We start from the raw sequence: 51,050 nt of genomic DNA, 5'->3' as shown, positions 1-51,050 counted from the left end.
CACGGGCGCGCTCGGCGAATGCCCGGGCGGTGCCGACCGGCATTCGCACCAGCAGCATTTCGGGCTCGTTACCGCCGTCCTCATCACCGGATTCGTCGTTGTCATCAGCATCGACATCGGTGATGGGGTAGGCCTCTATAACGACCTGCGCCGTCGTTGGGTCCCAACCTAAGCTCATGGCGCCGGTCCGAAACTGCTCCTGAACGGCCTCGAGCTGGTCATTGTCGACAAGTTCAATGGGAGTACTGGTGGGAACGCTGAAGGGGTTGCCCTCGACGGTGATGAGCTGGTCGAGAATTTCGTCGATCTTCTCGGCGAGCAGGGCCGACTGCTGCTTCTCCAGGGCAATACTCACGATCTGCGTCCCTGCGCGCACCTGCAGGTAGAACGTGCGCGCCCCCGGAAGGCCAATGGTGCCAACGACGACCCGATCAGGCCAGGCAAACTCGTGAACACGTGTAGGCATGTCAGTATTTTAGGCACATGAGGTTCATGGCGCCTTTTGCCCTGCACCGCCGCCCACCGGCGCATCGCCAGAGTGGATGCTGTTCGACAGCCACGACAGATCCCCCGCGTCGGTGTTGGTCGCATAGACGCTCGGCGGACTAGCGCCGTAGCGCACGATCGATACGGAGGCGGGGCCCACGTTAATGCGCTGGAACAGGTCAAGGTGCATGCCGAGCGCGTCGGCGAGGATTGACTTGATGATGTCACCGTGACTCACCGCCACCCACACGGCCTCTGGCCCGTACTCGGCTTCGAAGGCTGCATCGTGGCGTCGAATCGCTGCCACCGACCGAGCCTGCATCGCGGCCATGGATTCACCGCCGGGAAAGATGACGGCGGACGGTTGCGACTGCACAACCGACCACAAGTCCTCGGTCGCGAGATCACTGAGCGTGCGGCCCTGCCACTGGCCGTAATCGCACTCGGTGAGATCGAGATCGACCGGCGCGTACGGGGTGCCAGCCTGGCGATCAAGGATGAGCTGGGTGGTCTGCTGACAACGCTCAAGAGGGCTCGAGACCACCCCGACTACGGGCACGGCTGCGAGCCGGTCTCCGGAGCCGCCTGGTCGTGCCCGATCTGGTCCAGGCTGACGCCGACGGCCCGACCGGCCAGCAGTCCAGTGGCATTGGCTGTGGTGCGGCCGTGCCGCACGAGAATAACTGTCGCCATCCACCCAGCCTAACCACCGGCCCGATGGCGGTGGTGTGAACCGTACCGGGTTTGATGCCGCGACATACGGACGGCGCCTAGTTGTACTTGGTTAGGTCCTTTCATCCGGGCGGGGATCCGTTAACTTCGCTGGATGCATACCGATGAGATCACCGGAGTCCGCGGTCTGCTGGAGGAGTTCGTGCAAGAGGTGTTCGCGTCGCTGTCCCGGAAGGATCAGCGCGGCAAGGGCGGGCTGTACCTTGCAGGGGCTGATGCTGGACGGCCGGCTGAAGTCGTCGATGCAGCCCATGGGCGAACGGGCTCGGCATCGATTACCAGCAGCTGCAACGGTTCGTTTCCTCCTCGCCGTGGCCGGTCGAGCCGGTCCGGCGGGGTGCTGGTAACCAGGGCCGTGGAGCTGGTCGGTCCACAGGCGTGGGTCATCGACGACACCAGGTTTAGGAAGGATGGCCCTTCCTCGCCCGGATGGCCCGGCAGTATTCGGGGACCCTGGGCAAGTTCCACTCGAAGTCCGGCCCTGGCCGGGTTGTCACCGTCCGGGCCGGGAGTATGGAGCTCGCTCATCGGCATGCCCCGCCCATCCACGACCAGCCCGGTCAGGGCCTGGCAACGCCAGAACCCAGACATAACCGTATGGGCCGATCCGCCGCCGGTGACGGCACGGGTCCGTAGATCGGGGCTCACATATGCGCCGTTATCGCCGTTAGGCAGATACGGCGGAATCGGCGGCACGTAGGCGCAGCTGGCGCGGGCAGCAGCTATACGAGCGCGACCGCGCTCCTACGGTCTGCACAGGAGCGAACCCATAAGCCGATTCCGCCCCTACAGGCGGATCGAAAGTGTCAGGATGGGGTCGAAGAGCCTTACGAGCCTCCGTCAGAGCAGGAAGAAACGAGCCCTATTCTGACGGCTCCGAGCCAATCACCTGACGTCCGGTTGGGTGTGGTTCAACCGGATATGAGGGCCCACCGCACTACGCCTGGTCCCAGTGTTGTGAAGTTTAAGGGTGCCCGCGACTCACTTTGGGTTTGTCGTCAAGGTCCTCAAGCCCAGTGCTGGCGTTGGCCGGACAGAGGATCGCCCTCGACCGGGCCTCGGTCGAGGGCGATCCCCGAAGTGCGGGGTGTTACGTGATCAGCAGAGCAGGAGAAGGATGCCTAGGACCCGGAACCCTTCGCCCGAGTCCCGCCCGGTGCAGTCAGCTGCTCACCCTCCAGTACCTCCGGGTCAGCCTGAGCTACGGTGGCACGCCCGTATTGCCTCGGGCCAGATCCCGGAAGGGAGGTCGCACAGGAAGACTGACCACCCTTGCACTGAAATGCGCGAAGGCCGGCACCCAACAGGGTGCCGGCCTGCACTGCAACCGAGCCTCCCCCCACGATGTGTAGTCTTGGCTGGCAAGAGCCAGCTAGGGTGTCTCGGCGGAATGGGGCGCGGTAGGTCTTGGACCGGGGGACGGTCCCGGAGCCGTTTAGTCCTGGCCGGCGGAGCCGCCCACGGGGTCTCCGTGGGGAGGGGTGGAGTTCTCACCGGAGAAGGCACGCCGGCGACCGCAGCCGTCGCACAGAAGCCTTCACTGGCAAAGACAACGCGTCTGGCCAAGCAGAGCGGCAAAGGCAAGACACTGGAACGCGACGGACTCGCACGCTAAGGTGAACCCCTGCGGCCGCCTCCGCCCGGTAGGAAACTGCTTGGATTAGTTACGCGGTCGGGCCCGGCAGAACGACGAGCCTGTCGGCGACCACCCTTCCGTCATGGATGACGGTGCGGTCGGTGCCGCGGTCCATGACCGTGCTGGTGACGGTTTCGCCGTCAACCAGGACGATGTCGGCCCGATCTCCTGGCCTCAGGCCTGGCCGGTCGTCGGCACTAGCGAGCCGCTGGACGGTGCGGTCCATGATCGAAGCGCCTCCGATGGTGGCGATCGCCGCGCAGTGCTCAATCAGCCGATCCTTGCGCAGCCGGTGGGTGAACGCCAGCTGCCAGGTGCGGTCGAGCATGTCGCAATTGCCGTATGGGCTCCAGTAGTCCCGCTGGCCGTCCTCACCCAAGCCCACCCGGATCCCGGCCCCGGTCATCCGGGCCAGATCGAACTGCGTACCGCAGCTAGCCGGGGCGACGGTTGCCCACGCAACATCGAGCTCCGCCATCTGCTCCACGAGCCGGGCGGTGACGTCGGGATGGACATTGGCCAGATCGTAGGCGTGGGACAGCGAAACGCGTCCCTGCATGCCCAGCGACCGGGTGCGTTCGAAGACAAGTTCCGCGCTGAAGACCCCCAGGTGGCCAGGCTCGTGCAGGTGGATATCGACATCGACCCCGTACTTCTCAGCCAAGCCGAAGACGATGTCCAGGTGGCGGACCGGGTCGCGGTCCAGCTGGCAGGGGTCAATGCCGCCGATGGTCGTCGCCCCCGCACGGAGCGCCTCCTCAAGAAGCGGGACAGTGCCGTCCTCGATCAGAAGGCCCGCCTGGGGGAAAGCCATGACCTGCACGTCGGCGGCGTGGGCGAAGCGCTCCTTCGCAGCCATGACTGCCTCGAAGCGCTCAAGCTTGCAGTCCACATCGATCTGGGCATAAGAACGGACGCGTGTGGTGCCTCGCGCAATCATTCGCTCCAGCGTTCCCGCCACGACGTCTTTGTAGGGGATGGGGGTGTCGCGCCAGTTCTCCCGGTCGTTGCACATCATGTTCCAGACGCCGGGCGAGCCGGTGTGCTCCCGGAAAGGCAGGCCGATTCGGGTGGAATCGAGATGGACGTGAACGTCGGTGAATGCGGGCAGGGCGATCCGGCCCCGTCCGTCGACTGCCCGGTCGTCGACTGCGATGGCGGTCCCCGCCGGGTGAATGGCCGCAATCCGTCCTTCGCGAACCTCGAGGTCCACGGTGTCCCCGCCCCAAGGGCGGACGTTGGTGATGAGCATGGCACTTCCTTTCGGCTGTTCCGTGTTCGGCCGGGGCTGACGGCGGGCAGGCACCGATCTCGTGGGAGCGCCGCCGTCCCACAGCAGCATGTCCTAGAACTGGAAGGCAACTTCGGCGATGACGGCCGCGGCGAGGAAGCTCGCGGTGAACGTTATGAGGGCGACGATGACGATCTTCCAGCTCAGTGAGCGCAGCGCCTTGACGTCGCGGCCCAGCGACATGCCGATCAGGGCGATCATGGGCAAGCCCGCGAAGAGGACGTTGATGTGCTGCGTGGCGGAGGCGATGAAGGGGCCCACGGGCAGGAACGTCGCGGAGGCAAGGGTTGCCAGGGCCAGGACCCAGATGCTGGAAGGGACTACCGGGACGAGCTTCGCGAGCACCAGCGCAATGGCCGTGAGGACCAGGAGGATAAGCACGCCGACGACGTCCAGAGGCTGCAATGAGCCAGTGCCGAGGGCGTTCAGCAGGATGCCTGCCACTCCGGTCGCGGCGAACGCAGTGAGCCACGTCTTGGGTGTCCGGACAACTGTGGGGTCCTCTTGGATTCCGTTGACGTCCACGGTGTCCATGGCCGACGCCTCAGCGGACTCGATTGCTGCCTCGCCCGGGCGCGCGGAGCGCGGGCTGCCCGGCTGGGTCCCAACTGCAGCGCCAATGAGCGCGCCGCGGCGGACACGGCGGCCGAGGTCGTCCCGCCTGAAAATACGGGACCACATCTTGTAGAGCTTCTGGCACATCGGCAGCGCGATAAAGACGCCGGCGTAGAAGCCGACGATGTTGGTGACGAGGTTGGAAAGGGCAGCAAGGGCCATGATTTCCCCTGCCATTTCGGGATACAGGATGGAAAGGGCGCCCACGCCCCCGAGCATCATGGAGGCCGAACCCAGCCCAAGGCCCAATGCGAGTGCCCGGGGATCAAAGAAATCGAGTCCGCCGAGAAGACCGGCCAGGAGGGAGATGAACACGGCGCCAAAGACGCTGCCCAGCACCCAGACGGCGAACACGCCGCGGTACTCCGGGGAGCGGACACCGAAGCGCTGGATCGCGAAGGCAAGGTAGGACTCGCGGTCGATCGACCAGGTGGCACCAATCGCCGTGCGGCCCAGACCGAGCGCAACGGCGACGGGCAGGGCGAGGATGACCGTGCCGACGACGTGGCCGACCTCCTGCAGGAGGATAGCGGGGCCGATGTTTGTGAACTTCGTCAGGGACGGGCCGATTTGGGTGCCGAGGCCTGCCAGGAAGAAAACGATGGACACGTCCATAAGGTGCGTGGACACTGCACGGGCACGCCCTCCGATCGGTTTCCATTTCTGGACTCCAAGGAACCCGCCGATGAGCACGGTCCACAGGATGGGCATCAGGACGATGGCAGCCGGGCCGAGGTGGAACTTATGGGTACCGATCATGATGGCTACCGCACAGACGGCGGTGGAGATCGCGATCATTGCGAGCCACATGGCCGGACGGGCACGGAAAAAACTGGAGGGCGGAGCGTCCACTAGAACGGACGCCGAGCCGCCGGTGGTCTTCGCTTCATTGCGCATGACGCAGGCCTTTCGAGGGGGAGCGGGGAATAGAACTTCGAAGGGGAGCGGGGGAATAGATCAGGGATACCGGCAGGACCCAATCTCACTTTTGGTATACCAAGGGACTGTATACTCGTACCCATTGAGAGGCAAGTCACATTTGTCGCAGTCCGCTAGGGAGGCACGTTGTACAAAAAAATCTCGGCCCGGTACGTTCTGGGCTTCGACGGAACACGGCACACGCTCATCGAGGACGGCGAGGTCGTCTTCGAGGGGGATTCCATCGTCTTCGTGGGGCGCAACTACCAGGGCCCGGTCGATGAGGACCGCGACTATGGCCAGAGCCTGGTGATGCCTGGCCTGATAGACCTCGATGCCCTGGCCGACATCGATCACCTCATCCTGGACTCGTGGCCCTCGCCCGATGTCGCAGCCGGCCACCTGTGGTCGGACGACTACTTCGCCAACCGCCGCCGCGACGTGTTCACGCCATCGGAGCGTGCAACGGTCCGCGAGTTTGCCTTGGCGCAGCTGGCCCTGCACGGCATTACGACCTACATGCCGATCGGCTCCGAGATCCACAGTTCATGGGCTGAAGGACTCGACGAACTCGTGGACGTGGCGGAGATCAGCCGGCGGATCGGGCTACGCGGCTACCTCGGACCGGCCTACCGATCTGGGGTCCATGTCATCACTGCCGCAGGCGACCGCGAGGTCCACTTCGACGAGGACAAGGGGCTGGCTGGCCTGCGTGATGCAGAGCGTTTCATGGACTATGCCGCCGGGCGCACAGACCCGCTAGTCACCGGGGTCTTGCTGCCGTGCCGCATTGAGACGCTGTCCGAAGACCTCATGCGGGAGACGGCGCGTATCGCCAGGGAGCGGGATGCGCTCGTCCGGCTCCACTGCCTCCAGTCCCCGCTCGAGGACGAGTTCCTGCAGCGTTCCGCCGGACGGGGCGTCTTGGAACTGCTTGGATCAACCGGCCTTTTCAGCACCCGCCTCCTGATCCCGCACGGTGTGGTGATCAACGCCAAGGACCCCGCGTCGTCGGCGCCGGGCGGCCCGCTGGACCTGCTGGCGCGGCACGGCGTCAGCATTGTGCATTGCCCTCTGACGTCCTTCCGCTACCAGAAGCAGCTTGTTTCGTTCGACCGTTTCCGCGAGGCAGGCATCAACCTGTGCCTGGGTACTGACTCCTTCCCGCCGGACCTTGTGCGCGGCATGGATCTGGGCATGCACCTGACCCGGATGGCTGAGGGGAGGCCGGACGCCGGTGCCCTGGCCGACTACTTTGACGCCGCCACCCTCGGCGGCGCACGGGCCCTCGGACGCGCCGATCTGGGGAGGCTGAGCCCCGGCATGCAGGCCGACATTACGGTGGTTTCCCTGGGCAGCTTCGGCGACGGTGTCATCGAAGACCCGCTGCGCACGCTCGTGCTGAACGGTACTGCACGCCAGGTGACCGACACGTTTGTGGCAGGACGCCCCGTTGTTGCCGGCGGCGTCCTGCCCGGCATCGATCTCGATGCGCTCCGGGCAGAGGCGCAGCGGCTGTTCGCCAAGATGCGGGCAGCCTACTCCGAACGGGACGCCCAGCTCCGGGAGCCCGACGTGCTGTTCCCGCCCACTTATCCGCGCGCGGATATCGCCGACCCCATTGCTGTTCCATAAAGAATCTTCCCATCCTTAATCTTGGTTTGGTATACCAAGCGAGCTAAAGTGAGAGCACGCACGAGGGATAGCCGCTCCCCGGTTGGGAGCTCATCCGTCCCCGCCCAAACCACGATTTTGACCCTTTTGTCACCGGACCCTCGCTCCTCCGGCAGGGCCCTCCCCATTGGAGAAAACAATGTGCCTGCACGATCACACCCCCGCTGCCCTGCCTCCCGCCGCTCTCCCACGCCGCGGCATCCTGGCCGGGGCGGCCGCGCTGGCTGGAATCTCAGTGGCAAGCCTCGCTGCGCAGCTTGGAAGTGCCCCGGCCGCACGGGCGGAGGACAACACGTCAAGCCCCAGTTACCCGAACCGCCCCGCTTCACCCCCGCCGATGATCATCGAGGGCGGCACCATCGTGGACCCCAAGACGGGGAATGCACTGGAAGACGGGGTGCTGGTGCTGGAAGGAGGCAAGGTAACCGCCGTCGGCAGCCGGGAGGAAACACGGCGGGCAGTGTCCGCGCTTAGCGGGCGGGCACGCACCGTGGATGCCTCCGGGCGCTGGGTCCTTCCGGGCCTCATCGACGTGCACGTCCATGCGAATGCACTTTCCGATGCGCGGGCCATCCTGCAAGGCGGGGCGACCAGCGTCAGGAGCGGCTCGACCAGCTTCTACCAGGACGTCGCCCTCGCCGCCCTGCCGGCCTGGGCCCCCGGCGCTTCGGCCCGGATGAGCCCCGCCGGACTGTTCATTTCACCCGAACTCGGTGACTCGCTTCTCGCGGACCCGGATCTTGCACCGCTCGCGTCCCTGTCCAGGGGAGTCACTGAACCGACGGACCTTGCCTACCTCGCCCGCGTCAACCTGAAACGCGGTGCCCGGGTGATCAAAACCCGCGCCAACCCCCGAGCGGGCCTGGCGGAACAAGACCCCCGCGAACTCGTCTACAACTACGAACAGCTCTCAGCGGTGGTCAAGGCATCAGGCAAAGCAGGCGTGCTGTGCCACGCATACAGCGCAGAGGGAATTGACGGCGCCGTCAGGGCCGGCGTGCGCAGCATCGAGCACGGCGTCTTCGTCAGCGAAGAAACCATCTCACGGATGGCCAGCCGCGGCACTTACTTCACGCCCACAATGGACGCCATCACCAGCATGGCGCGCTCTTCCAACCCCATCCTTGCCGCCCGCGGCACGGAATACACGCCAATCATCAAGGCAGCAGTAAGGGCTGCCCATGAAGCCGGCGTCACCGTAGTCGCAGGGACCGACTCCTTCGGATCCAACGTGACCCCGATAGGCACCGAAGCGCGCCTGCTTGCCGAGGCCGGGCTTTCACCAATGGACGCGCTAAGGGCCGCGACAGTAAACGCCGCCGCGCTGCTCGGCTGGAGTGACAGGGCAGGACGACTGGTGCGAGGTTCCTTTGCAGACGCCGTCATCGTGGACTCTGATCCTTTGAACAGTGCATCCGCCCTGGAGGAAATCAGCGCCGTGGTGGCGCAAGGGGTCCTTGTACGGAACGACCTCTGATGCGTCGTCATGGATAGCGCGACGCTGTCCCCCTTCCCCTCATCTCCCCGTCCGAGCGAAACCTGACTTCCATGCAGAAAGCCTCCCATGACCCTGATTCTTAAGGCCTCCGAGCTCCAGGCCCTGGCCGATATGCCTGGGACCATCGCCGCCGTCGAACGCGTCTTCGCCGGCCTCAGCCAAGGCACCGCCATTCAGCCGGCCCCTGATTCCCTCGTCCTCCCGTCTTCAGACGCAAGGTTCCTGCCCATGGCAGCACTGTCCGGCGACGAGGAGCTGGCATCCGTGAAACTGCTGGCGGACATCCCGGCTAACCGGGAGTCGAGCCTGCCCACGCAACGGTCCACCATCATGCTTGTCTCCCAGCTGACCGGCGAAACCCTGGCCATTTTGGACGGAAAAGTCCCCACCCGGGTCCGCACTGCCGCGGCCAGCGCTGTAGCGACAAAGCTGCTCGCGAGGCCCGGCAGCACCACACTGGGGCTGGTAGGCGCGGGCGCCTTGGCCGTGGCACACGTTGAGGCCATGCTGGCCGTCCTGCCGATCGAGAACGTGGTGGTGTGGTCCCGTTCCGCGGACACCGTCACTGCCTTCTGCGGCGAGATTTCCCATCACGGCCTGAACATCAGTCGGGCGTCCAGCGTCCGGGAAGTCGTGGAGGCCTCCGATGTGCTGTGCACCCTCACACCCGCCGTTGAGCCCCTGGTAGAGGGCGGGTGGTTCAAGCCTGGACTGCACGTGAATGCCGTCGGATCCCGTCCCCGGGCGGATCACCGGGAGATAGATTCGGCGGGTATGGTGCGGGCCAGGGTCTTCGTGGATAGCCTCGCCACGGCCATGGCCAAATCCGGCGGGCTGATCATGCCGGTGGCCGAAGGTCTAATGAGCTTTGAGGACGTGGAAGCCGAGCTTGGCGACGTGGCGGCGCGGACGCGGGCAGGCCGCCTCAGTGACGAGGACGTAACCTTGTTTAACTCGGTGGGTATCGGCCTGCAGGATCTTGCCATCGGCCGGCTCCTGTACGACGCTGCGCTCACGCAGGGGGTAGGCACGCACGTGGCGCTTAATAACTGAGACGCTGGGGAAAGTTGCCCGTCGAGTTACTAACGGAGGTACTAATGACGGTTCAAGCGGTATCTCCCGCGTCCTCGGCTGACACTGCCCGGGCACGGATTCGGGAACTGATCATCTCAGGTGACTTCGCGCCAGGGACCCGGCTCCGGGAACGTGACCTGTCCCAGACGCTCAACGTTTCCCGTGTGCCTGTCCGGGAAGCCCTCCAGCAGCTTGAAGCCGAAGGCTTCATCGACGCTTCCCCCCGGCGTGGCGCCACCGTCAAACAGATCACCCTCCGCGACGTAAACGAACTCTTTGATCTTCGGCTCAGCCTGGAAGTCCTCGCCGCACGCCTCGCTGCCAGGGCCGCGGCAAGAGGTCAGTCCTCGTCCCGTCTGCAGCAAATGATGGATCAGGCAGAAGAAGCAACCCTTCGCCGCGACCATCAACAGATACCGATCAGCAACACGGCCCTGCATGCAGAGATCGTAGCTATGGGCGGTAACTCTCTACTGGAGTACTCAATGAAGCCCCTGCTTGGCAGGATGCAGTGGCTCTTCACCTTGACCGGGCATCGCGACCCGCAGGTTCAGTGTGCCGAGCACCTGAGCCTGTGCAAGGCCATTTATGACGGCAAGGAGGACCTTGCAGCGGCGCTAGCCTTCGCGCACGTGGAGCTCGGACGCGAACCGTCGGTCCAGGGACTGGCCGGGCACTTACCCGAAAGCTGACCATGGAGAAGAGCTGCGCAGGCGTGCCCGCCCGGCAGTTCACGAAAGTCACGGGACTAAACAGGATTTCGCATTGGCCGAGGGTAGGCTTCGCTTGGGGGAGCGCGGCGAAGGATTCCTGCTCAGTGCGCATCCGTGCCGTCCAGGCTTTCCATTCGTCCTTGACCGGGAGTTCGATCTTGGCGAGGTCGCGGATGAACACGTCCGGTTTGGCAACGATCTGGTAGGAGACTGGCCCCTGACCTGCCTCGGAGGGAGGGGTCGATGGTGACGAGGAAGTTTTTCTTGGACCAGTCCTGACGGCACAGGAACCCGTCCGTGATGACGTCACCCGGGATAGTACCGACAAAGATCAGCAGGTCCGTCTGTCCGAGCAGGTCATAAGTGGGACGCGGGCGACCGTAACCGATAGGGCCGACGTAGGACGGGGAACTGAACGGAACGGTCCCCTGCGTCCGCCATTCCGCCGCTGCGGGAATGTGATGCTTTTCCAGCCAGGCGGTGAGCTGGTCGGCCCCCTCCTGCGTCCAGTCATTTCCACCGGTGACGAACAACGGCTTGCGACGGGGCCGGGCCGGCCGTTCATTGCAGAGAACATGGCCTCGGCGACGATCTCGGAGGCACTGTCCGCGTGGTCCAGGACCATGACCCGCTTAGCTCCGGTGTCGAACCAGGCTTTAATGTCGAATTCCTGGAAAGCTTCACGGTCACCGTGCGCGAACGGAATCAGCCCCACGAACAGCACCATCGGAGTCGAATCTTGCACGCCGTGTGCAGTCCGACGTGAGCGTTGGCCGCACCCGGGCCACGGGTAACCATGGCAATGCCAGGCATCTGGTTCATCTTGCCGTCGGCCTCGGCTATGTAGGTGGCCCCACCCTCGCGGCGCCAGACAATGGTCTCGATCGTTGAGTCGTGAAGCCCGTCAAGTACATCCAGGAAGCTCTCGCCGGGGACAACGTGTGCCCGCCTGATGCCATGTGCGACAAGCGAATCAACAATGACGTGTCAGCTGATTTGTGGGTATGCCTGGCTGGCTGGCTCGGACGGTTCCCACTGCCGCGGTCACTTGCTCACCGCCTTGATCGCTAGGACGGCGATTGCCCTCCCTAGGTTGTGTGCTGGGTGGAATGGGGGAACTGGCTTGGCCAATGTTGTCGACTCCATCGTCATGCAGCTGATGCTGCTACTCAATTTCACAAATGAAAAACAATGTCTTCTGCTGGTACCCACAGCTGCACCAGGAAGCGTGGGTACCAGCTCTAGCTGGTACCCACGCTTCTTGGAGGAACACTTCTAGCGAGTGACTCCGTGCATCTCGGAGGTCGGCGGGTAGAAAGGAATCTCCGGCTTTTTCGCACCGATGATTACGCAGATCAGCGCGTCTTCTTCGCTGACAGTGCGAAGGCTTCGCGGCACGCCTGCAGGAACACGAATGAGGTCGCGGTAGCCCAAAACACGGCTGGCCTTCTTGGTGCCGTCCTCGACATCGTGGACGCTGAACTCCACCTGTCCTTCGAGGACGAAGAATACTTCTTCGACGTCAGGGTGAGTGTGCTCAGGTCCTACGCAGCCGGCAGGCAGAACCATGTTGGAGAACGTGAAGTGTTCGGCCTGGAGGATGTTGTTGTCATCCGAGTGGTCCCCGGTGGCTCCGGAGCCGATGTAGCGGACCTGGCCACGCCGGAATTTGTCTCCCATTTTCGTCTGAAACTTCAGAGTGTCGAAGTCAACGACGCGGCTCTCACGGGACGCTATGGACGAATCGATGAGCTCTTCAAGATCTGTTGTTGGTGCACTTACGGTTTCGCTCATTGTTAAACCTCTCGAACTGGGGCGATGTAAACCAAGAAAACGTAGCAAAGCTAAGGAGTAACTCCCTCAACTCTAACTATCTCAACACTAAGGTAGATTCCACTAAGTAACAAGACCTTGAATGGAATCGACCTGAGTTATTGATCGCCGGAAAGCTCAGTGTTAAGATGCACTATCTACATCTAAAGGACAGGGCCATGCCTGACGAAACAACTGAAGCTGACGCTATTGACCTCATTCTGGCGGATTGGCTGCGCGAACGGCCGGATCTGGATGCGAGCTCGATTGGCGTCCTTGGGCGGCTCTTGCGGCTGGCTAATCAGGTCCGCGCTGTCGAAAGTTCCTATTTTGATGAATACGGGCTGACACTTGCGTCCTTCGACGTCCTGGCCAACCTGCGCCGCTCTGGCCCACCACACAGGAAGACTGCCGGGGAACTCGCGACATCCTCCATGCTCACGACCGGTGGTATCACTTTCCGGTTGGACAGGATGGAGGAGCAAAACCTCATCGAGCGAGTCCGGACACGCGAAGACCGACGGGTTGTCTACGCCCAGCTGACCACTCACGGAAAAGCTGTTATCGATGAGGCATTCGGTAAGCATTTAGACAAGCAACGTCAGATGTTGAGCGGTCTGACATCATCGGAGCTGGATCAACTAGCAGCGCTACTCAAGAAGGCAGAGGCATCGGTGGTCGCATCTGATGTCAATGCACTGGAGGCGGCTGGCCAAAACTCCTGAAACTCCTGCGTCTTTTCTCATCGGGGCATAAGTTGTAACAGAGTTTGACCTGCCGGTGCTCCTGGCGCGGTTCTAACCGGGAGGAATCCGCGGATGGCGGGGGAGGCTTAGTGCCCGATGCGACGCCGGGGTCAGCAGTTCAGGGCTGTTGCTGCGCTCATATCAATCCGCCTCGGCCACCGATAATGGATTCCAGGGATCGTAGTACGGCGAACGGTACTACTCCACTCGTCCTCGGATTGTCCTCAGAGGGCTTGTTGCGGATTTCGAACCGGTATTCCCCGATGTTTCCAGAAGCTTCAATGACGTGGCTGGTCAGTTCCGCTGCGGGGTCTGCCCTTACTCTGACCGTCACAGCGTCCCAGTTGTTAACAGCGATAGCAACGGCGGCGCCTGCGTTTAGGGACTTAGGGAACAACAGCGCGGCTTCAGCGGCCGATCCTTCATAAACGTCCAGTGGACCACGAGCATTGCGTATCTCCTCAACCAAAGCCTCGTTCATCCAGGGCTGGATAAGGGAGCCCGGCAACTTCGTCGTCGTAATCGTGACTTTTTCATAGCCTTCCGCACGGGCGCCGGAGGATAAAAGGTCAAGGCCGCCAACTGCGCCGGATGTCAGGAAGAGCCGGCCTGGCCCGGCGGCGTGAAGCTGTTTTGAGAATTCTCTATCTGCCAGGGCGCCAATAGAGGTCACGAGCAGGTCAACACCCGCCCGGAGCACATCCTCAGCATGCTCGACGAGTGCTTCCTGACCTGCACATTCGACCAGTAGGTCGCAGCATTCCAGAGCCTCCGCCAGGTCCAACTGTTTCACCGGAACATTACTGAGCGGGCTCCGGGAGATAATTCCTTCCAGGACAGCCCCTGCGACCCGTCCCGCAGTGATCCCAGCGACGACGGGCACTCCAATGGCGCCGTAACCGATAACTCCGACACGGCGGGTGCGCGCTGACTTCATGATGTCCTTCGAGTCTTGATTAGGTAGTTGGCTCCGCTCGCGCAGGTGGTTTACGAAGCGCAGTGAGGTAAATATTTTCATCACGCTCGAAGGCACTTGTGCTCATTCGAATACCACGCTGAACTACCGGGTGATTTTCACGCGCTACTCAGCGCTTGGGGGGAGGGAAAGTGGTTCCCTCCAAAAGCCGGATTGCTGACAACAATCCGACTTTCGGAGGGTCAGAACGGGGGAGGACGTATCCACCCAGCCCGTGTCACCAGGGCATCTGGCCCTAATCCTGGTGGGCAGCCCCGATAATGCCTTGTGCTTCGATTTCCACCGTCAGCCCATCTTCGACGAGACGGCTAACCTCCACCAGGGTGGAGCACGGAAAGTCGCCCGAGAAGATTTCGGATCTGGCCTTGCCGACCAGCGCTTTATCGGAGATGTCGGTGAGGTAGATGCGCAGTGTGATGATGTCATCGACTGTGCCCCCGCATGCTTCGGTAAGCTCTTTGATCCGTCGGAAGGTCTCTCGCGCCTGACGATACGTATCGCTTCCACCGACAATGCCGCCACTACCGCCGGCATGCATGCCGGACAGGAAAAAGTGCTGCCCCTGCAACCGTGCGTTACTGAACATCTTGTCGCGCGGAGGCTCGGGAACTGTCGCCGCTTTCACCCTGGTCAACGACTTACCCTTTCGTTGGACTCCCGGCGCAGGCGTTCGCGCACTGGCAGGAAGTCATACGTCGGATAGAACTCGGTGGAAAAGACACCCCAGGCCCGCCGTTCCAGCTCGACGTTGACGGTATTCAGCAGACGAGCCGGAAGCTGCAGAGTAACTATTTGGCCGACACCCATGGCGACTACCCAAGAGACGATCTCGCAACCTTCAGGCGGGAAGCCGTTCCACCAGTCCCGTTCATCCAGCCCGGCTTGAATCTGTTCCAGGTGCTGGGACTGATCATGCCGCAGAAAGACTGTCAGCAGCATGGAGTCATCCATTACAGCCCTTCACCTCTGAGGATAGCGGCCTGCTTTTCTGCGTCGGCTTCGTATACGCGCCTGATCCGTGCGACGCCGAGGTCGTGCTGGTAGAGGTGTTCATCTTTGTCAGCGTCGGCGGCGAGCGCTTCGAGCACTTCCCGGTCCTGTTCCAGGACTGCCCAGTGCTTTTCTTCAAGGGTCGTCTTGTACATGAATCGCCAGACGTCGCGCTCCCAGTCGGAGACGGTGCGGGTGCGCCAGTGGAAAATCGCGGAGTTGTTCGCATCAATGGGAGTGGCCATGCCGACGATGCCAAAAGTCCCGCCGGGTCCTGCGGACTCGGCATAGGGGATTTCCAGATCGACGTAGTCCATGGCTTCGCGGCAGTATTCGACCCAGTCGAAGTTCACGCCGCGCTGGTCCGTCTTCTCAAAGAAGAAGCCTCGGTCAGTTTCGCGGATGCGGAAGCGGGCGCTGGTGTCTCCGCCGAACATTGAGTGCGAGTCGCGGTGGAGGAAAGCGCCGTGCATCGGATCCAGGACGTTGTCCATGTAGAAGCGCCAGGGCCCCTTCCATTCGGCGAAGTTCGAGAACCAGGAAACGTCCGGATTGTCCAGGCGGTCCGGCAGCTTGAACTCCGTTACCTCGGAGTCAGCTGTCAGTGGCATGAACGCGAAGATGGTGTCGGCTGCTTCTGCAACTGCCAGCGAGGTGGTAACGGTTCGGCCTTCGAGGGCACATCCGGGCATGCCGGGAACGGAGACTACCGTACCGTTTCCGTTGACCTGTACTCCGTGATATTTGCAGGCAACACGGTCTCCGAGGTGCTGACCGACGGAGAGGGGGGCACTGCGGTGGGGGCAGCGGTCCTCGAGCATGCGAATACGTCCGGTGGCGTCGCGGAACAGCAGCCAGTCCACATCCAGGCGCTTAACCTTGACCATGTCCCCAACGCCGACGAAGCGGGAGGGGTAGATGGGGTACCAGCGGTCCCGCAGCCCCATGGCTGCCAGTTCTTTGGCATTGACTTCGTGGCGGACGCCGACGACGTTTTTTGTCTTGCTCTTCCCGCTGGTCGGACGTGCGGTTTGTGTTGTAGTTGTCATTTCTTATTCTCCCAGTCGTCGCATTTCGGCGCGGAAACGGGCTTCGTCCCACGGGGTGCCATCCGGAGCATTGAGACCAAGGCCGTTCAGACCTGCAACCACCCCTGGCAGATCTTTTGTGCCGCCCGCGAAGACCTCGCTCAGTGCCCCGGCGAGTTTCTTCTCGTAGGGAGTTGCAGGCCTGGTCAAGGCCTGATTCGGTTCTAGGTACTGTTCAGGCATGGAAGTCCTCCTCTGGTTCGGCGAAGGTGTGCAGGCCTTCGGCGATGTTCATGAATGATGTGGCCCACTCGTTGAAAGAGTCAGCCCGTGTTCGGTGTGCGGGGACGGCGGTGTTTTCGATGATGACGAAGACGCCGTTGTCGATTCCTCCGGCGATGCTTTGCGGCTCGGCTATGTCGGTGTCTGCCTGCGGCACGGCGGCGATAACCAGCGATGGTGCCTGAACGAGCTGGAGCGAATGGGCATAGCCCTCGATGGAGGTGTCAACCTCCGGGTCTCCAAGAATCAGGCTTTTGACCAGCTCGGGATAACGGCCGGCGAGCACGATGGTGCCGTAGGCGGCACGGCCGGAGGCCACCAGGTGCACCGGGGTGACCCCGCCGTCCCGGAGCGCTGCCGCAGCACCTGAGACCCACTCTTCAAGCTGGTCTTCCGTGACGGTGGCGCGGAGAAAGGCGCCGTCGAACTTTTCCCAAATTTGTGCATCGTAGGCAGCCACCTGCCGGCTGTACCAGTCGCCGGATCCGGTGCCATTGTGAAGGCAGACGACCCGATGCCGGGTTTGCCCTGTGTCCGGTTGTGGACTGTCCAAAATCAGCGGTTCTGTCAGTGCCATTTTTTTCCTCGTCCCTCTAGTGGTTCCGGCTGGGGATATGCACCGGCGGCACAAACGGTCCCGGCGCCGGGTCCAGAGCTGTGACGTCGATTTCGATGACGGCCGGTCCCCGGACCGCCAGCGCTTCTGCCAGGGCCTGATCGAATTGTCCGGAGCCGCGGACCCGCCAGAACGGTAGGTGCAGTGATTGGGCCAACAGGTCAAAGTCCGGTGTGTAAAGGTTCACGCCGGCTTCGGCGAAGCCGTTGGCTTTTTGCATGTTCCGGAGGACTCCGTATCCGCTGTCGTTGAAGACCAGCACTACGCACCAGGCGCCCGAGCCGCCCAGTGAGGCAAGTTCACCGAGATGGACCGCCAGTCCGCCGTCCCCGACGATTACCGCCGTCGGGATTCCGGGACGGGCGCAGGCGGCGCCGATGCCCATCGCAAGTCCCTGGCCGATGCCACCACCGAGCGGGAAAATATTCGTTTCCCGCGAGTAGATTTCCAGCAGCCGGTTGCCCCACTGGCTGGAGGGGATCGTTACGTCACGGGCGATCACCGATTCGCGGTCCAGCCGTCTGCGAAGGCTTTCGCAGATCTCGGCATATCCGCCGATGTATTTGGTAAGGGCGGCGCGGACGCTGCGGCGGGTCGCGCGTACCCGTTCGGTCCAGCCCGCCTCGACGCTGGGGGCGGGGAGTTTCGCGACGATCTGCTCGAGCAGGATCCGGGAATCACCCCCCAGCCCGACATCGGCCGGGTAGACCCGGCCGATGGCTGCAGGGTCGATGTCAAGCTGGATGTGTGTGCTGGGCAGCGCCATGGAGTAGTGCTTCGTTTCGTTGGAACGGAAGTGTGTTCCAACACTCAGCAGCACGTCCGCGTCTGCGAGGAGTGCCGCAGCCTCAGGGGTGGTAGCGAAGTTTCCGATCACCTGATCATCATCTTCGGGTACGACGCCTCTGCCGGAATTGCTGGTCAGCAGCCCGGCGCCGAGGCGGTGCAGCAGCTCAGCCAGGGCTGTACCGGCACCCGCGGCTCCACCGCCTGCCCAGATGAGGGGCCTTTTGGCCTGCGAGAGCAGTTCAACGGCTTTGGCCACAGCTTCCTCGTCGATGGAGGCTTCGGGCTGCCCGGGGGAGTCCGCCGGGCGCTGCTCCTCGGGCAGGGCCAGGTATTGCAGGTCGATGGGCCATTCCAGGCTGGCCGGTGTATGAGGGACGGTCAGCAGGTGCGCGATAGCTTCTTCCAGATCTGCTTCGGCATCTTTGGCGTTGAAGATGGTCCGCGCGTAGCCCGATACTGCGTGAAGCATCTGCAGCTGTCGTGGGACCTCATGGATCACTCCGCGGTTGCTTCCGAGGAATTCACTGTCAATTTGGCCGGTGATATGCAGCACGCGGCTGCCTGCGGTCAGCGCCTCCACCATGGACCCGGCAGCATTGCCGGCACCCGTTCCGGTGCTGGTGAGGGCGACTCCGAACTTGCCCGAAGCGCGCGCGTAGGCGTCCGCCGCGTTTACTGCCGCGGCTTCGTGGCGGACGGCGACGAAGTTCAGTTCCCGGTCCACGGCCTCGATGAGGGGAAGATTGTGGATGCTGATGACACCGAAGGCGGTGTCAATGCCGTGCCTGCGCATTACCCGGACGAGGATGTCACCGCCGGTTGGGTTTTGGGGCATTTTCGTTCCTTGTTCCATGGACATGTCTTATCTCTTTCGTAGATCAGGGCCGGGCATGCCGTTGAGCGTTAGCCCGATGGCAGGTGCCTTACACATAGCGGCCTACACCGCCGCCGACGTCGATCGTGGCTCCTGTGGTGTAGCCGCTTAGCGGGGATAGAAGGGTAAGAATGTGGAAGGCGACTTCTTCGGCAGTTCCGAAGCGCCCCAGCTTTACCCCCCGGTCCTTGGTGATCTCGGCGCTCCACTCCGTGAAGTCCAGGCGGCTGCCTGACTGCTCGAATCGCCGACGCCACTGGCCGGTGTCGACCAGGCCGAGCAGCACCGAGTTGACCCGTGTACCGTCCGCGGCGAGATCTTCGGACAATGAGTGGCTCAGGTTCAACAACCCGGCACGCGCGGCTGAAGTAGCGGCCAGGCGCAGCTCAGGTTGGCGTGACAGGATCGCATTGACGTTGACCACTGAGCTGTGCGGTGACGCGGCCAGCGCAGCCCGCGCCGAGCGTACGATATTCAACACCCCGAAAATCTTGAGGTCGAATTCTTCGCGGAACTGCTCGTCAGATGTCTCATCCAGGGTAGCCATGAGGGAGCGGCCGGCATTGCACACCAGCCCGTCAACAGCCCCGAAGCTCTCCAAAGTCCCGGCAACGAACGCGTCGGTGGCTTTGCGGTCGGTCACATCGCAGGTGGCCAGGTAGATGGAGTTTTTATCAGCCCACGCAAACTGATCGAAAGCCGCCGCGAGGCGCCTGGCATCACGGGCGCAGGCAGCTACCTTGGCGCCTTCCGCGAGGAGGTAACGGGCGGTCGCCAGGCCGACGCCGGAACTCGCTCCCGTCACAACGACGGTACGGTCCTTTAATTGCAGATCCATCTGGTGGTCTCCTTGATCATCAGCCGGAGCCCGGCGTCCTGGGGGTAATTTTCGAGAATGGGCGATGTTGTGGGTGGTGTTAGGTGGCTCAGTGCCCCATGACGAAGCCGCCGTCCACGATGATGTTTTGGCCGGTGATGTACGTGGCCGCGTCCGAGAGCAGGAACTGGACGACCCCGGAGATATCCTCGGGCACCTGGTCCCTTTCCAACACCCTGGTCTCTTCGTAGAGCCGGTAGCGGGAGGCCGGCACGGACTCGGTTGCCTCGACCCTGGTAAGGCCCGGGGATACGGCATTTACACGGACCCCGGCTGCTCCCGCATCCCGGGCCATGGTCCGGGTCATTGCCAGGACTGCGCCTTTGGAGCTGACATAGTGGACCAGGCGCGGTGAGCCGTACAGCGCGGCGTCGGAAGCGACGTTGACGATGGCGGCAGTCTGCTTTTGTGCCAGCTGTGGATAGAGGTACTTGCTCACCAGCCAGGTACCGAAGGCGTTCACAGTCATGACCCGCTGGAAGAAGTCCGCTTCAAGGTCCCAGAAGGTGTCCCCGCCAACGCCGTCGGCAAGAGCTGCATTGTTGACCAGGCCATCTGCCCCGCCCAGTTCCCGGACGGCATCGGCCAAAGCCGCAACGGAGTCTTTGTCGGCAATATCGGTGATGATTGCCGTGGCATCGAAGCCGCGTTCCCGCAGCGTGGCTGCTGCGCGTTCTGCGATGTCGGCGTTTTTCTCAGCGATGACGATGCGGTCGCCTCCGGCTGCCAGCCGTTCAGCGATACTGAATCCGAGTCCACGTCCAGAGCCGGTGACTACTATCAACCGTGTCACGTAAGCCTCTTCCAAAACTCTAGAATCGATGTCGCCATCTCTGCCGGCTTCTCCTGCACTGCGGCATGGCCTGCTCGGGGAATGATCTTGAATGAGGCGTCTGTTATGGATTCGGCGAGGATCCTGGATTCATCAACGCCGGTGACTACATCGTCTTCGCCGACCAGGACCAGTGATGGTACCTGCAGAGACGGCAGCACATTCGATGTGTCGGTAGCTGCCATCATGGTCGCTGCGGCTGTGTAACCGGGCAGTCGGACCGCGGCCATTTCGGACCTGACTGCCGCGGCTGTCGCAGCATCCGCTGCTGGCGAGAGCAGCCTGGAAGCCCGCCGGTCGGCAAAGGCTTCTGGCCCCAGTTCGGCCAGTTCGGGGACGCGTGCAAGCATCCGGTGCGCTGACTCCCCGGTAACGGCCGAACCTCGGGTGCTGTCCGCTAGCACCAGGGAGCGCACAGCACCCGGTGCCTGCGCTGCCGCTCGGGTGGCGATAACTCCTCCCCACGAGGTCCCGATCAGGTGTGCGGGTCCAAGGGTGAGGGAAGCCAGAATTTGCAGGACGAGCCCGGGATGGTCGACCGGCCCCAGCGGATCCCCGGACTCCCCGTACCCTGGCGCATCCCAGCAGAACGTGCGGTAGCCGGCCTCGCTGAGCAGCTGTGCCAGCGCCCCGCAGGATGAGGCATTACCCCCGATGCCGTGCATCAGGAAGACGGGCGCTCCTTCACCACGGACCACCAGCGATACACCGTGGAGGGAGATACGGCTGCCCAGGCTTCGGGTGGCCGGAGCTGCCTCAGTGGGCAGCTGCATGACTTGCCGAATCTGCCGACGGAACAGTGAAGTAGTCGGCGCTGCCCGGGACAACGAGGGAGCGGTAGCCGTCATCGGGGATTCCGGCCATAGCCGTGCGAACGTTAACTGTGGGGGGCCCGGCGGTTCCCCACTGGTCCGACAGTTCCGGGGTCCGCTTCCACGTGCGGCACAGCCAGCTGTCTTCATCTACCTGCGCCACTTCCGAGGTGTACTCACAAACCAGGCCTGCAGGGTCGGTGAAGTAGGAGAAGGTGTTATCCCCGGGACCGTGGCGTCCCGGTCCCCACTGCGGCGCAATACCGTGGGTTTTGAGGGACCCAATACCGCGCATGAAGTGGTCGATGCTCTGCATTTCGTACGCCACGTGGTTGACTGCTGTCCACGGGGCCTGGTTGAAGGCAATGACATGGTGCTCGGAATTGCACCGAAGGAAGGACATCTGGTGCTCGGACCAGTCCGAGACCCGCATGCCCAGGACCTGGGTATAGAAGGCTGTGGCCCGGTCAATGTCAATCGTGTTCAACACGACGTGGGCAATTTTGCGCGGGATTGCCCGGCGTCCGGACGGCTCCTGGCTAACGACGGCGTGAACGTCCGCGGACAGCTCTACGAGCCTGCCCTCGGGGTCAACCAGCTGCAGGCCGTATCCGCCGGCAGCGTCGTCCAGTGGGCCGGGTTCACGGAAGAGGGGAATACCCAAAGCAGCGAGCTTAAGGGCGGCCTGGTCCACCTCTTGGGGCGTTGCGAGGGCGAAGGCCACGCCGCCAAGCGCGTTCTGCTGGCCTTTTTCCAGCTTTAGAATGTGGTGCTCGGAGCCGGTTCCGCGGAGCCAGAAGCGGTCGCTGTCCTCCTCGACGGTGGAAAGGCCCCAGACCTCGTGGTAGAAATCCTTGGCACGTGCCGTTTCCGGCACTTTCAGGGACACCGACCGAAGAGATCGCAACTTACAGACAGGCTCTGCGGCAAAGAAATTCATGGGGCTACCTTCTTACTTTTCGAGGGTTAGAGATCAAGAATCAGTTCGGCCGAGCGGCAACGCGAGACGCATACGAACATGGATTTGTTTGCCGCCTGCTCGGCCTGGGTGAGGAGAAAATCACGGTGCTCCACGTCGCCGCTGATGACGCGTGTTTCGCAGGTGCCGCAGATTCCTTCCGCGCAGGAGCTGGGAACGTCGATGCCGGCGTTGTTGAGGGCATCAAGCACAGACACATCTGGGGCCACGGGGATCCGTTGGCCGGTGCTGTTGCACACCACGTCAAACGCCGACTCGCTCTGCGCCGGGACGACAACTTTTTCTGGTGCCTTGAACCGCTCGATTCGAAGCTGCGCTTCGTCCTCCATGGCCCCGGCAACAGCCTTCAGCAGCGGTTCCGGACCACAGGCGTAAACCAGCGCATCCGGGCTCAGGTCTCCGACAGCGGCCGCCAGGTCAGGGTAGCTGCCGTTGGCTTCGTCGTCGGCGTGGATGGTGATCCGGTCCTGGGGCAGGGCCACGATCTCGGGAAGAAAGGCCATAGTGGCGCGGGACCGGCCGGTGTAGAGCAGCGACCAGTCCGCGCCTGCTGCGTGCAGTTGCCGCGCCATGGAGATGATCGGGGTGATGCCGATCCCGCCTGCGACCAGCACGTAGCGTCCGGCGTCTTCGAGCGCGAAGTTATTACGCGGGCCTTCAACCTTAAGGAGTGCTCCCACCGGTAGACCCTCATGGACGTGTTGGCTGCCTCCGCATGAATCAGGGGTCCGGAGCACAGCTACCGTCCAGCTGGTCGAATCCAGCGGGTCCGAGCATAGCGAGTACTCGCGTATGAGCCCGTTGGGCAGGTGAAGGCTCAAGTGGGAACCGGGTTGCCATTGGGGCAGCTGCGCTCCGGACGGGTCAGCGAAGGTCACGCTGGTTACCCCGTCCGATTCCCACGCTTTTTGCTGGACCCTCAGGGTCCGTGCGGTGGGCTCCCCGGTCGTTGCCCGGTCAGTGACCGGATTCTCCTGGGGAGATTCTTCCGGTCCCCGTGTGTGCAAAGTGACGGTAGTCATGATTCACTCCTGGCCCCGGTGGGCAATGGCTTCAATTTCCACCGTGGCACCGTACGGCAGGGCAGAAACTTCCACGAACGTCCTTGCCGGCCGGGGAGCGCTGAAGAACTGCTCATAGTGGCTGTTCGCTTCTTCGCGCAAGGTCAGGTCCGTGACGAAGTAGGTAGTCTTGACGATGTCCTGCATAGACATGCCGATGGTCGCCAACCGTTCCGAGAGCCTGGTTGCAGCGGCCTCGATGGCCTCGATTCGGCCACTAACGGGGATGTAGTTTTCGTCAACGGACAACGCCCCGGACACGAAGCCGAAACCCCCGGCCTGGTATGCCGGACTGTAGGGGTGAGCACTCACTGACTTGCCTTTCATTGGGGATGGATTGGAATGTGCTGCGGATCTCATGCGCCGGCCCAAGGCAATGGGGCACCGGAAAGATCGACGTATATGCTCTTTTGGCGCATGTAGGAGCGGATACCGTCCCTGCCTTTTTCGGTGCCCAGCCCGCTTTCTTTGATGCCGCTGAAGGGGGTGGCAATGCTGAACTGTTTGTACGTGTTGATCCAGACGGTGCCCGCAGCAACGGCGCGCGCGATGCGCCAGGCCCGCCGGTAGTCAGCCGTCCAGATGCCGCAGGCCAGACCAAACACACTGTCGTTGGCCTGGGCCAGCAGGTCAGTTTCATCATCAAAGGGAAGAACCACAGCCACGGGACCGAAAATCTCCTCCTGGCAGATCAGATCGGAGTTGGCCACGCCGGCAATGATGGTGGGCAGATAATATGCGCCCTGCTGCAGTTCCGGCTCCGCTGGCCGTGCTCCGCCGCACAGGATCTGCGCTCCGGCTGCCCTCGCATCCTCAACCATTTTTTCAACGGAGTCCCTGTGGGCATGGGCAACAAGAGGTGCCACCTGTGTGCCAGGGTCGGTGCCTGGACCCACCCGCAGGGCTGTGGCTCCTTCGACTAAGCGTGCCAGCACGGTGTCATAGATGGCCCGCTGGATGAATACCCGCGAACCGGCGATGCAGCTTTGGCCGCTGGAGGAAAAGATTCCGTAAAGCACCCCGGCAACGGCCTGATCCTGATCCGCGTCCGAAAAGATGATGGTTGGCGATTTTCCGCCCAGTTCCAACGTGATCGGCATGATTTTCTCGGCTGCGATGCGGCCCAGCTGCCGACCGGTTAAGGTGCCGCCGGTGAAGGAAACCTTGCCGACACCCCTGTGCCGTGCCAGAGCGTCCCCGACGGTCCTTCCCGGCCCGGGAAGGACCGAAAGCAGGCCCGAAGGCAGTCCAGCCTCGTCACATATCCTTGCCAGCAGCAGCGACACCCAGGGTGCCCAGACCGGCGGTTTGATAATGACGGCGTTGCCCGCGGCAAGGGCCGGAGCAACCTTTTGCGCGTCGCTGGCAATGGGGGAGTTCCACGGTGTAATGGCAGCCACGACACCGATGTGCTCATAGGTGGAGATACTCAAGTAGTCACCCCGCGGCGGGGTTAGCGCATCCTCCATGGTCTCAAGGGCCGATGCGGTGAAACGGAACGTGGCCGCAGCGCTCATGGCCAACGCCCGTGTCTCCTTGAGCGTTTTACCGGTGTCCTGGGTCTGCAGAAAAGCGATCCGGTCTGCATTGGCTTCAATAGCCGAACCGATCCTGTGCAAAACAGCAGCGCGTTCGTGCGGTAACTTACGGGCCCAACCGGACTCTTCAATGGCCGCCAGGCCGGCTGCGACCGCTAGATCAACATCGTCAATGGTGGCACCATGGAGCGTTGCGAAGACCTCAGAAGTTGCGGGGTTAACGGACTCAATCAGTGCCCCCGCCCCCCGGGCCCAGACCCCGCCAACATAAATCTCATTCAGCGTGTCCACGCCCGGTTCAAAGCCCCGGAAGGGGATAAATCCTTCGGAGTCAGTACCCGCGGGCCGGTCCACGATGCCCGCGCTGCTCTGCGTTGTCATCCTCAGGGTCCACCAATCTTTATAGTCACTCAGGTTGCCGTCCACGCTGTTCGCCGCCTAGCACGCACTCGCGGAAGCGACCGGAATGTGAACTAGGTCATGCCAAAGAATAACAGTACTAAGATACTTTGTGTCAAGGCAGTAGGGTCTTGATCTTTCAGCGCTAAGGAGATAGAACTAACGCAGTGCCATGATCTTCACCACACTTGAGAACCTCGCCAGCCCGCAATGTGGCGGGCCGACGGCCGAGAGAGCACATGTCGTGCGTGAACGGAGAAACCGCCATGACACAGCTGCGACGCCGGTGCCTCGTCCACGGCCTGACTCGCGGACCGCCGATGGTGGCATGCCCCCGCTTCGAGACTGTATTCGAAGCCCTCACAACCGTAAGGATGTCCAATGGACACGATGAGCGAACCTAAAAAGCAGGAAAAGACGAAACCGAATTGGTGGGTACTTTGTCTCGCATGTGCGGCCATAGTGCTCGATGGATACGACACGGTCGCGCTGGGCGTGTCCATCCCGGCGATTGCAAAGGACTGGGGTGTTGCACCCTCGCACTTCACTCCTGCGCTTGCGCTGACCAGCGCTGGAGTGGCTCTGGGGTATCTGGCGGTAGGGCGCCTCGTGGCCAAAATGGGCACCAGAAACGTCATTTTTTCGGCGGTCGTGGTGTTCACCCTGGGATCGTTGCTGACAGCGTGGTCGGATTCGATTCTGCAGCTGACGATTGTACGTTTCGTGACCGGCCTGGGACTGGGTGCCGTGCTGCCAGCCGCCGTCTCCCATGCGACCGCAGTCAATCCCGGTCGTTTGCGTCAATCGATTGCGGTGGTCGTGATGACTGGCATCTCTGTCGGGGCTCTCATCGCCGGGCTGGCCGGGAGCGGTATCGTGGGCGCACTTGGGTGGGAATGGGTGTTCATTGCTGGAGCCATCGCTTCTGCTGTACTTCTGCCGTTCCTGTGGTTCGGGCTGTCCGGTAGCTACGTATCGAGCACGCCCATCGACGCGGCCGAGGCCAAGCACCATGCGTCGGTTGCGCGTCTGTTCGATGCCTCCGTACGAAGCAGAACGCTTCTCCTGTGGGCTTTTTCGTTCCTCATCTTTGCCGTGTTCTACGTGTTCTCGTCGTGGTTGCCGACCCTGCTCACCAGTTACGGCTTCAGTACCGGTCTAGCACCGCTGGGGTCGGCGGCCCTGGGCGTAGGAAGCATCATCGGTGCCTGCGTACTAATCCTCGGATCTCGTCGATACCGGATGACGTCGGTCCTGGCTGGAACCTCGGCAGCAGCGATCGCGTTCCTTGTCATCTCTGCCTTCCTCGGCCCGGACAAAGCGCTGCTGCTGCTGGTCTTCGGTGGCGTCGGCCTCGGACTTCAGGCCGGCATGATCGGCCAGGCCGCGGTGGCAGTGACGCTGTACCCCCAAGCAACGGTGACCGCCGGCGTCGGCTGGGCGGCCTCACTGGGCCGACTCGGATCTGTTGTCGGCCCGATCTTCGGCGGCGTCCTCATCGGACTCGGCGTGGACACCAGCATCATCGTTCTCTCGGTATGCGTACCTGTGATCATCGCTCTAGTGTTGGCGCTGCTTCTAGGACGGATCACAGCAGCCAAAGCGTCGGTTCCGATGTCAGCACACCCGGCGAAATCGCCCCTCACCGCGCCTCAGGCCTAGCGTAAACCCTGCCCTGCACTGCCCCTTCGACACTGAACTGCAGGGGCAGTGCAGGACTCATCACAGGTTGAATCGGAATACTCGTGCCGTCAGTGGAATGCTTCCCCGGACGCTCCAAGGCAGAGAAGAAGAAAGTCCTGACGGCCGGCCCACAGAATCAGGGCCATGTTCAACACCATCGCTGGGGGACCGAGAAGTACCCTCCCGCGCCGCTCGACGATTCGATTGGCGGCACCCGGTAGCCGCACATCGAGGATCTGGGGGTAAGTAGAACTGACCTGCCAATGGATGAGCCAGCAAGTGCGAGGAGTCCGTTCCCGTGAACAGTGAGGTCCTGCCCTCACTCGGATGCTTGCATGGTTCTGCCGGTAGCGGGCGATCGATAAGCACCCGCAACAGCGGCATGACCTGCTTGCGCACTCCCACTCGCAGGGAACCGATTGACGCGACAGGAACGCAATTCGGAGAAACTCAGCCCAGAGCTACCTTCGCATGCCTCAAGGGTGCTGGGAACGGTCCCTTTGGTATGGGCGGAGCCGTTGCCCCCTCTCTAGCTCCTCCAGGCGCTCGCCGCGCTCGGCGGAGTGGGACTGACCACCGTTTCGGCGCAGTTGCTGACCCCGCTGGCCGTGAGCTGGCGGCTCCCGAACAGCGCGGGCGTGTGCTGGGCACGATCGCCTCCGGAGCACTCATCGGCGTGCTTCTGTCCCGCACTATCAGCGGAGCTGTAGCGGAATTCGTCGGCTGGCGCGCCATCTACGTCCTCGCCGCCATCCTCACCGTCGCACTCGCCGTCGTGCTGTCGTTTATGATCCCGCGGCTGGAACAGCGCCCGGCCACGAACTACTTTCCGTCTGCTCGGGTCCGTGTTCACCACCGTAGCCCAGCACCGCGCCGCCGCGCCGACAATCCTCATCAGCGCCGCCGTGTTCTCCGTGTTCTCCCTGTTTTGGACCTCGCTGACCTGCTGTCGGCGCCGCCGTTCTCCTTCAGCGTTGGCCAGATTGGCCTGTTCGGCCTCGCGGGCCTCGTAGGTGCAGTCGCCGCGCGGCGCGCCGGAATGTTCCACGACCGCGGCTGGTCAGTGCCAGCCTCCGGAGTCGCGCTCAGCCTCCTGGCCGTCGCCTTTGTCGGCGCCTGGCTAGCACAGTCCTCCGTCATCGCCCTGATCGTGATCGTGATCGTGTTGGATCTCGCCGCGCAGGCCACCCTCGTGCTCGGCCAAACCCGGCTGCTGTCCCTGCCCGGTCAGAACCGGAGCTGCCTGAACACCGCGTTCGTCGTCAGCAACTTCCTGGGCGGCGCGATTGGCTCCGCCCTCGCCGGGCCGTTGTGGGCCGCCGGCGGGTGGCCTACCATCACCGCCACCGCCCTGGGCATCGTCATCGTCGCGCTCCTCGTCTGGGTCCTGACCCGCCGCGGCGCTCTCATCGACCAGAACTGACACCCGAACACCTGGAAGGAGGTCCTCGACTATCCCGCATCTTCATCACCGGATCCTCGGAAGGACGTGGCCGGAACGCCCCCTCGGCCGCCTCCACGACGAACACGACTCGTCCTTCACGCGGCAACCCCCACCGGCCGGATGGATGCCATCATCCCCCTACGCAGGCGTCGTCGGCTCGGGACTTTTACGGCGGCACCCGCCAGGGGTGCGTCCCGGAGGACATTGACGCCGTCCGATTGCCTATTGGCTGCAAGCTAGTAATGGATGAGGAAGGCTTGGGGATCATCGGCGAAGCGGAGCAACCGACCACGTGAAAGGCGGTATTCGTGCTTGGACTTGAACTGGTCGTGATTCTGGGCGTGGTGGTCCTGGTGTGCAACATCGCGGCGCGCCGCGTCCGGGTCGCCGCCCCGGTACTGCTGCCGGCCAGCGGTGTCCTGTTGGGTTTCATTCCCACACTGCGTGAGGTTCATCTGCCTCCGGAAACCGTGCTGCTCCTGTCTTGCCGGCCTTGCTGTATTGGGAAAGTCTGACCACGTCCCTGCGGGAAATCCGGAACAACCTGCGCGGTATCGTGTTGATGAGTACGGCGCTGGTAATCGCTACCGCCGGGGGCGTGGCCCTGGTCGCTCACGCACTCGGCCTGCCCTGGGGGCCCGCTTGGGTTCTGGGCGCCGCCGTCGCCCCCACCGATGCGACCGCTTTCGGGGTACTCGCCCCGTGCGCTTCCCCGCCGTAACGTCACTGTGCTGCGTGCCGAGAGCCTCATCAATGACGGAACCGCCGTGGTGATTTACGGCCTGGCCGTGGGCATCACGGTCGGCGAGGAGCACTTCGACGTTCCCCACATCTCGGGGCTGTTCCTGCTAGCCTACGGCGCAGAGCAGTGGCCGGGGCTATGACTGCATGGGTTGGAATGCAGATCCACCGCCGCCTGGAGGACCGTCTGCTGGCCAACGTCGTCTCCATCCTGACCCCTTTCACCGCCTTCCTGCTCGCCGAGACCGTCCGCGCCTCAGGGGTCCTGGCCGTCGTCGTGGCCGGACTGTTCATGAGCCAGATCGGTCCCCGGGTGATCCGGGCCGGAGCCCGTCGGCAAGGCGAATCCTTCTGGTCCCTGACAGCGTTCCTGCTCAACGGCGCCCTCTTCGTCCTGGTTGGCCTGGAGCTGCCGTCCGCTGTCCGGGGGCTGAGCAGCGTAGGCCTCGCGACCGGACTGCTGGCTGTGGCGGCAGTCTCGGCAGTGGTGGTCGGCATCCGCTTCCTCTTCCTGTTCGTCACCACCTATGCGATCCGGCTCATCGGCAGGCGGCCTGAGCAGCGCCTGCGCAGGGTCAGCAACCGTGCCCGGGTAGTCAGCGGAGTCGCAGGTTTCCGCGGGGCCGTGTCGCTCGCCGCGGCACTGGCTGTCCCTGAGATACTGGCTTCTGGAGCCCTGTTCCCCGGACGGGACATGATCATTTTTGTGACCTCCGGAGTCATCGTCGTAACCCTGGTTATCCAGGGTCCGCTGCTTCCGGCAGTGGTCCGCTGGGCCCGTCTGCCCCACGACAAGTCCGTCGATGAGGAACGCCAGCTCGCCGAGACCACCGCCACCGAAGAAGCCCTGACAGCACTGCCCGGACTCGCAGACGACCTTGGCGCCGACCAGGAAGCAACCGATGGAACACATGCGGGCGCAGCACATGCTCTCCGTAATCGAACACGCGATTGACACCCTGGCAACCGGGCCGGAGCGCATCCAACAGCGACTCGCGGACGCCTACCAGTACAGCGGCCTGGCGGAACAGGTCGCCCCCGAGTCGGAACTGCCGCCCACGATTTTGGCCCTTCAACTTTGATCTGCAGGCAGCAATGGAGACGGTGCATGATGCCGAACGAGGCCAGGCAGTCGCCAGCGCCTTCAGCCTCAGCGATGACCAGTGCATCATCTTCGTTCGGAGAATCCTCACCGCGGAGCGCGAGCTGCCCGCCCAGCACGAGCAGCCCTGACTCTCTGCGACCAGGCGACTGCCCCAGAGAGCCGCCTGCCCGATCTTGAGCAGCGCCAAGTGCCAAGGACGGCCACCAATATCGGTCCGCCCGGGCATTTCCGATTCAGCTGGCCAGGGCTGGGTACGTACACCGTGAAAGGACGGATACGTCGCTGCCGCTCCCTTGACAGTCATTTTCGAGGTCGCCCTGGTCGGGTTCGGAGCGGTGGGCACAGGCAGCGCTGGGTCATGAATGAAGGAGGAGGAACAATGCAGACTGTCGAAGAGACCATCGAGGTGGATGTTCCCGTGCGCACCGTATACGAGCAGTGGTCGCAGTTTGAATTCTTTCCGCAGTTCATGTCCGGCGTGGAATCGGTGACGCGGGTCAGTGACAGGATCACCCACTGGGTGACAAACGTCGGCGGGGCCGAACGGGAATTTGATGCCGAGACAATAGAAGACCGCGAGGACGAGCGAATTGCGTGGCGCAGCACCGACGGCGTCTCCCACGCTGGAGCCGTGTCGTTCACGCAATTGGGCCCGCGCGCTCCCCGTGTCTGGGTCCGGCTGGAATGGTCCCCGGAAAACCTGGCAGAGAAAACCGGGGCAGCCTTGGGATTCGATAACATGCAGGTCAGGGCAGATATGCTCAGGTTTAAGGAATTCATCGAATCCCGCGGTACAGGCACGGACGCCGAAGACCCTAGACGGTGACCACGCCCCAGAGGTTATTACAACCCATACGAGAAGGTGCCCCGCTGCTCTTTTCGGCACCCGGATCCTCGTTTTATACCATGGCTGCAAGCCATAGGTCGGTGGTCAGTTGCCGGGCCATTCTCCGGTCCAGCGCTCGAAGAGCCGCGCGCCGCCGCGGTCGAGGATCGTCTTTATCACCGCGAAAATAGCACCCTGGATGGCGGCGGCGATCAGGATCTCTTTCAGGGCGTAGTCGCTGGCCAGGGCGGTGGGGGCCTGGTCACGGTCGCCTGGGGCGGCGTGCTTCCACACCTGTTTGAAGATTTGGCCGGCGATGACGCCGCCAATCAGTCCCGAGGCCAGCCCGATCGGCCGGTACAGTTTCGCTGCGCTGCTGGTGGGTTTCTTGGCCATGACATCCCTCGTGTGCAACAGGGGGCTGGGCTCGGACGCCGCCGCCCGGTGGCTACCCAAATTACTCCAAACGCAGCCACGGCATAACCCATTTGCGGACTGACCGATGGACGTCACTGAGTTCCACCAGACTTGCCCGGCGCGGACGACCCTAAAAGCTTCTGCACGGAACCGGACTAGGGAAGGGCCCCCGAACAATAGCCGGGAACATGTTTAGGACCGGCAAAAATTCGGAGGCGGGGAGGCGTCTCCGAGGTAGAAACCCTCGTTCGCCATCAAGTTAGGCACACCCTCGCGCAAGAAAGCAGGGGTGCTTACTCACTTGGCCATCCACCGCGGTCACTGCTGGACTGAAGATGAAAACCGTTACCTGCCATTCCCGGCTGCCAGTGTGCGCTGGAAGGGTCCGGTATGGGCGAACGGCTGACGGCGACTGCCGCGGCCGCGGCCGCCCAAGACTACGCCGGCGGGAAGGCTTCGACATGACCTTCCTGGGCCAGCGTGTGCCTTCGCCGGGCTGGCATTGGGCAGAGGGTGTCGGGTAGCCGGGTCCGGAGAAAACTTGGGGGAGTGCTCCGGACCCGGCGTCCCGGTAGTGCCGGGCGCTCCGACTTGAACACCGGGACATATGCGAGTGTCATTCATGGAGCTTGGAAAAAGCCGGGGTTTACCCTGAACAAGGGGTATGGGGCGGCGCCCGCACGTCTCGCTGTTTGTCCGGCCCGCTGCCGGTTGCGTGGCGGGCCTAACGTACTCCATCCTTGTTCGGCTCCGCGCCGTCCCGCCGATTCTGAGCTTTGCAGCTATCGGGCGGGACGGGACGATACGGTCGCCGGCCGCGGCGAATCTCTTGGCCGGGAAAGCCTCGCTGCTGGATTAGTCCCTGCCCTGCGGAGCATCACGCGGTGGCTGGTTTACTGGCCGGCGTGGAATTTTCGAGGTAGGTTAAGCCGCGGGCGTGTGGCCTGATTCAGACTTTGGCTGCCCTTGCGTTTTGTTGATTACCCTGCGGCTCCCACCCTTTCCGGGAGGACCGCCGACAAGTCAGCAGACCGTAGGGTCCGGAACACAGGGCAGTGTTTCGGACCCGACGCCGGAACTGCACGGGCAAGCGTATCGGCCGCCCTGGGGAGGAGATCCATGGCTGGAATGTATGAACTCTTCAGTGACGATGAGGACATGGGGGTCAGATTTAGGATCACGGCTCCGGATGGAACGGTGATGGCCGTTTCCCGTTCCTTTCCCGACAAGCAGGCAGCAGTGGCTGGCATCGAGGCAGTGCGCGCGTACGCCGGAACGGGACACATTACCGATCTGTGCCCGGAGGTCCCCCTGAACGGCAAGCCGACGCCGCCGGTAACGTCCGGCACCGCGCCACCGGCCCGCAAACCCCCATACCTTCGCACTGCAGCCTGGCTGCCAGCGGCCTCGAGCCGCCAGCCGATGCCACGTATTCACCGGACACTGTGGCCGTAAGGGGGACCGGCGGGGATAGAGCGGCTAAGGGGCGACGTGCTGGTCCACCACCGCCGGGCCAGTCGGCGACCCGAAAGCGGGCTCGACGGGCACTCTGTTCTCCGCGCCGGCCCGGACGTATCCTGATCCCGGCGTCCGGGTATCCGGATCCTTCCCCAGACACACAAGGAGCACCTTATGACTATTCCACCGTTGCCTGAACCGGATCCATTTCCTCCTGAACCTGGACCGCAGGGACCTGGTTCCCCCGACCCGACTTCGCCGCAGCCAGATCCTGATCCGGCACCAGGACCGCTGCCCGTTCCAGACCCCGGACCGCCGAATCCGGATCCCACCCGCAGGTCATAGCAGCCCCACCCCCGCTGGCTTGTTGGGACAGCTCACTTCGGCTGCCGCACCGCGGCACGAAGAAGAGCGACAAACTTCATGAGCAGGAGGAGTACGACATCCAGCGCGGGCGGGAACTGCGCCGTGGCCCCGACTCTCGCCGAAGCTAACAGGGGGACAATCACGTCCCGGCGGGGCGGAAGCGACGGAATTCCAGTTCCCTAAGTCGCTCATCCATGTCTTCAAGGCGCGGCGGTCAGAATGCATCGGTTCCGGGGGGGCCGGCGCCTTCCAGCCCGCGGGACAGGCAGCCGGGCCCGTCAGCTTTCGTCCAGGACGCCGGGACCGGCTGCTTTCCCATCAGCGGGCGTCCGTTTGCATGCAGGTTCCTTTCACCTTTCAGTAACACTGCACTGGTAGGGTCCGGTCATGGACGAACTGCTGACCGACCTGACCGCAACCAGAAGCGCCAAAGATTATGCCGGCAGGAAAGGCTTCGACGAGAACTTCCTGGACCAGCGCGTGCCCCTGCCCGGCCTGCCAGGCGTGGAGACAGTCCTGCTGCCGTACGCGAACTTCTCGGTGCTGATGCGCACTGATAAGCGCCTGGCGGCCGTCACAGGCGTGGACATTGACGGCAGTAAGCTGATGGACCTGGACCGGGCGGGCATCCCTTGGAAGCTGGATCCGCGGCTCCCCTTGGACCAGCAGACGGGGGAGCGGGTCTACGCCCGGAACGACATAGACCGCGGCCACCTGGTGCGCCGGTCCTCGGCCGTCTGGGGTGACACGGTGGCGGAGGCCGAGCTGGCCAATGAAGACACGTTCCACTACACCAACGCCGCCCCGCAGGCCGCGAAGTTCAACCAGGGCCTGGAACTGTGGCTGGGCATCGAGGACTACCTTCAGGAACACGCGGCCCAGTACCGCAGCCGGATCGTCGTCTTCACGGGCCCGGTCTTCAGCGTGCACGATCCGGTGTACCGGGGCGCGGACATCCCGCTGCGGTTCTTCAAGGTCGCCGTCTTCATCCACGAGGGCGAACTCGCGGCGACCGGGTACGTGGTGGACCAGACCCCGCAACTGGCCGAGATGCCCGAGGTGCCGCGGCCCGGGGCAGTTGAGGACGTCCCGCCGCTTGGCCCGTTCCGGACGTTCCAGGCCCCGATCAGGGACATCGCCGAGCTGACCGGCCTGGACCTGGACCAGTTGGTCGCCGTGGACCGGATGCCTATCGCTGCGACCATCGGAGCCGCCCCGGTGGGATCCACCTGGCGGAAGCTGAGCGACGTTGAGGACCTCGACCTGGACTTCGACCTGGAGGACTAGGCGTAGCTACCGCCGCCGGGCCAGCTGCCTGACCAGGCTTTGGCAGCGATAGTCGCCGGCAGCTTTTAACGGCTGACAGCCACCGTCGAGAGGCTGGCACCCCGAACCCTGGCGAGGCATTGCAGGAGCTCGTGGGTGGTTCCATACTCGGAGCTACGCGGGTCTGCAGCGTGGACGCAGGTGGCATCGCGCATTCGAAGAGCCCTTGTTGGGGTCCACACAGAGTGCCTCTCCCCGTCGGTCAGCTCATGATTTGCAGCAGCACTTTCCGGCCCGGCGGGAGGCGGGTGGTTTTCTGTATATACCGGCAGCTCGTCCTTGGAGCCCAAAGAATGCCAACTGCTGACCATCAGCCGAATGACACTTCGCCGGGGGCGACCTGATCGGGCGACGACCCGAGGAGCTTTACCCGGGAGTGTTGGGAGCGGTTATCCGATCACTGGTCGTTCTTCGGGGAGTTGGTAAAGACGTGGCCGTGAGGACAGTGCGAGGGCGGAGCCGACCGTGATGGTTCCAATACGCCCGGTGAACATGAGCGCCATGAGAACCCATTGCGCGCTGGATGGCAAGTGGTAGGTGATGCCGGTGCTCAGGCCTACGGTGGCGAAGGCCGAGATAGATTCGAAGAGTACTTTGTCTAGGCTGTGGTCTGTGAACATGAGCAGCAGCAGTGTGCCGGTGATGACCGCGGCGACGCCCAGGAGTGCCACGGTCAGGGCCTGGCGCTGCGCCGAGGAGCTGATGGAGCGGTGGGCGATAGTGACCTGGTCACGGCCGCGGATTTCGTTCCAGATCGCGAAGCCCAGGACGAGGAAGGTGGTGATTTTGATGCCGCCGGCGGTTCCGGCGCTGCCCCCGCCGATGAACATGAGGATGTTGGTAACCATCAGGGTTTCGGGTGCGGCCGAACCGTAGTCGATGCTGTTGAACCCTGCGGTACGGGGGAAGACGGTGCCTGCCAGCGTCGCCAGGAGTTTCCCGCCGAATGACAGCGGGGCCAGGGTCTGCTCTCTGTTCCACTCGAAAGCTGCGAATAGCACTGCGCCGGCGGCCAGCAGAAACAGGGTGCCGTAGATTGTTAGGCGCAGGTGGACGGTCCAGTTCTTTCGCCTGAGCCCGCCCCTGAGCAGGGTGATGAGCACGGGGAATCCGAGCCCGCCGGTGATCACGGCAGCGCAGATGGGGATGATGATCCAAGGGTCGTCTGCGAAGCTGATGAGGTTGTCGCTGTAGAGGGCGAAGCCAGCGTTGTTGAAAGCTGAGATGGCGTGGAATGCCCCGTGCCAGAGCGCTGTGGCCGGGTTGTCGTCGTAGGCACTCCAGAAGCGGACGGCGAGGATTGCGGCGGTGACGGCTTCGAACAGGACCATGAGCCGGGCGACACTGAAAAGGACGGAGCGGACGTCCCCGAAGTTCAGTGTATGGGTTTCGGATTGTGCGACAAGCTGGCCCCGCAGGCCGATGGTCTTCCGGACCAGGAGGGCCAGCAGTGTTGCCAGGGTCATGATGCCGAAGCCTCCGACCTGGATGAGTCCGAGAATCACCCCCTGCCCGAAGGGTGTCCAGAACGTGGCGGTGTCGACCGTGGCCAGGCCGGTGACGCATACGGCCGAAACCGCTGTGAACAGGGCCGGCAGCATGGGGTCAGTGTCGACTGCGGTGCGTGCTGCCGGCAGCAGCAGCAACCCCGCGCCGAGCAGGATGACGGCAAGAAACGCCAGCGGCACGGAGCGGACGGGATGCAGGAGCGTCCGCCTGACGCTGTCTGCCTTGTCCCGGATCCCGGAGCGATCCGGGAGTCCGCGGGTGCTGCGGTTTCTCAGGTCTTTTTGGGCTTGGCTGTCGGATGTCATTCGGCGATCTCTTCGGCTTCGGCGGCGACGTTGCGGATACCGCGGGAGAGGTCGGCGATAAGGGTGAAGGCCACGACCGCTTTGCGGGCAATGTTGTCCGGTTTGGCCGCTGGGCGCCCTGATGCCGGTGTGCTCAAAGTGTCATGAGGTCCTTTCCGCTGCGCGCTTCGGGCCGCGTCATCACCGCAAGAACCTAGCAGAAGGGACATACGAGGATTCTTGTGAGGGCTCATTCTTAACGAATCCTTAACGCCTGCATTGCCTGCCATGCCCCCGCGGCTTCAGGAAGCTGGCCCGTCGAAGTTCCGGTTCTTTCACGCCAGTGGTCCCGTGATCAGGGTCAAAGGGTGCCCCGGCATGTCCACAATGTAGGGCTTGCCGTAAAAGGCTTCTGACGCCATCGCTTCGAGCCAGGGAATGGGCCGGGAGGTAAGCCCGCGGCGGGTAAAGGCGGCCCTGAGCATCTGCCGGATCTCGGCCATGCTCTTGTCGCCCGCATTCCGGGCGACTTCGAAGATCGCCAGTTGGCGTTGCACGTTGATTCGTGCCATTGGGGGCCGCTTCAGTCATTGACCGCTTCATCCGCCGATCTGGTACACTTGGCGCTGCGCCCGGCCCACTTCACGCCCGCGGTGCTGGAGAGTCCTTCGGGAACATTGGAAATAAACACCGCAGCCAGCATGGCCGGACTCACCGCTCCGGCGGTCACCAGCCCTACGCCAAGCACCACCAAGTTGGATTAGTTCTGGATAACGGGGTTGCCCCACCTTGCGAGCAGTGTGGATGGGGTTTGACGGCCTGTTGCCTCACTAGGATGCCAGACTTAAAATGCTGACATAGCGCAAACTTCTTCCCACTATCGCGGCGGGCGCTGTCAGGTGTCCTCGTCACAGGAGGGCGCACATGGCACAGCAAGACATGGTGACGGTCGAGGCTCGGCCCGGGCCTTTCGGTCTCGATCTCGGCCACGCGGCGGTGATTGTCGTCGACATGACGAACGACTTCGGATCGACGGGTGGCATGTTCGAACGGGCCGGCATCGACATCGCCCCGATCCGAGCAGCCGTCGGGCCAATCGTTCGCGTCGTGGACGCGGCGCGTAAGGCGGGGATCCCATCGTTTATCTGAAGATGGCGTTCCGGCCCGATCTCTCCGACCTCGGGCCAGATCATGCGACCAACCGCCAGCGTCACCTGTTCATGGGCGCAGGTCAACCGGTCGTGGCGCCGGACGGCACCCCCAGTCGCCTGCTTGTCCGCGACACCTGGAACACCGACATCGTCGATGAGTTGGCGCCGGCCCCCGGGGATCACGTTATTTACAAGCACCGCTTCAGTGGCTTCTTCCAGACCGACCTCGAAGGGCTGCTTCGGAGTCAGGCGGTCCGGGATATCATCTTTACGGGCTGCACGACGAGCATCTGCGTCGAGTCGACGCTCAGAGATGCGATGTTCCGGGACTTCCGCTGCCTCCTGCTTGAAGACTGCACTGCCGAGCCCATCGGCGCTGCGGCTGATCGCACCAATCACGAGGCATCGTTGCTCTCTATCGAGACACTCTTCGGATGGGTGGCCACATCGACCGCGCTGCTCCACGAGCTCTCGGCGGCGGCACCTGCAGATCTTCGTCACGCCGCCACCGGCTGAGACACGGCCCTGGTAGCCGCCCGCTCCCTGCCTGCTGCAGAAACCCAGAAAGCCGCGCCACGCTCCCACGTGGCGCGGCTTTCCTGTGGGTTCGACACTTAGAGGTCATGTGGGCAACTTTGCACTGCACTTTCCCTTGATCATCTACAGGCCGGAGACCGGCCACAGGGGCCGGACAAGCAATGGGTTGGTGGAACGGTGAGACTGGCGCACAGGGCGGCGCCCGCATCCGCCGAGAGAACCAGGCAGCTGCGTGATGGTCGCCGCCGAGGATGACGATCGCCAGGCCGACCTCGCGGCCGGATTCCAGTCCGTACCGACCAACGACGCGGAACTGGAACGGTTGGAGGACGCATGACCAGCCACCTGACCGAGGCTGCCTGGAGTATCGATCGTCCCGGCAGCGCAGGGTGCGCGGTCATGATGAGCAGTCATGCGACACTAGTCCGATGTCCGGGTTCATCACCTTCACTTCCAGCGAGTTCTCCGATGCCGAAGTTCTGTCTCTGTACGAGTCTGTAGGCTGGTCCGCTTATACCCGGGACCGGGAACTGCTCATCAGGGCGATCCGAAGCTCCTCGTTCGTCGTCACGGCCCGGAACGATGGCGGTGGGCTTGTTGGCCTCGCACGGGTAGTCTCCGACGATGCGACTATCTGCTTCCTGCAGGACATCCTGGTGCGGCCGGCGTTCCAGAAGGAAGGGGTAGGTCGGGCACTGCTGGAGCATGTCCTCGCGAGATACCAGCATGTCCGACAGACTGTGCTCATCACTGACGATGAACCAGGGCAACGGGCCTTCTATGAAGCGATGGGGTTCACCGAGGGGTCGAACTTCAGCCCGGCACCCATCCGGGTATTTGCGCAATTTCGTTAGTCGAATTTTCTCCGGAAGCCCATCGCCGCGACACTCGGTACCGCACGGGTCGGGTCCACATGGAGGGAGTTGGGTGCCGTCGAGGACCTCGACCTGGACTTCGACCTGGAGGACTATTCTCTGAGTGCCGTCGGCAAGAAGCCGGTACCGCGGCATCGAGCAGGACCGGCAAGGAGCAATGTTCAAACCTGTGATTGTTGGTTGAGAACGGTGATCAATTCACAGCTAGGAATGGTGGTTGGTGCCGGACACACTGAACAATGAAGTGAGGGACTGTGCTGCCCCACTGGCAACCGCGGTGCAGAGGAATCTGACGTTCCCCTCGACCTGGCTGGCCTCGCCGAGGTCATCGAGGTGCACGCTTCCTGAGCTGGAGCGTGAAACGCTCGCCCATGCTCCGGTCGCGGCAATCAGCGCAGAAGGAGCGGCCGCCATCCCGCTGAACCGCCGTTGACCAGCACAAACGTCAGGCCGTCTAAACGTCGCAGTCGGGGTGCGGGCAGTCGGCTGGTGGTTGCCTGGGTCAAGCCCGGCACATAGGCTCAACCCTGTGGGTGGCGGGGACGGTATTCCGAGTAGCGGAACCGACCGGCGACCCGTGAAGGAAACAGCAGATGGCAACAGGTACGGTCAAGTGGTTCAACGCCGAAAAGGGCTTCGGTTTCATCGCCCCCGACGACGGAAGCGCTGACGTGTTCGCACACTATTCGGCAATCACCTCCAGCGGTTACCGCTCACTGGAGGAGAACCAGAAGGTTCAGTTCGACGTCACCCAGGGGCCCAAGGGCCCGCAGGCGGAAAACATCAGCCCGCTCTAAGCGGTCGCTCTAAGTGGTGAGTGCCGTGGCTGGACAGCGCGACTGACCAGCCACGGCACAATGCTGACTACCTGCCCCAGCGGGCCATCTCCGGCACGCCGGCGTAGTGCATGATCGTGCCGCCTGGAACTTCTGGCTCCAGGCGGCCAAAACTGGAGCCCTTGACGAGCTCGGAGACCGGGTATCGCCGAACTGACCGGCCTGGACCTGGCCCAACTGATTGCCGTGAACCGGATACCGATTGCCGCGACACTCGGTACCGCGTGGTCGGGTCCACATGGCGGGAGTTGGCCAATCTCGAGGACCCCGACCTGGACTTCGACCTGAAGGACTAGCCTCGCTAGCCTCTGAGTGCCGCCGGCAATAAGCCGGGATGGGCGGCAGCAAACGTCGACCGCCCGTGCGCCGCCCAGCCGAAATGCCTCTGGGGGTTTCCCAGAAGGCCTTGCGTGAATGGAACCATTTGCGCGCTGAGCGCACTTGTCCGGACGGCGTCTGGACAAGTGGTCCGAACGTCTTCGCCTGGGCATGGACCGTTTCGCCTAGATCCATGCCGGATTCCATAAGGTCGGGCCTCTCGTGGGCGAGCATCTCTGCGATGCCCATCATCTCCGAGTCGACCGCATCCATGGTGTCAAAGCAAATCGATGGTGCCGGCATCAGGAACAATCCTGAAGAAGGCGTCTCGGAGCACATCTTCGCCGTCGCCTTCCTCGTCGTTCCAGTCGGCACCCTGTAGGGTCACGGTCGAGTCCATTGAAAAATCGGACGGGTCGTGCTCGGCTCCGGGGATGCCTACCCACTTGCAGCTGTACCGGAAGGTCAGGTAATCGGGTTCGAGAGCGGGCACGGTCAGTCCCTTACGGAGCAGGATTGAGGAACGGAGTTGTCCCAAAGGAGCGGTTGCTGGACGCCGTTCCGCGGAGCACGACAGGCGGATTCGGCTGCACTCCCATCAGGTAGCGCCGGCCCTGGGCACCAGGATGCTGTCTCTGCACAGCAACGGGCGGGCCCACCCACGGTAACGAACCGGCCGTGAGGAAAAGAGTGTCCGCCACTGCCCTGCCTGCGCAGATGCGTAGTCACATGAACCGAAAGACAGGTATCGATTATCCGTATCCATAGGCGCTAACAAGGTGTTAACTATCAGTAGGGCGGTAGTACTGTTGAGGCCCTGGCGGTGACTCATGTCGCCGGTAACAGGTGATTTCCGGACGGGAACGTCCGGTATGAAACGGGGCCGGCGACTGAGTGCCTCTGAGACCAGGCACACCCCCAGCTGGTCGTCGGCCCCCCGAATAGTCCTGATGGTCCGAGGCGCGGACCGCCGAAATGTGATCGGCATGGCGCGGAGCTGGGTGCGCCGTTGCAGCACGACTTCGACCTCTCTACAGGCTGTGCGCTGATGCGGACCCGGCACGAATTGCCACGCTACCTAGTTCAAGGGACTGCTCTTCCGGGGGCTGCAGCCGTTCTGGCAGTACAACCTCCGCAGGGGACAGGGGACAGGGGACAGGGGACAGGCACGGATGAGGCGGAGCGGTACAACCAGGAAGCTCTGGTGGTTTCTAGCAGACGGTACGGTGCCCATGGCCCGGTCGCCTGGCCCTATGGCGGGCAGCGCACCTGGTTCCCGAAGCTGAAGAAGTTTCCAGGGAAGCCAATCCGCCGTCGCCGACGGTCCTCGGGGTCCTGTGAAGGGATGCCGGGAGAATCTTTTGTTCGACTGGAAATGTTCTCGAGTCACGGGAACAGCCACGGTTGATGTTCTCAACGGTGGCTGTTCCTTGCCGTATCTGGCGTACATCGGAGGGGGCCGGCATGCATGACTACAGCGGGTGAGGGTTGGAGTCAGATGAATTACTTGGTGGGGGTGCCACCGGCGGATGTTTCGGCGCTGGGCTGGGCGTGGTTGTCGGCTCCGTCCGCACCGCTGCTTCCGTCCGATGTTCCAGTGGCGGGATCGGGCGTGCTCGGCGGTACCGGGTTGTCCGCACCGGCTGGCGCCGTGGGTTCCGCACTTGGTGTCGGCTCGCTTGTGAGGGTGGGTGTCACCGTCGGCTGTTCGGTCGGGTCTGTGGCCGGGTCCGTGGCCACGGTACTCGGCTCAACTGCCGGGGCGCTGGGTTTCGGGTCCGTGGCGGGAGTGTCCGTGCTGTCCCTGGCATATGACACGACCTGGGAAATGCTCTCCTGGAGAGTGCTGGTTCCATTCGATAGGGCAACACCTGTGGCTGACTGGATGCCAAGAATCGACCCCACTCCAATGACGAAGATGGTGGCTGTTCCACCGATAGCCATCCGGGCCTTCCGGCCCCTGGATGACTTGTGGGGGGCATGCTGGGCATCGGCCATGCCCTCCCAAGGCTGCTCCAGCGGCAAGGCCGTAGCGGAGGCCTTGCTGGAGGCGGCCCGGTCGATGCTGGCGGTGTCCGCGGCCATCTGTGGGCGCGTTGTCCGGGCGGCATCCGTGACGCGTCTGGGCACAACGCGCTTGATCTGCTGGTGGCTCTTTTCCAGGGAGGCGTGAAACAGCGGCACTGCTATGGCCGATACAACGCTGAGGATAAAGGCACCGACCACGGTTCCAGCCAGGCCGAGGTGCCCGCCAATGACGGAAGCCACTGCGGCGGCGCCCCCGCCGGCGATGAGCTGGATAAGGCTCAGACCGAGGCCCTTCTTGGTTTGGGTGGCCTTCTCGGCTGGTTCTTCAGTGTCTTGGTTGCCAGTTTTCGTCATTTTTTCCAGCTTTGTCCGTGCAGGCAGTTCTGCGTCGATGGGTCACATGATCCTCCAAATGGGTGTTCGACCCATCGGCGGTGCATCCTTTAGGTTTCCATGCCCACCCGGGACTTTCTTCAACTTTGTCCCGAAGGTAAGCAACGACACAGTCGGGATGCTCCCCGGCGGCGTGCTGTGTTAGCAGATGCGTTTACTGGTGTTGGAGACATTGTGCCGTTTGCCTTTCGACCACCCCTTGGCCTTTTCGACCGTCAGCCGGGGATGTTCCTGGGATCATTGCCGTTACTGTTCTTCCCGGAAACCTGGCCGTCCTGGTTCTTGATGACGTGCTCCACGTTGTCCGCTTTAGCCGTGTCACGACCAACGGCGGCTGCTTCGTCCTTGGTGCTGTAGCCGGCTCCGAACGCCCCGCTTGGCGCCTTCAGGCTTGTTCTTCCATGCAACGTCTTCGTAGTAGGTCTCAATGTCACCCTGAGCCATTGCCTAACTCCTTCTGCTGTTTCGGGTTACTGACAGCTGCTGCACCAGGCGCAGGCAGAGAAAAGCCCCGCAGCACCAGTCGGTATTGCGGGGCTTCCCTGGCAACCACTCCGCCTGATGGGGGGACAAGCGGAGAAGCTGAAACCAAACTAATAGAAAGCAGGCTTACTTTTTCAAATCGGGCGGTGGAAGCATGGCACCCTTCCAGCCCGGGAGCGACCGAGCTGTGGCAGGACCGACCGTCAGTTCGTGTCCGGTCTTCAAGCAGCAGCGATCAGCGGCAAACGGACGGCGATGTTGTGTCAGGACAGGCGCCGGAAGTAACCGGGCTTCACCTGAATCAGGATGGGCAGTGCCAGCTGGACGGGAGCGGAGCCGACTGGGTCGTCGAGCAGCTCGTTGATCGAGCTCTGCCCTTTCAGTTCCCCGGATGTGTCCCTTTCCATGCCTTGACCCTAGACACGAGCCGTCGGCCCCTGATTCTTAGACACGCGGACCGGTCTGTTTCGTGTGCGCGGATCGCGGCAGTCTCTGAGGACTGCTGGGGCTCTCAGCCCCACGGCCGTTCAGCAGTCAAACACCGACCAGCAGGGGTCGTTCCGCAACCGCTGGTCGTCGAGCGCGAGCTCGCGAATCGCCTCCGGGAGATGGTCACGCTGCCATCGGCACTCGAGTCGCCCTGCGGCATCGCTCTCGCCCTCGGGCGCGGCAGCACGTGCGGCTTTGATCGCGTAGGCGGCCGCGCCGAGTTCGTGCGCGGCGACGTGTGCGACGGCCCCTGCCTGGCCAGCAGCATACGCGGCATGCCTTGCTGCCCCACGCAGGTTTCTGGCCGCGCCCATTGAATGGCCACCTGCCGCGCGAGCCTGCATCATCTTGACCTCACCGCGCACCCAGGCGCGGGCGTGCTCGATCGCTTCCCGTGGTCGTGGGTCCTCAGGCTGAACAGACTCGAACAGGTGAAGGACGTGCTCCGCGCACGAGGCCGCCCAAAGAGCTAGGAGATGGTGATCCCAATCAGTGAGGGTCCCACCGCGACGGAGCGTGATGAAGCGAAGGTCCTGAACCTTCGGGAGGATCATGATTGTGCGCTCCTTCTAATGGAATGGGCCGCACCTTTTAACCGTAGCCTCGTTCGAGGCTCAGAGCGGCCTCCAGGCGTTGCGTCCTGATTTGGGGATCCCTCGCACATTTGGTCCTCGGCATGAGCGAGCATCCCGCAAGCAGAACCGTCTCGGTGATTTTCAGGGCCTGAACACGGTGTGGTGTGCAAGCTGAGCGGCGACCGCAATCGGCAGCACCCGCTGGTGCAGACGACCTCTGAAACTGACAGCCCTTATCGGACGGGCGCTCCATCTTCTCGGGCGTCACCCAGACGGTCTGTACGACCGACCAGGGGCCGATCACCCTTCGCCAGAACTGACCCGAAGGGTTAGCAACCGCTGACCCTGCAGCCCTCAAACGCCGCAGCGCGTTTCCCGACTGCACCGAGGGACAGAATGGCGGTTAAATCGCAGCTCAGAATGGCGGTTCTGCGGCGGCGCCGGAGCTCTCTCCCGCTGGTCCCAAAGCTACGGTTCCCGTTCCGTGGGCACAAGGACCACGGCCGCTGACGGTAATTAGGGCCGGGAGGTCCTCCTGGCCGCGTGCGCTGTCAGATCAGTTCACCGCAACCTAGAACTGCGACTTGTGAACGGAACATACACCCGACCACACCGGGAGAGTTCAAGAATCTGCCTCCACTTGGGCACCTCCCGAGCGGCTAACAGACCAACACGCGCAATCGCGACCCGTTGACTCTTCGCGTCGCGACAGATGATCTTGCCGCAATCCTTGATCGCCATAGCCTGATCGAGGCCAAGCGAAAGGGTGCACCTCTGGGGGAGATGCATCCTTGCTCGCGTCAGATCAGTCCTTTTTGAAGGTGTCCTTGACCTTCTCGCCAGCCTGCTTCAAGTCACCTTTGGCCTGATCGGCCTGGCCTTCGGCCTTCAGGCTGTCATCGCCCGTGGTCGCTCCGGCTGCTTCCTTGCCCTTACCGCCGGCCTTCTCTGCGGTGTTTTCGATCTTGTCGCCTAGTCCCATGATGTTCCTCCTCTGGTCGGCGGCCGTTCGTGCCAGCCGAAAATATCATAAGCATGCTTAGCAAGCAGTACCACCAGGCAACAGGGAGTCGTTCTTACAAACGAAGGATTCCGAGACGGGTTCGAATCGAGCGAATCGAGAATCGCCGTCGTGCCGCCGCCTATGCCTGTATCGGCGTAAAGTTGTAACCGGCCGGCGGCGGACAGCCGACTGGTGTCCCCCCATGCCAGCGGCCCCCAGCTCCGTCGTCGGTCCTTTACTCCGCCGCTGTTGCCCTTGCGCCCGAGGAATGCCCGCCCTACGTTAGTGACCAGCGGCGAAGAACTCCGCACGCCGGCACGGGAGTGCCGCGGTGAGACGAAGAGTTCCTTGGGGGCAGCGCATGGCAACAGGCACCGTGAAATGGTTTAACGCCGAAAAGGGCTTTGGCTTCATCGCGCCGGACGACGGATCGGGAGACATCTTTGCCCACTACACCGCGATCACCGGTAGCGGCTACCGACCACTGGAAGACAGCCAAAAAGTAGAGTTCGAAGTTGCCCACGGCCCCACGGGCCCGCAAGCGGAAAACATCCGTCCCCTGTAATCGCTCGGCGGCACTTCCGGCTTTGGAAGGTGCGTACCTCCGGGTTGGGGCACCGTGGGCCGATACCCCTTATATTCCCCCTCACATTCCTTGCAGAAGTTCAGCCCATTAGCTTCCCTGGCCGGTTGTGAGCGGTGACGGACCAGAGGGCACTGTGCACAGGCCGCTAGATGGGGCTCCAGTGGCTTCGATAATTTCGTTATCTGCGTAGGTCGGTCGGCCCTGACCGGCACGTTGTCGTATCCGAGGGATACGAGTGGCTGGGCCCTCGGGCCGGGAACAGGCCAGCCGGCTACGGAACCCGAAGCCCTGCGCTCACGGCCGGTTAAGGTTGCGGGCTCTGGTTGAGGAAGCTGCGGATTGCCTTCAGCGCAGAGAGAGCCCGAGCATTTACCGTGCGGGTCGGAATGTTCAGCTGCACGGCCACTTCGCTCACCGGGAACCTGCAGTAATGCAGCGCCACCAGGACCTCCCGTTGTTCCCTGTCTAGCCTTGTCAGCGCTTCCTCGATTAGTGCCCGTTTGAAGGCTCCTTCGACCTGCCCGGCCCCATTTTCGGGTCTTTGTGCCGGTATCCGTTTCTCCACTTCGAGCCCGTCTTCCGTCCGATGGGCAGAGTGCGGCATGACTCTGCATTATTGAAGCCCTGATTCATGAGCTGAATAGGGCGGGCACGTTCATTCGTCTTCCCCGGCGGCCCGGCTTCAACCGTCTCTTCCGATCGGTGGCCTCTGCGGCCCTTGCAAGTGATCAGGTGTGGCGACGATCGTTGGCGTCCACCCTGTCACTACCGTGAATCAACTGCCGTCGTCATGGAGCCTCTGATCGCTTTTCGCAGGTGCCAGCCTTTTTGATGTACTCTTCGACGGCGTTCTCAGGAATGCGGTAGGAGTTGCCGAAACGCACAGAGGCCAAGGCATGGGCCCGGGCCAGCCGATATACGGTCATCTTGGACACACGCAGCATCGTGGCCACCTCGGCGATGGTCAGGTACTGGTTGGGTACGTTTGCAATGGACATCTCACTTCGACTCTCGCGGGTTCGGATCAGGTCGCTGGATTACGTTGGTTTGGCCTGGTCGCTAGTCCGGCCGCCGTAGTTGCCGATAGTCGTAGAAGAGGATTTGATCTGCGGTCTGAAGCCCCACGAACGTGCCGTTTTTGACGGCCACGATGCCTTCATTGCGGCCGTTGAAGGGATCATCGCCGACGACTACCTCTCCGAGCTTGTAGGGAACAGGTACCGTGCGTGCACGGGCCAGGGTTTGGTGGACAAATGCGGACAATCGCCGGACTCGCGTGCTGACTGCCGGTGCGCCGGCATGAATTTCCCCCATTGAAATTCTCCTTAATGTGGGTGCAGGCCCGGTGGCAGGAGATCGGTTCTCCGCGCGGGGTAGCACCACATAATTCAGGGTAACCGCAAGTCACACCCGTAACAATAGGTATCACTTGCCTCATGGGTCACTTTTTGATAAAAGCCTCCTGCTGCTGCAAAGTGACAATGTTTGGCCCTTGCAAGATCGCGTCCGCGCCCAGATGCGGGCGTGTTCGGTTTCGAGGCAGTAGTGCACCCTTGGTGCCCTCTAGGCCGGTGGCGCGTCACCGCTTAAAAGATGGGTTGTGCAATGAAACTGGTGCCGCTGCAGGCCTGGCAACCTGTAATTCTAGGCCCGTCCGGGTGTCATTCCGGGGAGGTGCCACCTGCTCCGGCGACTACAGGGGGTTCAAGTGGCCGGTGTCACTTCGGCGTGCTTGGCAATGTCCGCACGCCTGCCCAGGTGAGGGCCCTCCGCAGATGCCCTTCCAATTTCTCGGACTTGTCACGGTCCTCTCGCCCCGCGGGCTGTTAGCGTGGAGGCCCAGCATATGAAGGAGGAGCGATGACGATCAACTCACCTGATTCACTGCCCGAGGACGAACCGCAAAAGGAGACGTCCGATACACAGGGCAGGGACGACGGCGGGATCCCTCAGGGTGGGGACGGTATTGGTATCGCTGCCGATGCGGAGCCCAACACATTCGAACCCGAAGAGGACGCTGGCGCCACGGAGGAGCCAAGCCGCTAAGGCACCACCCTTCGAGGATCCGACCGCTCAGGTATTCAATCAATGTCCCGCTGGACGGCTGCGTGGATCACCGCGCGATACTCGCAGATGAGGAGGGTCACCGGTACGCAGCCGATAACATCGCCCGAGCTGACGCTCTGCTGTTCGGCCGAGTGACCTACCAGGTGATGGAGAGCGCATGGCGTCCGCCAGCATCGAACGCATGCCCGACTGGACGCAGCCCTTCGCCCGCACAATCGACGTGGCGAAGAAGTACGTCGTATCGAGCACCTTGGATGGGGTCGAGAACGCGGAGCTCGTGCGCGGGGATCTCAGAACAGCCGTGCAGCAGTTCAAGGAGGCTCCGGGCGTCGGACTGCTCGTATGCGGCATGACACTCGGGTTTTCCCAGCAGGAGTCCTTGGTAAACCATTGCGCGATGGCCAGGTCCGGGCCGACGGCGCAGATCCGGCCGTCACAGGGGATGGCCAGGGGAGTGCCGGCGGAGGTGAAGCGGACGTCTATCGGGGTGTTGAGGGTGGCTGCTTCCCGGGCGATGCTCTTTGTGGTGTTCCTTCGTGGTGTCGTGCCTGGCGTACGGGTCTCAGGCGGCTTTGACGAGGGGGAGTCCGTCCCAGTACCTTTCCCAAACCGCTTTTCGGACGTAGGCTTGGGGCGACCCACTCGCCTGTATCGGGCGGCGGGCCACGCCCAGCCCAGGAAGGCAGCATCGATGGAGATGGACATCAGGGGGAACTGGGATAGGCTCAGCCCCTCCACGCAGCAATGGCTAACCGAGAACCCAGGATCCGCGATCTTGCCGCGGACGATGGCCGCCGTGATCTGCAAGGAGATCGGCAAACCAGCAGACCGTGACCTGCACGGGGGCTCGCTGCTGTCACAGGAGGACCGCGAATTCATCCTGGACAAAGCCGGTTCCGCCAGCTCAGCAGGGCCTTAGCTTAGGTTCTTCGGGCCTGCATCGCCGCCGCAGACCCAGGACAGCGGGTCATGACCGCAGCCGGGGTTCACCAGGGCCTTTCGCTTCCGCGCCAGCCCTCGGCGGCCCCGGTGGTTACCACGGAACGTATCCTCAGTTCCGTGTAAGAACGTTCTCCCGGCGGAGTATCCGGGATGTCGGCGTTCGAGGCCTCCGGGGTTGCGAAGTCGACTTTCGCCGGAGCTCTCTCCCGCTGGTCCCAAAGCTACGGTTCCCGTTCCGTGGGCACAAGGACCAGGGCCGCTGACGGTAATTAGGGCCGGGAGGTCCTCCTGGCCGCGTGCGCTGTCAGATCAGTTCACCGCAACCTAGAACTGCGACTTGTGAACGGAACATACACCCGACCACACCGGGAGAGTTCAAGAATCTGCCTCCACTTGGGCACCTCCCGAGCGGCTAACAGACCAACACGCGCAATCGCGACCCGTTGACTCTTCGCGTCGCGACAGATGATCTTGCCTTAATCCTTGATCGCCATAGCCTGATCGACGCCAAGCGGAAGGGTGCACCTCTGGGGGAGATGCATCCTTGCTGGCGTCAGATCAGTCCTTTTTTCCTTGTCCAGGCGGACGCGTTCAACCGGGACCGTTTCCTTTTCCACGACGGGGGCGCTCTTCGTGCAGGATGACTTCGTGTTCTTCCTCGCTGATGGCCTGTCCGTCCATGGCGGCGCCGACGTTGGCGTCGGTGATCGGTTCACGCTCGATCCGGACTTCCTCGCGGCTGACGGGAACGGTCTGGGTGACGTTTTCCGTGGTGACGTATTTGCGTAGCCGTGCCCGGCCGGTCGCCTGCCTTTCGGTGCCGACGTTCAGGCGTTCCTCGGAGCGGGTCATCGCATCGTCAGTCTCGGGCCCGAAGTGTCCCTACCCACGGTTCCACGTTCGTCGTAGTCTCTGGTCGTTCCGGTGTCCGCGGTGTCCGCGGTGTCCCTGTAGCCTCCGGCCCCGCCGGTGGATGAGTCGTTCCGGCCGGTCGTGGCGTCAGTGTAGGTGCGCTGGCCGCCGCCGAGCCGGTAGTGCTCGTAGAGGCGGTCTTCCTCGGCCGGTTCCAGGTGCCCGTCCGGGTCAACGCCGGGCGCATCCTTGACCTGGTCCTTGGTGTAGGGGATGACGATGTCTTCGCCTTCCACCCGGGCACCTTCGAGCGGAACGAAGGATTCCCGGGTGCCGAACAGGCCGGTCTTGACGGTCACCCAGTTGGGCTGGCCGGTGTCGTCGTCGGCGTAGACCTGGCCGACGCTGCCGATCTTTACCCCGTCAGTACTCAAAACGTTGCCACGGCCGGCGGGCAGGCGGTCGAGGTGTTCATTGGTGATCACAGTGATTCTCCTATTCGATCCCTCATTCTGCTTCTCTATCCGAGGGCATGCCAGAGGCGAAGGGCCGCAGTCCGGCCTTCAGTGTCGGTGGGGGACGGCCTGGCCGTCTTCGACGCAGAAACCCTCGCTAGCCAAAAGTTATTCACACCCCCGCGCAAGAAAGCAGGGGTACTTACTAGTTCGCTGGTCCGTTGCTGTGCATGCGCCCATTCCGTTGCCCGCTGTCTTTGCTGGTTCGATCATCCGGCCGGCAACTTGAGAAGCGGGCGCTGTCACCGCAGTTTCAGGTCAACAGCATTTGCTGCGGGAGGGCAGCAATGGAGACCGCACAGGTCGTGGGAGCCTGGCCGCGGACTGGGGTAGCCGCCAGATCCAAGGAGGGGTGAATCACGGCCTCCGCCGCCGGCCCGGTACAAGCATGGGCTTGCGTCATTGGAAGAATGTTGGGGCTCCTTGTGGGATTAACGGCAGGGGAGCGGGGCTGTTTAGCCCTAGCCGCAAGGTTGCCTACCTTTTTCCCGAGGTGGCCGGGACATACTGGGCCTGTCCTAAAGGAACCGGAGATTAGCGCCCCGGTTTCTTTCAGAACTGCCGGGACCGGACGCATTCCCCCTTGCACGCCGGACCCGGCCGCACATCCTCGGTTGCCGCACACGCTTTAGTGCTTCTTCGCCCATCCGCGGCAGCACCGGATCCGGGCTGCGACTAGGCACACCCCCGCCGGTCGTCGGCCCCCCGAACCTGACGGTCAGTGACAAAGGATGTCCGCACTTTTGGTGGATGCCAGCGGACGATGGCCATTCCCCGGAAGTTGGACTGAGAAATGCAGTTCTTCTTCCGGGGAGCAGTTCTTAGCACGGGCCCCTAGTTTGTGTTCTCTTAGATATGGCCTGCGGCAAGGTCGGGGTCAGCATCAGGATCCGCGACGCTGTCATCCTTCACTGTTGACGAGGGCACGGGTTTGTCACCGGGTGCCTGCAAGGAACGCCACACACCTGCTCCGCTTGCGACGATGGCAACAAG

Annotated in this window: 54 protein-coding genes and 4 pseudogenes; 22 read left to right on the top strand and 36 right to left on the bottom strand. The window is 62.9% G+C overall.

Translation table 11 applies throughout. The annotated features are described in order from the left end of the window. The 4 genes and pseudogenes from J7I85_RS19520 to J7I85_RS19505 form a co-directional block, all read right to left on the bottom strand. On the bottom strand, window positions 1-466 hold a 466-nt coding region (locus J7I85_RS19520), incomplete at its 3' end, for a DUF3090 family protein (RefSeq protein WP_214855843.1). 24 nt (window positions 467-490) lie between these two features. Continuing rightward, window positions 491-1,179 (bottom strand): annotated as a pseudogene (locus J7I85_RS19515) (MSMEG_4193 family putative phosphomutase). Window positions 1,180-2,882: 1,703 nt separating this feature from the next. After that, the gene (locus J7I85_RS19510; protein ID WP_214855840.1) at window positions 2,883-4,106 is read right to left on the bottom strand and encodes an amidohydrolase family protein; all 1,224 of its coding nucleotides are present in this window, start codon (window positions 4,104-4,106) and stop codon (window positions 2,883-2,885) included. Window positions 4,107-4,199: 93 nt separating this feature from the next. Beyond that, window positions 4,200-5,657, bottom strand: a complete 1,458-nt coding sequence (locus J7I85_RS19505) for a DUF3100 domain-containing protein (RefSeq protein ID WP_251024577.1) — start codon at window positions 5,655-5,657, stop codon at window positions 4,200-4,202. A gap of 168 nt (window positions 5,658-5,825) precedes the next feature. Here J7I85_RS19505 and J7I85_RS19500 point away from each other — a divergent pair, with 168 nt between their 5' ends. From J7I85_RS19500 to J7I85_RS19485, 4 genes are all read left to right on the top strand, one after another. Next, window positions 5,826-7,313 (top strand): amidohydrolase family protein, encoded by a 1,488-nt coding sequence (locus J7I85_RS19500; RefSeq protein WP_214855819.1) that lies wholly within the window; start codon window positions 5,826-5,828, stop codon window positions 7,311-7,313. Between the two features lie 178 nt (window positions 7,314-7,491). Beyond that, the gene (locus J7I85_RS19495; protein WP_214855816.1) at window positions 7,492-8,829 is read left to right on the top strand and encodes an amidohydrolase family protein; all 1,338 of its coding nucleotides are present in this window, start codon (window positions 7,492-7,494) and stop codon (window positions 8,827-8,829) included. A gap of 87 nt (window positions 8,830-8,916) precedes the next feature. Continuing rightward, on the top strand, window positions 8,917-9,903 hold the full coding sequence (locus tag J7I85_RS19490) for an ornithine cyclodeaminase family protein (RefSeq protein WP_214855803.1): 987 nt from the start codon (window positions 8,917-8,919) through the stop codon (window positions 9,901-9,903). 44 nt (window positions 9,904-9,947) lie between these two features. Next, complete coding sequence (locus tag J7I85_RS19485; protein ID WP_214855800.1) at window positions 9,948-10,616, top strand: GntR family transcriptional regulator; 669 nt, start codon at window positions 9,948-9,950, stop codon at window positions 10,614-10,616. A gap of 64 nt (window positions 10,617-10,680) precedes the next feature. Here J7I85_RS19485 and J7I85_RS19480 read toward each other — a convergent pair. Both J7I85_RS19480 and J7I85_RS19475 read right to left on the bottom strand, forming a co-directional pair. Continuing rightward, window positions 10,681-11,618, bottom strand: a pseudogene (locus tag J7I85_RS19480) (thiamine pyrophosphate-binding protein); the annotation flags it as partial. A gap of 294 nt (window positions 11,619-11,912) precedes the next feature. Then, complete coding sequence (locus tag J7I85_RS19475) at window positions 11,913-12,431, bottom strand: cupin domain-containing protein (RefSeq protein WP_214844101.1); 519 nt, start codon at window positions 12,429-12,431, stop codon at window positions 11,913-11,915. A gap of 197 nt (window positions 12,432-12,628) precedes the next feature. On the opposite strand from J7I85_RS19475, the gene J7I85_RS19470 reads away from it, so the two are divergent. Continuing rightward, the gene (locus tag J7I85_RS19470; protein ID WP_214855797.1) at window positions 12,629-13,174 is read left to right on the top strand and encodes a MarR family winged helix-turn-helix transcriptional regulator; all 546 of its coding nucleotides are present in this window, start codon (window positions 12,629-12,631) and stop codon (window positions 13,172-13,174) included. Window positions 13,175-13,331: 157 nt separating this feature from the next. On the opposite strand, the gene J7I85_RS19465 is transcribed toward J7I85_RS19470, so the two are convergent. The 14 genes from J7I85_RS19465 to J7I85_RS19400 form a co-directional block, all read right to left on the bottom strand. Beyond that, window positions 13,332-14,228: an aspartate dehydrogenase domain-containing protein gene (locus tag J7I85_RS19465; RefSeq protein ID WP_308159557.1), complete on the bottom strand. Its 897-nt coding sequence runs from the start codon at window positions 14,226-14,228 to the stop codon at window positions 13,332-13,334. Between the two features lie 178 nt (window positions 14,229-14,406). Then, a complete protein-coding gene (locus J7I85_RS19460; RefSeq protein WP_308159559.1) occupies window positions 14,407-14,796 on the bottom strand; it encodes a RidA family protein in 390 nt (129 codons plus the stop codon). Between the two features lie 5 nt (window positions 14,797-14,801). Further along, window positions 14,802-15,110 carry a hypothetical protein gene (locus J7I85_RS19455; RefSeq protein ID WP_214855780.1) on the bottom strand — a complete coding sequence of 103 codons (309 nt, stop codon included), beginning with the start codon at window positions 15,108-15,110 and terminating at the stop codon, window positions 14,802-14,804. A gap of 11 nt (window positions 15,111-15,121) precedes the next feature. Next, on the bottom strand, window positions 15,122-16,210 hold the full coding sequence (locus tag J7I85_RS19450; RefSeq protein ID WP_214855777.1) for a Rieske 2Fe-2S domain-containing protein: 1,089 nt from the start codon (window positions 16,208-16,210) through the stop codon (window positions 15,122-15,124). Window positions 16,211-16,213: 3 nt separating this feature from the next. Beyond that, complete coding sequence (locus J7I85_RS19445; protein WP_214855763.1) at window positions 16,214-16,432, bottom strand: recombinase-like helix-turn-helix domain-containing protein; 219 nt, start codon at window positions 16,430-16,432, stop codon at window positions 16,214-16,216. Further along, complete coding sequence (locus tag J7I85_RS19440; RefSeq protein ID WP_214855760.1) at window positions 16,425-17,048, bottom strand: alpha/beta fold hydrolase; 624 nt, start codon at window positions 17,046-17,048, stop codon at window positions 16,425-16,427. The genes J7I85_RS19445 and J7I85_RS19440 overlap by 8 nt, the downstream gene beginning before the upstream one ends. A 16-nt stretch (window positions 17,049-17,064) precedes the next feature. Then, entirely contained in the window at window positions 17,065-18,711 is a 1,647-nt protein-coding gene (locus tag J7I85_RS19435) for a thiamine pyrophosphate-binding protein (protein WP_251024576.1), read from the bottom strand. An 88-nt stretch (window positions 18,712-18,799) separates the two neighbouring features. After that, window positions 18,800-19,588: an SDR family oxidoreductase gene (locus tag J7I85_RS19430; protein WP_214855754.1), complete on the bottom strand. Its 789-nt coding sequence runs from the start codon at window positions 19,586-19,588 to the stop codon at window positions 18,800-18,802. Window positions 19,589-19,676: 88 nt separating this feature from the next. After that, window positions 19,677-20,420, bottom strand: coding sequence for an SDR family oxidoreductase (locus J7I85_RS19425; protein ID WP_214855751.1), 744 nt, complete (start codon window positions 20,418-20,420; stop codon window positions 19,677-19,679). Then, a complete protein-coding gene (locus J7I85_RS19420; RefSeq protein ID WP_214855748.1) occupies window positions 20,417-21,232 on the bottom strand; it encodes an alpha/beta fold hydrolase in 816 nt (271 codons plus the stop codon). Before J7I85_RS19420 ends, J7I85_RS19425 begins: the two co-directional genes overlap by 4 nt. After that, the gene (locus tag J7I85_RS19415) at window positions 21,216-22,211 is read right to left on the bottom strand and encodes a VOC family protein (protein WP_214855745.1); all 996 of its coding nucleotides are present in this window, start codon (window positions 22,209-22,211) and stop codon (window positions 21,216-21,218) included. The genes J7I85_RS19420 and J7I85_RS19415 overlap by 17 nt, the downstream gene beginning before the upstream one ends. Window positions 22,212-22,237: 26 nt before the next feature. Next, window positions 22,238-23,272 carry a PDR/VanB family oxidoreductase gene (locus tag J7I85_RS19410; RefSeq protein WP_214855742.1) on the bottom strand — a complete coding sequence of 345 codons (1,035 nt, stop codon included), beginning with the start codon at window positions 23,270-23,272 and terminating at the stop codon, window positions 22,238-22,240. 3 nt (window positions 23,273-23,275) lie between these two features. Beyond that, window positions 23,276-23,623 (bottom strand): RidA family protein, encoded by a 348-nt coding sequence (locus J7I85_RS19405; RefSeq protein ID WP_214855739.1) that lies wholly within the window; start codon window positions 23,621-23,623, stop codon window positions 23,276-23,278. A 44-nt stretch (window positions 23,624-23,667) separates the two neighbouring features. Continuing rightward, window positions 23,668-25,275, bottom strand: coding sequence for an aldehyde dehydrogenase (locus J7I85_RS19400; protein WP_374102500.1), 1,608 nt, complete (start codon window positions 25,273-25,275; stop codon window positions 23,668-23,670). Between the two features lie 354 nt (window positions 25,276-25,629). Here J7I85_RS19400 and J7I85_RS19395 point away from each other — a divergent pair, with 354 nt between their 5' ends. Both J7I85_RS19395 and J7I85_RS19390 read left to right on the top strand, forming a co-directional pair. Continuing rightward, a complete protein-coding gene (locus J7I85_RS19395; protein WP_214855736.1) occupies window positions 25,630-26,910 on the top strand; it encodes an MFS transporter in 1,281 nt (426 codons plus the stop codon). A 403-nt stretch (window positions 26,911-27,313) separates the two neighbouring features. Next, on the top strand, window positions 27,314-28,354 hold the full coding sequence (locus J7I85_RS19390) for an MFS transporter (protein ID WP_308159556.1): 1,041 nt from the start codon (window positions 27,314-27,316) through the stop codon (window positions 28,352-28,354). A 257-nt stretch (window positions 28,355-28,611) separates the two neighbouring features. Here J7I85_RS19390 and J7I85_RS25240 read toward each other — a convergent pair whose 3' ends face one another. Next, the gene (locus J7I85_RS25240; protein ID WP_251024574.1) at window positions 28,612-28,830 is read right to left on the bottom strand and encodes a hypothetical protein; all 219 of its coding nucleotides are present in this window, start codon (window positions 28,828-28,830) and stop codon (window positions 28,612-28,614) included. 29 nt (window positions 28,831-28,859) lie between these two features. Here J7I85_RS25240 and J7I85_RS25235 point away from each other — a divergent pair, with 29 nt between their 5' ends. The 6 genes from J7I85_RS25235 to J7I85_RS19370 all read left to right on the top strand — a co-directional run bounded on the left by J7I85_RS25235 (window position 28,860) and on the right by J7I85_RS19370 (window position 31,047). Continuing rightward, complete coding sequence (locus J7I85_RS25235) at window positions 28,860-29,096, top strand: cation:proton antiporter (protein WP_308159555.1); 237 nt, start codon at window positions 28,860-28,862, stop codon at window positions 29,094-29,096. Continuing rightward, window positions 29,050-29,259: a hypothetical protein gene (locus tag J7I85_RS25230; protein ID WP_251024581.1), complete on the top strand. Its 210-nt coding sequence runs from the start codon at window positions 29,050-29,052 to the stop codon at window positions 29,257-29,259. Before J7I85_RS25235 ends, J7I85_RS25230 begins: the two co-directional genes overlap by 47 nt. Beyond that, a complete protein-coding gene (locus J7I85_RS25225; RefSeq protein WP_251024573.1) occupies window positions 29,256-30,071 on the top strand; it encodes a cation:proton antiporter in 816 nt (271 codons plus the stop codon). Before J7I85_RS25230 ends, J7I85_RS25225 begins: the two co-directional genes overlap by 4 nt. Beyond that, window positions 30,043-30,198 (top strand): hypothetical protein, encoded by a 156-nt coding sequence (locus J7I85_RS19380; RefSeq protein WP_214855730.1) that lies wholly within the window; start codon window positions 30,043-30,045, stop codon window positions 30,196-30,198. Before J7I85_RS25225 ends, J7I85_RS19380 begins: the two co-directional genes overlap by 29 nt. A 13-nt stretch (window positions 30,199-30,211) precedes the next feature. Beyond that, window positions 30,212-30,349 (top strand): hypothetical protein, encoded by a 138-nt coding sequence (locus J7I85_RS19375; RefSeq protein ID WP_214855727.1) that lies wholly within the window; start codon window positions 30,212-30,214, stop codon window positions 30,347-30,349. Window positions 30,350-30,600: 251 nt separating this feature from the next. Next, window positions 30,601-31,047: an SRPBCC family protein gene (locus J7I85_RS19370; protein ID WP_214855725.1), complete on the top strand. Its 447-nt coding sequence runs from the start codon at window positions 30,601-30,603 to the stop codon at window positions 31,045-31,047. A gap of 105 nt (window positions 31,048-31,152) precedes the next feature. Here the strand turns inward: J7I85_RS19370 and J7I85_RS19365 are convergent, their stop codons facing one another. Beyond that, the gene (locus J7I85_RS19365) at window positions 31,153-31,443 is read right to left on the bottom strand and encodes a DUF4235 domain-containing protein (protein WP_214855722.1); all 291 of its coding nucleotides are present in this window, start codon (window positions 31,441-31,443) and stop codon (window positions 31,153-31,155) included. Window positions 31,444-32,583: 1,140 nt separating this feature from the next. Here J7I85_RS19365 and J7I85_RS19360 point away from each other — a divergent pair. Further along, entirely contained in the window at window positions 32,584-32,919 is a 336-nt protein-coding gene (locus J7I85_RS19360) for a YegP family protein (protein WP_214855719.1), read from the top strand. A 756-nt stretch (window positions 32,920-33,675) separates the two neighbouring features. Further along, a complete protein-coding gene (locus J7I85_RS19355; RefSeq protein WP_214855716.1) occupies window positions 33,676-34,575 on the top strand; it encodes a DNA/RNA non-specific endonuclease in 900 nt (299 codons plus the stop codon). Window positions 34,576-35,003: 428 nt separating this feature from the next. Here J7I85_RS19355 and J7I85_RS19350 read toward each other — a convergent pair whose 3' ends face one another. From J7I85_RS19350 to J7I85_RS25220, 4 genes and pseudogenes are all read right to left on the bottom strand, one after another. Beyond that, window positions 35,004-36,428 carry a TrkH family potassium uptake protein gene (locus tag J7I85_RS19350; RefSeq protein ID WP_214855702.1) on the bottom strand — a complete coding sequence of 475 codons (1,425 nt, stop codon included), beginning with the start codon at window positions 36,426-36,428 and terminating at the stop codon, window positions 35,004-35,006. Beyond that, a complete protein-coding gene (locus tag J7I85_RS19345) occupies window positions 36,425-36,565 on the bottom strand; it encodes a hypothetical protein (protein ID WP_214855699.1) in 141 nt (46 codons plus the stop codon). Before J7I85_RS19345 ends, J7I85_RS19350 begins: the two co-directional genes overlap by 4 nt. 177 nt (window positions 36,566-36,742) lie before the next feature. Next, the gene (locus J7I85_RS19340; RefSeq protein ID WP_214855697.1) at window positions 36,743-36,979 is read right to left on the bottom strand and encodes a hypothetical protein; all 237 of its coding nucleotides are present in this window, start codon (window positions 36,977-36,979) and stop codon (window positions 36,743-36,745) included. Between the two features lie 53 nt (window positions 36,980-37,032). After that, a pseudogene (locus tag J7I85_RS25220) lies at window positions 37,033-37,158 on the bottom strand (ZIP family zinc transporter); the annotation flags it as partial. 173 nt (window positions 37,159-37,331) lie between these two features. Here J7I85_RS25220 and J7I85_RS19335 point away from each other — a divergent pair. The 4 genes from J7I85_RS19335 (at window position 37,332) to J7I85_RS19320 (ending at window position 39,767) form a co-directional block, all read left to right on the top strand. Continuing rightward, window positions 37,332-37,556, top strand: coding sequence for an isochorismatase family protein (locus tag J7I85_RS19335; RefSeq protein WP_214855694.1), 225 nt, complete (start codon window positions 37,332-37,334; stop codon window positions 37,554-37,556). Window positions 37,557-37,558: 2 nt separating this feature from the next. Continuing rightward, window positions 37,559-38,074, top strand: a complete 516-nt coding sequence (locus J7I85_RS19330) for a cysteine hydrolase family protein (RefSeq protein WP_214855680.1) — start codon at window positions 37,559-37,561, stop codon at window positions 38,072-38,074. A gap of 449 nt (window positions 38,075-38,523) precedes the next feature. Continuing rightward, complete coding sequence (locus tag J7I85_RS19325) at window positions 38,524-38,949, top strand: GNAT family N-acetyltransferase (protein WP_214855678.1); 426 nt, start codon at window positions 38,524-38,526, stop codon at window positions 38,947-38,949. A gap of 614 nt (window positions 38,950-39,563) precedes the next feature. Continuing rightward, a complete protein-coding gene (locus J7I85_RS19320; RefSeq protein WP_214855675.1) occupies window positions 39,564-39,767 on the top strand; it encodes a cold-shock protein in 204 nt (67 codons plus the stop codon). Between the two features lie 634 nt (window positions 39,768-40,401). Here J7I85_RS19320 and J7I85_RS19315 read toward each other — a convergent pair. The 6 genes from J7I85_RS19315 to J7I85_RS19290 all read right to left on the bottom strand — a co-directional run bounded on the left by J7I85_RS19315 (window position 40,402) and on the right by J7I85_RS19290 (window position 45,074). Then, window positions 40,402-40,617, bottom strand: a complete 216-nt coding sequence (locus J7I85_RS19315; RefSeq protein ID WP_214855672.1) for a hypothetical protein — start codon at window positions 40,615-40,617, stop codon at window positions 40,402-40,404. Window positions 40,618-41,627: 1,010 nt separating this feature from the next. Beyond that, the gene (locus J7I85_RS19310; protein WP_214855669.1) at window positions 41,628-42,506 is read right to left on the bottom strand and encodes a hypothetical protein; all 879 of its coding nucleotides are present in this window, start codon (window positions 42,504-42,506) and stop codon (window positions 41,628-41,630) included. Window positions 42,507-42,760: 254 nt separating this feature from the next. Next, window positions 42,761-42,952, bottom strand: coding sequence for a DUF2188 domain-containing protein (locus J7I85_RS19305; RefSeq protein ID WP_251024572.1), 192 nt, complete (start codon window positions 42,950-42,952; stop codon window positions 42,761-42,763). A 339-nt stretch (window positions 42,953-43,291) separates the two neighbouring features. After that, window positions 43,292-43,435: a hypothetical protein gene (locus J7I85_RS19300; RefSeq protein ID WP_214855666.1), complete on the bottom strand. Its 144-nt coding sequence runs from the start codon at window positions 43,433-43,435 to the stop codon at window positions 43,292-43,294. A gap of 120 nt (window positions 43,436-43,555) precedes the next feature. Next, on the bottom strand, window positions 43,556-44,071 hold the full coding sequence (locus J7I85_RS19295) for a putative immunity protein (protein WP_214855663.1): 516 nt from the start codon (window positions 44,069-44,071) through the stop codon (window positions 43,556-43,558). An 826-nt stretch (window positions 44,072-44,897) separates the two neighbouring features. Beyond that, the gene (locus tag J7I85_RS19290; protein ID WP_214855660.1) at window positions 44,898-45,074 is read right to left on the bottom strand and encodes a CsbD family protein; all 177 of its coding nucleotides are present in this window, start codon (window positions 45,072-45,074) and stop codon (window positions 44,898-44,900) included. 382 nt (window positions 45,075-45,456) lie between these two features. Here J7I85_RS19290 and J7I85_RS19285 point away from each other — a divergent pair, with 382 nt between their 5' ends. Continuing rightward, window positions 45,457-45,660: a cold-shock protein gene (locus J7I85_RS19285; protein ID WP_214855657.1), complete on the top strand. Its 204-nt coding sequence runs from the start codon at window positions 45,457-45,459 to the stop codon at window positions 45,658-45,660. A gap of 325 nt (window positions 45,661-45,985) precedes the next feature. Here the strand turns inward: J7I85_RS19285 and J7I85_RS19280 are convergent, their stop codons facing one another. The 3 genes from J7I85_RS19280 to J7I85_RS19270 form a co-directional block, all read right to left on the bottom strand. After that, window positions 45,986-46,285: an RNA polymerase sigma factor gene (locus J7I85_RS19280; protein WP_214855654.1), complete on the bottom strand. Its 300-nt coding sequence runs from the start codon at window positions 46,283-46,285 to the stop codon at window positions 45,986-45,988. 184 nt (window positions 46,286-46,469) lie between these two features. After that, window positions 46,470-46,679, bottom strand: coding sequence for a helix-turn-helix domain-containing protein (locus tag J7I85_RS19275; RefSeq protein WP_214855651.1), 210 nt, complete (start codon window positions 46,677-46,679; stop codon window positions 46,470-46,472). A gap of 61 nt (window positions 46,680-46,740) precedes the next feature. Beyond that, a complete protein-coding gene (locus J7I85_RS19270; RefSeq protein ID WP_214855648.1) occupies window positions 46,741-46,995 on the bottom strand; it encodes a hypothetical protein in 255 nt (84 codons plus the stop codon). A gap of 546 nt (window positions 46,996-47,541) precedes the next feature. Here J7I85_RS19270 and J7I85_RS19265 point away from each other — a divergent pair. Then, complete coding sequence (locus J7I85_RS19265; protein WP_214855645.1) at window positions 47,542-47,727, top strand: hypothetical protein; 186 nt, start codon at window positions 47,542-47,544, stop codon at window positions 47,725-47,727. A gap of 178 nt (window positions 47,728-47,905) precedes the next feature. Beyond that, window positions 47,906-48,667 (top strand): hypothetical protein, encoded by a 762-nt coding sequence (locus J7I85_RS25770; RefSeq protein WP_308159553.1) that lies wholly within the window; start codon window positions 47,906-47,908, stop codon window positions 48,665-48,667. Window positions 48,668-49,166: 499 nt separating this feature from the next. On the opposite strand, the pseudogene J7I85_RS19255 reads toward J7I85_RS25770, so the two are convergent. Beyond that, window positions 49,167-50,027: pseudogene (locus tag J7I85_RS19255) on the bottom strand (PRC and DUF2382 domain-containing protein). Between the last annotated feature and the right edge of the window lie 1,023 nt (window positions 50,028-51,050).

The sequence above is a fragment of the Arthrobacter sp. ISL-65 genome (assembly GCF_018613795.1).
GTDB lineage: Bacteria > Actinomycetota > Actinomycetes > Actinomycetales > Micrococcaceae > Arthrobacter.
The sequence above is the reverse complement of the archived record's forward strand: the minus strand, read 5'-3'. Positions and strand labels throughout refer to the sequence as shown.

Bases quoted from the DNA above. Each gene is read 5' to 3' on its own strand.
- J7I85_RS19455 (WP_214855780.1), bottom strand. From the start codon at position 15,110: ATGCTGCTGACAGTCTTTCTGCGGCATGATCAGTCCCAGCACCTGGAA.
- J7I85_RS19275 (WP_214855651.1), bottom strand. From the start codon at position 46,679: ATGTCCATTGCAAACGTACCCAACCAGTACCTGACCATCGCCGAGGTG.
- J7I85_RS19365 (WP_214855722.1), bottom strand. From the start codon at position 31,443: ATGGCCAAGAAACCCACCAGCAGCGCAGCGAAACTGTACCGGCCGATC.
- J7I85_RS19435 (WP_251024576.1), bottom strand. From the start codon at position 18,711: ATGCCCCAAAACCCAACCGGCGGTGACATCCTCGTCCGGGTAATGCGC.
- J7I85_RS19410 (WP_214855742.1), bottom strand. From the start codon at position 23,272: ATGACTACCGTCACTTTGCACACACGGGGACCGGAAGAATCTCCCCAG.
- J7I85_RS19355 (WP_214855716.1), top strand. From the start codon at position 33,676: ATGGACGAACTGCTGACCGACCTGACCGCAACCAGAAGCGCCAAAGAT.
- J7I85_RS19420 (WP_214855748.1), bottom strand. From the start codon at position 21,232: ATGCAGCTGCCCACTGAGGCAGCTCCGGCCACCCGAAGCCTGGGCAGC.
- J7I85_RS25770 (WP_308159553.1), top strand. From the start codon at position 47,906: ATGGCGTCCGCCAGCATCGAACGCATGCCCGACTGGACGCAGCCCTTC.
- J7I85_RS19350 (WP_214855702.1), bottom strand. From the start codon at position 36,428: ATGACATCCGACAGCCAAGCCCAAAAAGACCTGAGAAACCGCAGCACC.
- J7I85_RS19395 (WP_214855736.1), top strand. From the start codon at position 25,630: ATGGACACGATGAGCGAACCTAAAAAGCAGGAAAAGACGAAACCGAAT.
- J7I85_RS19485 (WP_214855800.1), top strand. From the start codon at position 9,948: ATGACGGTTCAAGCGGTATCTCCCGCGTCCTCGGCTGACACTGCCCGG.
- J7I85_RS19440 (WP_214855760.1), bottom strand. From the start codon at position 17,048: ATGGCACTGACAGAACCGCTGATTTTGGACAGTCCACAACCGGACACA.
- J7I85_RS19475 (WP_214844101.1), bottom strand. From the start codon at position 12,431: ATGAGCGAAACCGTAAGTGCACCAACAACAGATCTTGAAGAGCTCATC.
- J7I85_RS19505 (WP_251024577.1), bottom strand. From the start codon at position 5,657: ATGCGCAATGAAGCGAAGACCACCGGCGGCTCGGCGTCCGTTCTAGTG.
- J7I85_RS19340 (WP_214855697.1), bottom strand. From the start codon at position 36,979: ATGGCACGAATCAACGTGCAACGCCAACTGGCGATCTTCGAAGTCGCC.
- J7I85_RS19390 (WP_308159556.1), top strand. From the start codon at position 27,314: ATGACCTGCTTGCGCACTCCCACTCGCAGGGAACCGATTGACGCGACA.
- J7I85_RS19415 (WP_214855745.1), bottom strand. From the start codon at position 22,211: ATGAATTTCTTTGCCGCAGAGCCTGTCTGTAAGTTGCGATCTCTTCGG.
- J7I85_RS25230 (WP_251024581.1), top strand. From the start codon at position 29,050: ATGCGACCGCTTTCGGGGTACTCGCCCCGTGCGCTTCCCCGCCGTAAC.
- J7I85_RS19490 (WP_214855803.1), top strand. From the start codon at position 8,917: ATGACCCTGATTCTTAAGGCCTCCGAGCTCCAGGCCCTGGCCGATATG.
- J7I85_RS19445 (WP_214855763.1), bottom strand. From the start codon at position 16,432: ATGCCTGAACAGTACCTAGAACCGAATCAGGCCTTGACCAGGCCTGCA.
- J7I85_RS25225 (WP_251024573.1), top strand. From the start codon at position 29,256: ATGACTGCATGGGTTGGAATGCAGATCCACCGCCGCCTGGAGGACCGT.
- J7I85_RS19290 (WP_214855660.1), bottom strand. From the start codon at position 45,074: ATGGGACTAGGCGACAAGATCGAAAACACCGCAGAGAAGGCCGGCGGT.
- J7I85_RS19320 (WP_214855675.1), top strand. From the start codon at position 39,564: ATGGCAACAGGTACGGTCAAGTGGTTCAACGCCGAAAAGGGCTTCGGT.
- J7I85_RS19375 (WP_214855727.1), top strand. From the start codon at position 30,212: ATGGAGACGGTGCATGATGCCGAACGAGGCCAGGCAGTCGCCAGCGCC.
- J7I85_RS19295 (WP_214855663.1), bottom strand. From the start codon at position 44,071: ATGATCCTCCCGAAGGTTCAGGACCTTCGCTTCATCACGCTCCGTCGC.
- J7I85_RS19265 (WP_214855645.1), top strand. From the start codon at position 47,542: ATGACGATCAACTCACCTGATTCACTGCCCGAGGACGAACCGCAAAAG.
- J7I85_RS19310 (WP_214855669.1), bottom strand. From the start codon at position 42,506: ATGACGAAAACTGGCAACCAAGACACTGAAGAACCAGCCGAGAAGGCC.
- J7I85_RS19495 (WP_214855816.1), top strand. From the start codon at position 7,492: ATGTGCCTGCACGATCACACCCCCGCTGCCCTGCCTCCCGCCGCTCTC.
- J7I85_RS25240 (WP_251024574.1), bottom strand. From the start codon at position 28,830: ATGAACCTCACGCAGTGTGGGAATGAAACCCAACAGGACACCGCTGGC.
- J7I85_RS19335 (WP_214855694.1), top strand. From the start codon at position 37,332: ATGGCACAGCAAGACATGGTGACGGTCGAGGCTCGGCCCGGGCCTTTC.
- J7I85_RS19360 (WP_214855719.1), top strand. From the start codon at position 32,584: ATGGCTGGAATGTATGAACTCTTCAGTGACGATGAGGACATGGGGGTC.
- J7I85_RS19330 (WP_214855680.1), top strand. From the start codon at position 37,559: ATGGCGTTCCGGCCCGATCTCTCCGACCTCGGGCCAGATCATGCGACC.
- J7I85_RS19270 (WP_214855648.1), bottom strand. From the start codon at position 46,995: ATGGGGGAAATTCATGCCGGCGCACCGGCAGTCAGCACGCGAGTCCGG.
- J7I85_RS19325 (WP_214855678.1), top strand. From the start codon at position 38,524: ATGTCCGGGTTCATCACCTTCACTTCCAGCGAGTTCTCCGATGCCGAA.
- J7I85_RS19450 (WP_214855777.1), bottom strand. From the start codon at position 16,210: ATGACAACTACAACACAAACCGCACGTCCGACCAGCGGGAAGAGCAAG.
- J7I85_RS19430 (WP_214855754.1), bottom strand. From the start codon at position 19,588: ATGGATCTGCAATTAAAGGACCGTACCGTCGTTGTGACGGGAGCGAGT.
- J7I85_RS19300 (WP_214855666.1), bottom strand. From the start codon at position 43,435: ATGGAAAGGGACACATCCGGGGAACTGAAAGGGCAGAGCTCGATCAAC.
- J7I85_RS19285 (WP_214855657.1), top strand. From the start codon at position 45,457: ATGGCAACAGGCACCGTGAAATGGTTTAACGCCGAAAAGGGCTTTGGC.
- J7I85_RS19470 (WP_214855797.1), top strand. From the start codon at position 12,629: ATGCCTGACGAAACAACTGAAGCTGACGCTATTGACCTCATTCTGGCG.
- J7I85_RS19380 (WP_214855730.1), top strand. From the start codon at position 30,043: ATGCTCTCCGTAATCGAACACGCGATTGACACCCTGGCAACCGGGCCG.
- J7I85_RS19370 (WP_214855725.1), top strand. From the start codon at position 30,601: ATGCAGACTGTCGAAGAGACCATCGAGGTGGATGTTCCCGTGCGCACC.
- J7I85_RS19510 (WP_214855840.1), bottom strand. From the start codon at position 4,106: ATGCTCATCACCAACGTCCGCCCTTGGGGCGGGGACACCGTGGACCTC.
- J7I85_RS19280 (WP_214855654.1), bottom strand. From the start codon at position 46,285: ATGCCGCACTCTGCCCATCGGACGGAAGACGGGCTCGAAGTGGAGAAA.